Raw genomic sequence first — 55,780 nt, 5'->3', positions numbered from 1 at the left:
GGTGAGCGCGGCGGTGGGCCCGCAATGGCCGGTGTCGGCGACGGCCTGCAGGAAATCGCCCGCCTTCGGGCAATGGTGCAGCCCGCCGGAGCGAAGGAAGACGATCTCGTCCTCCGCGAATTCCAGCCGCACCAGCGACGGCGGCCGGCCCGAGACCGGCGCCGGCGCGATGCCGGCGAAGCCTTCCAGCGCCCGCGCGGGCAGCAGGACGAAGGGGTCGCCGAACAGCTCTTCCGCAAGATCGCTCTCGATCATGAGATAGGCGCCGGGCAGCACGTCGAAGGCCGTCTCGTTGCTGACCGCACCGGCGGGCACGTGCAGCGGCCGCAGTGCGCCGATCGCCGGCACCGCGTCGCCGTAGCCGTAGCCGCCGCGGATCACGTCGGTCAGCGGCACCATGCCGTGGTCGAAAGTCAGGACCCTGTCGCCCGGCGCCAGCGCCTCGACCGCACGCCAGCCCAGCGCAGTGGCGATGACGGTCCCGCCGATGAAGGCGCCGTCGAGGCAGGGCTCGGCCATGGCCGATGTGTCCTGGCGGGGCGCGCGCGTCTCGTTGAGCATGTCGGGCCTCTTCTCGGCACAGCCGCATCTGCGGCGCAGTCTTCGTGATCGGTGGGACCATCAGGCGATCCCGCCATGCCTTTCACAGGGCCGGAATGGGGCGTTGCTATGGCGATCGGCCCGTGGCCGCGACAAATTCGTATTTTCGAGGAGAATTGTATCCGAAATGGCCCATTCGGGGTAAGCGATTAACCGCTTAGTAACCAATCCGTCGCCGCCTGGCGGCCGACGGACGATTCGCGTGTCGCTCCCCCTATTCGAGGGGCTCGGCATCGGCCCCGGTCGCGGGGCTGCGCAGCGGCTGCGGCGCGTCCGTGCGCAGCGAGATGAGGACGCCTGCCCCCGCGATAAGCGACAGCCCCGCAAGCGTCCTCCCGGTCGGCACCTCGCCCCACAGGATCGCCGCCCATGCCGTCGCGAAGACGAGCAGCGTGTTCTCGAAGACGGCCACGGTCGTCGCGTCGGCCAGCTGGTAGGCGCGGATCGACAGCCCGACTCCGGCGATGGAGCCGACGGACTGCAGCACCACGACAAGGAGGAAGGCGTCGTCCGGCGTGCCCCAGCCGCGCAGCGGCCATCCCGCCGGGCCCTCGGGGGCCGCGATCCCCAGCATGCCGACGACCACCAGCCCCAGCGCCCCCCATGTCGCCATCCCGCCGAAGAAGCCGAGGAGCAGCGTCAGCGTGCCTTCCGTCGCGCAGAACCGCCGCGTCACCACGTTGCCCGCGCCGTAGAGCGCCCCCGCCACCACCGGCAGGAGCGTGAGCCACGTCACCTCGCCCGACCCGGGCCGCAGCGCCACCACGATGCCGACGAAGCCCACCAGCACGGCGAGGATGCGCCGCGGCCCGATCCGCAGGCCGAAGAACGCCACCTCGTAGAGGACGACGAAGATCGGCGCGGTGAAGAGACCCGCGACCACCTGCGCGATGGGCAGCAGGCCGAGGCAGGCGAAGTAGATGACCATCGAGATCGTGGCGACGGCCGAGCGCAGCAGCACCGCCGAGGTGCGCTGCGGTCGCAGGCTCTGCCGCAGCAGCAGCGCCGCGGCGAGGATCAGCGTCATCGCGAGGGCGGAGCGCATCAGGTGGAACTGCCAGAGGCTCCCCTCCGGCGCGGCGAGGCGCACGAAATTGTCGACGAAGCCGTAGACGGCCATGCCGCCCAGCACCATCGCGATCGCGGCCGGTGTCCTGCCCGTGTCCTCGGTCATGCCTCTCCCCTCGCCCGGCCGCCGGCGCGGCGCTGTCCTGTCCGCGACATGCCGCGCCGCGCCCGCGCCCTGCGCCGCCGTTGCGGGCGGACGGGAGGCGCGCCTAATCTGGTGGCGAGATCATGGGAGGAGATGCCAATGGGATGGCTCGCGGACGAGACCGGCCTCGACAGGTGCGCGGCGAACTACGTGCCGCTGACGCCGTTGTCGTTCCTCACCCGCGGGCGGGAGGTGTTCGCGGACCGCGAGGCGCTGGTCTACGGCCGCACCCGCCGGACCTATGCCGACTACGCCGCGCGCGTCTCGCGCCTCGCCTCGGCGCTGGCGGGCGCCGGGATCGCGCCCGGGGACGTGGTGTCCACGCTCCTGCCCAACGTGCCGCCCCATGCCGAGGCGCATTTCGGCGTCCCCGCAGCCGGCGCGGTGCTGAACGCGATCAACGTCCGGCTGGACGCCGACACGGTCGCCTACATCCTCGGCCACGGCGGGGCGCGGCTGATCCTGTGCGACAGCGCCTTCGTCCCGCTGGCGGAGGAAGCGGTCGCGATGATGGAAGACGAGGCGCCCCGCATCGTCGAGTGCCCCGACGACGAGGCGGGGGTGGCCGCCACCGGACGGCACACGACCTATGAAGACTTCCTCGCGGGCGGCGACCCGGAGGCGCCGTGGCGGATGCCGCAGGACGAGTGGGAATCGCTCGCGCTCAACTACACCTCCGGCACCACCGGGCGGCCGAAGGGCGTCGTCTACCACCACCGCGGCGCCTACCTGAACGCGATGGGGCAGGTGCTGTCGTGGCGGATGGTGCTGCATCCCCGCTACCTCACCATCGTGCCCTTGTTCCACTGCAACGGCTGGTGCCACACATGGATGATGCCGGCGATCGGCGGCACGGTCGTCTGCTGCCGCGACATCGCGGCGAAGCCGATCTTCGAGGCCATCGCGGACGAGACCGTCACCCATTTCGGCGGCGCGCCGATCGTCCTGAACCTGCTGGTGAACGCGAAGGAGGCGGACCGCCGCACCTTCGATCACGTGGTCGAGGTCTTCACCGCCGGCGCCCCGCCCGCGCCCTCGATCCTGTCGCGGATCGAGCCCATGGGCTTCCACGTCACCCAGGTCTACGGCCTGACCGAGACCTACGGGCCGGCGACCGAGTGCTACTGGCGCGAGGAATGGGGCGACCTGCAGGGTGACGACCGCGCCGCGATGAAGGCCCGCCAGGGCGTCGCGATGCCGTTCATGGAGCCGGTGGTGATCTGGGACGAGAACGGCCGCCCCCTGCCCCGCGACGGCGGCCACCAGGGCGAGATCGTGATGCGCGGCAACGGCGTGATGAAGGGTTACTACCGCAACCCCGAGGCGACGGAGAAGGCGTTCCGCGGCGGCTGGTTCCATTCCGAGGACCTCGCCGTGCAGCACCCCGAGGGGCACGTCCAGATCGCCGACCGGGCAAAGGACATCATCATTTCGGGCGGCGAGAACGTCTCGTCGGTCGAGGTCGAGGCCGCGGTCATGGCGCACCCCGCAGTGTCGCTGTGCGCCGTTGTCGCGATGGCGGACGAGAAGTGGGGCGAGGTGCCCTGCGCCTTCGTCGAGCTGAAGGACGGGGCGAAGGCGTCGGAGGCCGAGCTGATCGCCCACGTCCGCTCCCGCCTCGCCGGATTCAAGACGCCGAAGAAGGTGGTCTTCCGCGAGCTGCCGAAGACCTCCACCGGCAAGATCCAGAAGTTCGAGCTCAGGACCCTTCTGAAGTCCGGCGCTTGCTGATAGGGCCGAATCGGCGCTGTCGCTCGCCCGGCGCGGGCGGTATGCTGCCGATCAAAACGGGAGGCGGAGCAGTCCCCTGGACCGGAACGTAACGGCGCTGAAGCGATATGCCCGGCTGGAAAGCGGCGGCCTGTGGCGGCCTGCGCCCGACGCGCAGCGCCGGGATGTGGGCGTTGCGTTCGGCGAGGCGACGCTCGTCGTCATGGACGGCGCCGGGCGGCCGCTGACCCACTGGTCCCTGCCGGCGGTGGAGCGGATGAACCCGGGTGAGCGGCCGGCGATCTTCGCCCCCGACGGCGCGGGCACCGAGACGCTCGAGATCGACGACCGCGAGATGATCGAGGCGATCGAGACGGTGCGCCGCACGCTGGAGAAGCGCCGCGCGCGGCCCGGCCGCCTGCGGCAGACCGCGATCTGGGGCACGGTGGCGGCGGCGGCGCTGATCGTCGTCTTCTGGCTGCCGGGCGCGCTGCTGCGACAGGCGCTGTCCTCGGTGCCGCCGGTCAAGCGGTCCGAGATCGGCGCGACCCTCCTCGGTCACCTCCAGCGCGCCACCGGGCCCGCCTGCCGAAACCCGCTCGGCGTCGAGGCGCTGGGGCGGCTGCAGACCCGGGTCCTCGGCGAGGATGCGCCGGGGCAGGTCGTCGTCGTGCCCGGGCGGCTGCCCGGGGCGCTGTACCTGCCGGGCGGCATCATCGTCCTGTCGCGCGAGATGGTGGAGGGGGCGCCGGAGGGCGCGGTCGTCGCCGGCCACATCCTCGCCGCCGCGGTCAGCCGGACCGAGGCCGATCCGCTGGCGCCGATCCTGCGCGCCGCGGGCACCCGGGCGACCGTGACGCTCTTCACCACCGGCGACCTGCCCGAGACGGCCCTTGTCGACCAGGCCCAGCGCCTGCTGACCAACCCGCCGCCCCGGGCCGGGGCCGACGACCTCGCCGCCGCCTTCGAGGTGACGCAGGTCCCGCTGGCGCCCTGGGCCGAAGCGGTCGGCGACGACGCCCTCGCCGCGAGCGACCCGCTCGCGGGACGGTCCCCGCCCGAGGTGATGAGCGACGGGGACTGGGTCAGCATCCAGGGCATCTGCCGGGGCTGACGCCCGCGATGCGGGTCCCCCCTTTCCGAGCCGGACGTTCCGGCCGAGGGGAGCGGAACCGCGCGATCCGCTCGCCGCGCGACATGCCCTGACCGACAACGAACGCGCCCGTCCTCGAGGGGAAGGACGGGCGCGCGGCAGCCGGTTCGGGTTGCCGGCCGTCAGCGGAGGTACAGGCCGCCGCTGGTCGGGGTGCCGCCCGCGCGCGCGACCTGCGCGGGATCGGCGAAGGGGCTGTAATAGTGCGCCGGGAGGCCCCGGTGCGGGTTGATCCGGCCATCGTCCCAGACGCGCTCGTATCCGGGTACGGGCCGCGTCGGGAACGGGGCGACCACCGGATTGGACGCGGGGACCGGCTCGGCGAACCATTCCGCCCGCGCCACCTGCGGCCCGGCGGCGACGGCGGGCGCGCCGCCGGACGGGGACTGGGCCTGCGGGCCGCAGCGCACGGCGCCGTTGCCGCCGCCGGTCATGTAGGCGCCCATCGCATCTCGGCAGGGATGCACGAACGTCGTCTGCACCGTTCCCGCGGCGGCCGGCGCGCCAATGCCGCCGATCCCGGCCGGACCGCCGGGTGCGGCCGGGGTCGCGGCGGCGATCATGATGGGCGCGGGCGCCGGAGCCGCGCCGCAGGCCAGCGGCGCGCCGCTGTCGCGATAGACGTAGCGCACGCCGGTGCGCGCGCTTTCGGCGCACAGGGCGTCGATGCTGGTGCGCACCGGTTCGACCCCGCCGGCGAAGATCACCGATCCCGGCCCTGTCGCCGCGGGCAGCGCCGAGGCGAGCGTGACCGGCGCCGGGGCCGGCCCGCCGCCGCAATCGACGACGCTGCCGGTCCGGCCGTTGACGTATCCCGGCTGCGGTCCGGTGCGACCCTCGCAGAACTGGCCGACGGTCAGTTGAACGTCGGGCGCGGACGGGGCCGGCGCAGTCACCGGCACCGGCGCGGCGCCGCCGCAGTCGATGGTTTCGCGGGTGTCCGCGTTCACGTAGCCCGGCTGCGGCCCGGTCCGGCCCTCGCAGAACTCCGCCAGGGTCATCCGCGCCGGCTCCGGCGCGGCGGCCGGGGTGGGCGCGGGCGCTGCGCGGGGCGGCACGACCTGGGGCGAGGTCGGCAGGCCGAGGCCCGCGACCGTGGGAATCGGATCGCCCGTCGCCGGTCCGCCCGGCTGCGACGTGATCGTCACCGGCGCGGGCGCCGCGACCTGCTGCGGCGGCGGTGCGGCGGGCTCGGGCGCGGCGGCGGGAGGCGCCTCTTCCGTCCCCAGGACCCCGGCAATGATCGGCGCCTGCGGCGCGGACGGCGCGGCCGCCCCGCCCGACACCGGCGTGGGGGCGAAGCCGCAAAGCTGTTCGCGGTCTGCCGACAGGCGCGGCACCCACGTCGTCAGCCCCGAGACACCTGCGCGGATGAAGACGCAGCCGGCGCTGTCGACATACTGGTTGCCCTGGTACGACGACGGCGGGATCTCGGCCGGCAAGGCGGTCTGGGCGTTCAGGGCGCTGCCGGACAGAAGAGCGGCGACCACCGCGACCCCCCGACCGCAGCGCCGTGGCGACGGCAGCTGGATCATCGTAATCCCCACAAGATGTGGTAGAGACGATGCCCGACTGACGCTAGGTTGTAAAGGGATTGGCGCCCGCCCGGAAACCCCTTGTCCCGCACGCGCCCGCCCCCGCCGCCGTCACTTGGTGCCGAACATCCGGTCGCCCGCGTCGCCCAGGCCCGGCACGATGTAGCCGTGGTCGTTCAGGTGCGAGTCGAGCGCAGCGGTCACGATCGGCACGTCCGGATGCGCCTCCTTCATCCGCGCCACGCCCTCGGGCGCGGCGAGCAGGCACATGAAGCGGATGTCCCGCGCACCGGCCTGCTTGATCAGGTCGATGGCCGCGGCCGAGGAGTTGCCCGTCGCCAGCATCGGGTCGACCACGATGGTCGTCCGGTCCTCCAGCGACTGGGGCACCTTGAAGTAGTACTGCACCGGCTGCAGCGTGTCGGGGTCGCGGTACAGGCCGACGAACCCGACCCGCGCCGCGGGGATCAGCTCCAGGATCCCGTCCAGCAGCCCGTTGCCCGCCCGCAGGATCGAGACGAGGGCCATCTTCTTGCCCTCGATCACCGGCGCGTCCATCGGCTCCAGCGGGGTCTCGATCCGCGTGGTCGTCATCGGCAGCTCGCGGGTGATCTCGTAGGCGAGAAGCAGGCTGATCTCGCGCAGCAGCTGGCGGAAGGACTTGGTCGAGGTGTCCCTGTCGCGCATCAGGCTCAGCTTGTGCTGGACCAGGGGGTGGGTGACGACGGTCAGGTGGTCGGTCATCGGCGGGCCCTCTTCGATCGCTCCCGCTGCGGTAGCCTCTGGGCGCGCGCGGGTAAAGCCCGCGTCAGCCGCGCCGCGCCTCGATCCGCGCCTTCACCCGCCCGCGCGTCTCCTCGTCGCAGAACGCCGCCGAGAGCGCCGTCTGAAGCAACGTCTCGAACTCGGACTCGCCGAAGTCGAAGACCTTCGCCAGCGTTTCGTATTCCTTCGTCATCGTGGTGTGGAAGAAAGGCGGATCGTCGGTCGAGACCGTGACCTTCACGCCCCTGGCCATCAGGTCGGCGATGGGATGGTCCCGCCACGACGGCACCGCGGCGAGAAAGACGTTGGAGCCGGGGCAGACCTCCAGCACGATCCCCCGTTCCGCGATGTCCTCGACCAGCGCGGGATCGCGGGAGGCGTTGATGCCGTGGCCGATCCGCTCGGGGCGAAGGTCGCGGATCGTGTCCGCCACCATGTCCGGCCCGCCCCACTCGCCCGCATGCGCCGTCAGGTGCATCCCCGCCTCGCGCGCCGCGTCGAAAGACCACGAGAAGTCGCCGGGCCGGTGCATCATCTCGGCCCCGGCGAGGCCGAAGCCGCGGATGAACGGGCCGAACGTCTCGATGGCGCAACGGGCGGTCGCCTTCGCCCGCTCCGGTCCGAAATGGCGGATCGGGGTGACGATGCCGCGCAGCGTGATGCCGAAGGTCCGCTCCGCCTCGGCGGCCGCGTCCTCGATGGCGGCGAGGTAGTCGCGCCAGGCGGCGAGGTCGGCGCCGCCGCAGAATTCCGGCGACAGGAACGCCTCGGTGTAGATCACGCCGTGGCTGGCGCTCTCCTCCAGCACGGCGAGGGTCAGGCGGCGGAACTCCTCGGGGCCGGTGAGAACGGTGCAGGCGGCCTCGTAGACCTGCAGGAAGTGGTCGAAGCCCTTGTAGGCATAGCCGCCGTCCTCGCGGAAGATGCCCGAGAGGTCGATGTTCTTCTCCCGCGCCAGACCGCGGATGAAGGCCGGCGGCGCCGCGCCCTCCAGATGCAGGTGCAGCTCGATCTTCGGCAGATCCCTCACAGAACGCTCCTTCCCGGCCCCGTCTCGTCCAGTCCCAGATGCGCCGCGACGGTGGCGGCGACGTCGGCGAAGGCGATCAGCCCGTGCGCCCCCTGCCCCACGCCCTGCATCAGCACCGGCACCCGCTCGCGCGTGTGGTCGGTGCCGGTCCATGTGGGGTCGTTGCCGTGGTCGGCGGTGACCACCAGCAGGTCGCCGGGCCGCAGTCGCGGGATCAGCAGGCCGAGCTCGGCATCCACCCATTCCAGCGCCCGGGCGTAGCCCGAGACGTCGCGGCGGTGGCCGTGGACGCTGTCGAACTCCACGAAGTTGGCGAAGACGAGCGCGCCGTCCTCGGCCCCGTCGACCAGCGCGCCCAGCGCCTCCATCAGGTCGGCGTCCGAACCCTTCACCACGTCGTCGATGCCCCGCATCGAGAAGATGTCGCCGATCTTGCCGACCGCGTGGACCGGCCGCCCGGCGGCGTGGGCCCAGTCGCAGAGCGTCGGGGCGGGCGGCGCGATGGCGTAGTCCTTGCGGTTCTTCGTCCGGGCGAACCCGTCTTCGGGGGTGCCCACGAACGGCCGCGCGATGACGCGGCCGACCTTCATTGCGTGCAACCGCGGGGCGAGGTCGGCGCACAGCTTCAGCAGGCGACCCAGCCCGAACGTCTCCTCGTGCGCGGCGATCTGGAAGACGCTGTCGACCGAGGTGTAGCAGATCGGCCAGCCCGTCTCGATGTGGCGCGCGCCCTCCTCCTCGATGATCAGCGTGCCGGAGGCGTGGCGGTTGCCGAGGATGCCGTCCGTTCCCGCGAGGCGGCAGACCTCGGCCACGAGGTCGTCGTCGAAGCAGGGATCGGCCTTGGGGAAGTAGTGCCAGTCCCACGGCACCGGCACGCCCGCGAGTTCCCAGTGGCCCGACGGCGTGTCCTTGCCCTTCGACACCTCGGTCGCGGCGGCCCAGGCGCCGGTGACGGGACCGTCCAGGCCCGGAGGCGGCGTCATGCCGGACGCGGCCTCCAGCGCGGCGCCGAGGCCGAGGGAGGCGAGGACGGGCACCTGCAGCGGGCCGGAGCGGCCGTCCTCTGCCCGCCCGGCGGCGCAGACCTCGGCGATGTGGCCGATCGTGTTGGCGCCGGTGTCGGGGGTGTCGCCGTTGAAGAAGGCGTCCGCGTCGGGCGCGCCGCCGATGCCGGCGCTGTCGAGGACGACTAGGAAGGCGCGGCTCATCAAGGTCTCTCCCGGCCGGCAGGGGGCTCGATCCGGCTCGTCGTGGAAGGGGCGCTGCCGTCAGCCCCGATCTCCCGCCCGGAACAGCGGCGCAAGCCGCCCGGGCAGCGGCTGGCCGCCCCCCGGCCAGCCGCTTCGCCGGCGGTGGAGCGGGACACGGGCATCGGGCGGTGTTGAGGAATAAAGTGCCAGGTCGACGGGGCAGGAGCGGCTGTCCGCGGCCATCCGCGGCCTTCTCGTTGTTGCACGGTCAGCAAGAACGGTTCTCCGCCGCGCTCCCTCACCCCTCCGACCAGCCCGGAATCAGCCGCGCAAGTGGCCCGGGCAGCGGCTGGCCGCCCCCCGGCCAGCCGCTTCGCCAGCGGTTTGCGCGACATGGCCGTCATGCGGGGAGGATGGATAAAGTGCCAGGTCGAGGGGACAGGAGCGGCTGTCCGCGGCCATCCGCTACCCTCTGGTGGCGCCTCCCGGATTGCGGACGGGGTGGTCCTCACGGCTCCACCCGCCCGATCACGAGGTCCGGCCCGGCGAACCCCTCACCCAGCGTCAGCGCCCGCTGCACCGCCTGCGCCGCCGCCTCGGCGCTCGCCTCGTCGGCGGCGTGGGCCGTCGCCACCGGCTCGCCCCGCGCGACGCGCGTCCCCAGAGGCCGCACGTCCGAAAGACCGACCGCCGGGTCGATGCGGTCCGTCTCCACCTGCCGTCCGCCGCCCATCGCGACCACGGCCAGGCCGAGCGCCTCGCCGTCCCAGGCCGTCAGCACGCCGTCCGCGGGCGCCACCACGTCGCCCACCACCGGCGCGCGCTTCAGATGCGCCCGCCAGTCCGCGTCCATGTCCGGCGGCCCGCCCAGCAGCGCGACCATCCGCGCGAACCGCTCCATCGCCGCGCCCGAGGCGATGGCGTCCGACACCCGCGCCGCCGCCGCGTCCTCGTCCTCGCCGGTCAGCGCCAGCGCGCGGGCGGCCAGCGCCACGGTCAGGTCGTGCAGCCGCGGCGCCGCGTCCCGGTTGCCCGACAACACCTCCATCGAGATCCCCACCTCCAGCGCGTTGCCCAGCGCCGGCGCGAGCGGCTCGTCCATGTCGGTGATGAGCGCGGCTGTCCGGCAGCCCGCCCCGTTCGCCGTCGTCACCAGCGAGCGCGCCAGCGCCAGCGCCTCGTCCCCGCTCTTCATGAACGCGCCCGAGCCGCATTTCACGTCGAGGACCAGCGCCTCCAGCCCCGCGGCGAGCTTCTTGGACAGGATCGAGGCGGTGATGAGATCCACCGACTCCACCGTCCCCGTCACGTCGCGCACGGCGTAGAGCCGCCGGTCCGCCGGCGCGATCCGGCCCGTCGCGCCGACGACGGCGCAGCCGACCTCCCCCACGACCTGCCGCAGCTTCTCCTCGGAAATCTGCGCGCTGACGCCGGGGATCGCCTCCATCTTGTCCAGCGTCCCGCCGGTGTGACCGAGGCCGCGGCCCGAGATCATCGGGACAAAGGCCCCGCAGGCCGCCAGCGCCGGCGCCAGCACCAGCGACACACAGTCGCCGAGGCCGCCGGTGGAGTGCTTGTCGATCACCGGCCCCGGCAGGTCCCACCGCAGGACATCGCCCGAATCCCGCATCGCCTCGGTCAGGATCACCCGGCCCTCTTCCCCGAGGCCCCGGAGGCAGACGCCCATCGCGAACGCGCCGGCCTGCGCGTCCGAAACAGACCCATCGGCCAGCCCCTTCGCGAAGGCGCGCAGCTCGTCCGGATCGACCGGGTCGCCCCGGCGCAGCCGGGCGTTGACGGCGCGGGCGCCCATCAGGCCCGCTCCATGTAGCCCTTGTCGAAGGCGCCCGGCAGCAGCTCGCCCAGCGTCGTCGCCAGCCGTCCGCCGTCCAGCGTGGCGAGTGTTACCGGCACGTCGCCCGCCCCGAACTCCGCCAACTTCTGCCGGCAGCCGCCGCAGGGGCTCACCGGCAGGGGGGAATCCGCGATCACCGCCACCTCCGCGATCGCCGTGTCGCCGCCCGCGACCATCGCTGCGATGGCGCCGGCCTCGGCGCAGGTGCCCTCGGGGTAGGCCACGTTCTCGACGTTGACGCCCTGGTAGACCCGGCCCGAGGCGGCGCGGATGGCGGCGCCGACCTTGAAGTTGGAATAGGGCACATAGGCGCGCTCGCGGATCGTGCGGGCGCTCTGGATCAGGCTGTCGGTGTCGGACATCGGCGGGTCTCCTTGCCCGCCCACCCTGCGGCGGCCCCTGCCCCGATTGCAAGGCGGAACCCCGCCGTCCGTGGCGTCGTTGCCTTTGGGAACCCGCACCCCGAGACCCCGCGAGGAGCCGCCCCATGATCCCCCCGAGCAAGGCCGTCCTGCCCGAACCCGAAGCCGAGCGCTCCGGCGAGGGCGCCGAGGCGATGACGTCGCGCCAGGAAGAAGAGCTGAAGGCGCTGTGCGACCGCACCGGCGAGGTCTTCGACCCCAGCCTCAGCCGCAGCCAGGCCGACCACCGGATCGGCAAGCTGCGCGAGATCGCGGGCGACAACTGACTGCAAAACGCCGCTCCCGCGCCAAAGGCGCGCCGAAAGCGTGGCGCAATCCTCCCTTACGTCAAGGTCACGCCGGGACCGACCCGGCGGCCAAGCAACACGGACGACGAACGATGGCCCAGACGATGACGAGCCCGATGACGAGGTCCCAGAAGGAAGAGCTGGCGCAGCTCTGCCGCAAGACGGGCGAGCAGGTGGAGAAGGTGCTCACCCGCGCACAGGCGAAGTGCCGGATCGAGACGCTGAAGCTGCTGGACACCCTGCCGCGCCGCTGAGGCACGCCAGGGCCCCGAAGGGGCGCTACTGCGCCGCGACGCCCGTGCCGATCGGGCAGGTCACGCCGGTGCCGCCGATCCCGCAATAGCCGTTCGGGTTCTTGGCCAGGTACTGCTGGTGATAGTCCTCGGCCCAGTAGAACGGGCCGGCCTCGACGATCTCGGTGGTGATCCGCCCGCGCCCGGCCCTGTCCAGCGCCTGCTGATAGACCGCTTTCGACGCCTCCGCGGCATCGCGCTGCATCTCGGTCGTCCAGTAGATGCCGCTGCGGTACTGCGTGCCCCGGTCGTTGCCCTGCCGCATGCCCTGCGTCGGGTCGTGGCCCTCCCAGAACACCTTTAGAAGTTCGTCGTAGGACACGATGGCCGGGTCGTAGACCACGCGGACCACCTCGTTGTGGCCGGTCCGGCCGGTGCAGACCTCCTGGTAGGTCGGGTTCGGCGTGTAGCCGGCGGCGTATCCGACGAGCGTCAGGTGCACGCCCGGCAGTTTCCAGAACATCCGCTCGACGCCCCAGAAGCAGCCCATGCCGAAGACCGCGACCTCCATGCCGTCCGGCACGTCCATCGTGATCGGCTCGCCGCTGACGAAATGCCGATCCGCCGTCGGGAGGGCCCGGTCGCGGCCCGGCAGGGCGTCGGCCTCGGACACCATCTCGTCCTTCGTTTTCAGGAATTCGAACATCGCGGGCACCTCGTCCTGGCTGAACACGGGATCTAGGGGCGCGCGCCGCCGCCACAAGCCCCCGATGCTGCCCCTGACCCGCCGACTTCACCCCTTCGGGAGAGCGACGCCGGACCCGCTCAGCGGCGACGGCCCCCCTTCCGCCCGCGCATACCGGTGCCGCCTCCCAGGGGACTGGCGCGCCCCGCGCCGCGCCCCTATCTCGGGCGCATGGACAAGTTCTCGCTTCTCGATCTCGCCCCCGTCACCGAGGCGCAGACCCCCGCCGACGCGCTGGCCGAGGTCGCCCGGACCGCGCAGCATGCCGAGGCGCTCGGTTTCCACCGCTACTGGCTGGCCGAGCATCACAACATGCCCGGCATCGCCTCTGCCGCGACCGCCGTGGTCATCGGCCACGCCGCGCAGGCGACGAAGACGATCCGCGTCGGCGCCGGCGGCATCATGCTGCCGAACCATGCGCCGCTGGTCGTGGCCGAGGCGTTCGGGACGCTGAACGCCCTGCATCCGGGCCGCATCGACCTCGGCCTCGGGCGGGCGCCCGGGACCGACGGGCTGACCGCCCGCGCGCTGCGGCGCTATTTCGAGAGCGCCGACCGCTTCCCCGACGACGTGGTGGAGCTGATCGGCTACCTCGACGACGCCGAAGGGACCGCCCCCGTCCGCGCCGTCCCCGCGCCGGGCCTGCCGGTCTGGATCCTCGGCTCGTCGCTGTTCGGCGCGCAGGTGGCGGCGCATTTCGGCCTGCCCTACGCCTTCGCCTCGCACTTCGCCCCCGCGATGCTGGAGGAGGCGGCCGACGTCTACCGCCGCACCTTCCGCCCCTCGGCGCGGCTTGACCGGCCGTACTTCATGATGGCCGCCGGCGTCTTCGCCGCCGACACCGACGAGGAGGCGGAGTATCACCGCTCCTCGCAGCTGCTGTCCTTCGCGCGGCTGCGCACCGGCGCGCCCGGGCGCCTGCCGCCGCCCGTCCGCGACGTCGCGGCCCACGTCCCGGCGCAGATGCTGGAGGGCGCGCGCGAGGCGATGTCCGTCTCCGCCACCGGCAGCGCGGCGACCGTCCGCCGCCAGCTCGCCGGCCTGATCGAGCGCTACCGCCCGGACGAGCTGATGATCACCGGCATGATGTACGACCCCGAGGCCCGTCGCCGCAGCCTGACGCTGGCGGCCGAGGCGCTGGCCGAGCTGCGGCAGCCCGCCGCGGCCTGAGGCCGGAACCGTCCTGCGGTCCCCCCGTTGCCGACGGGATGACCGACAGCCCGATCCTCTCCCGATGAGCGCGGGAACCCGCGACCTCACGCAAGGTCCCGTCTGGCGGGCGCTCGCCACGGTATCGGGGCCCATGCTCCTCGGCATCGCCGCCGTGCTGTCCGTGGGGCTGGCGGATGCGTTCTTCCTCTCCCGCCTCGGGGGCGCACCTCTGGCGGCGGTCGGCTACATCTACCCCGTCACCACAGCCATCACGTCGCTGTCCATCGGCCTCTCCGCCGCCGCGAACGCCACCGTCAGCCAGGCCCTCGGCCGCGGCGACGACGGGGCGCGGGTGCATCGCCTGTCGCTGCACGCCGTCGTCACCGGCGGCGTGCTGGCGCTGGCCGTGGCGGGGCTGTTCTACCTCGCCTCCGGCCCGCTCTTCGGCCTGATCGGCGCCCGTGACGAGGCGGCGGGCGAGATCGCGAAGTACGTGCCGTGGTGGGCGCTGTCCTTCCCGTTCCTCGTCCTGATGATGCAGGTGAACGCGGTGTTCCGCGCCCACGGCCGCGCCGGCGTCGCCTCGGTCACGATGCTGGGCGCGGCGGCGCTGAACATCGCTCTCGATCCCTTGCTGATCTTCGGCTGGGGGCCCGTGCCCGGCCTCGGCACCGGCGGCGCGGCGCTCGCCACCTGCATCGCCCGTGTCGCGGCGGCGGTGGGCGTCCTGCTCTACGCCTGGCGCGAAGGCGTTCTCGCCCCCTGCGGCCAGCCGCTGCGGGACCTGCGCGAGAGCCTGGTCTCCCTCGCCCGCATCGGCGGCCCCGCCGCCTTCTCGAACGCGATCAACCCTGCCGGCATGGCCGCGGTCACCGCGGCCGTCGCGACGCTGGGCGAGAGCGCGGTCGCCGGGTTCGGCGCCGCCACGCGGGTGCAGTCGCTCGCCATCGTGCCGCTGCTCGCGCTGTCCTCGGGCATCGGCCCCGTCGTCGGCCAGAACTGGGGCGCCGAGAAGCGGGAGCGCGCCGGGAAAGGCGTCGGCTGGGCGTTCACCGCCGCCACCGTCTACGGCCTCGCCGCCGGCGCGATCCTCTTCGCCCTCGCCGGCCCGATCGCCGGCCTGCTGACGCCCTCGGACGAGGAGCGGCGGATCGCCGCCCTCTACCTGCGGGTCGTCGGCTGGACGCTGTTCGGCTACGGCTTCGTCGTGATCGGCAACGCGGCGATGAACGCCCGCGACCGGGCGCTCTATTCGATGGGCCTCAGCCTGGCGCGCATCCTCGCCGTCTACCTGCCGCTGGCGTGGGGCGGGGTCATGCTGTTCGGCTATCCCGGCATCCTCGGCGCGGCGGCGATCGCCAACGTCCTCGGCGCCGCCGGCGCGGTGGTCCTGATCCGCCGCACCGGCCTGTGGACCGGCCTGCCGGACCTGCCCTTCCTCAGATCGCGACCACGTCCAGCGGCGGAAAGCCGTTGAAGCAGACCGACGAGTAGGTCGAGGTGTAGGCGCCGGTGTTCCGGATCAGCACCCGGTCGCCGGCGGCCAGCGCCAGCGGCAGCTGCGTGGGCCGCTTCTCGTACAGCACGTCGGCGCTGTCGCAGGACGGCCCGGCGAGGATGCAGGGACCGGTCGGGCCGCCGTCGTGGGGCGTCGCGAACTCGTAGCGGATCGCCTCGCCCTCCGTCTCGGCCAGGCCCGAGAAGCGGCCGATCGAGAGGTACACCCAGCGGTGCACGTCCCGCTCGGACTTGCGGGAGGTCAGCATCACCTCGCACGCGATCACGCCCGCCTCGGCGACGAGGCCGCGGCCCGGCTCGGCCATGATCTTGGCCGCGCCCGGAAAGCGCGCCTCCACCATCTCCATCACCCGCGCGGCGTATTCCGCCGGCGCCTGGATCGCCTCGCCGTAGAAGGCGGGAAAGCCGCCGCCGATGTTGATGAGGCCGAGGTCGTGGCCGGCGTCGCGCGCGGCCTGCCAGATCGCGCCCATCTCGTCGAGCGTCGGCTCCCAGAACTCCGCCCGGCGGGTCTGGCTACCGACGTGGAACGAGAAGCCGAGCGGCGTGAGGCCGAGGTCCTTCGCCACGTCCAGCAGGCGCAGCGCGGTGTCGCGGTCGCAGCCGAACTTGCGGGTCAGCGGCCAGTCGGCGTTGGAGGTCTCGACGATCAGGCGTATGTAGACCGACGCGCCGGGGGCATGGGCGGCAATCTTCTCCAGCTCCTCGTCCGCGTCGGCGGCGAAGACGGTGATGCCGGCCGAATGCGCCCAGGCGATATCCGCCGCCCGCTTGATCGTGTTGCCGAAGGAGATGTGCTCGGCCTTCGCGCCGAGCGACAGGCACAGCTCGATCTCGCCCCGCGAGGCGGCGTCGAAGTGGCTGCCCAGCGCGATCAGCCGCTCCAGGATGGCGCGGTGCGGGTTCGCCTTGACCGCGTAGTGGATGTCGGCGCGGCCGAGGCCGGATTTCAGCGCGTGGTACTGCGCCTCGACCCGGTCGACGTCGAGCACCAGAGTCGGGCGGTCGAACTCGGCCGTCGCGGCGAAAGCTTCGAGGCGGTTGGCGGCACGGATTTGCGGCGCGGAAGCGCCGGCGTTCGCTGCAGTCATCGTCATCTCCAATAGACCCGGGGCCAAACGGTCCCGACCAGTACCAAGGGAGACGTTACCGTCGCTGCATGAACGCGTGCCGGTCCAAGTGGGCCCTTGCAGGGGACCCTCCCGGGCGTGGCCAGAGGCGCGTGCGTTGGCGTCTGTAGGCGGGGCATTTGGGGCAAACGCCCGAGTCGATCAAGGGAAAATGGAGCGGACGGACAGGTTTTTTCGTTGCACGCTGCGGTGGTCGCCCGGGGACAGACAGCCGGGATTTGACCAGCCCGGCGTTCATGATATGTTCCCGATTATCCCCAACGGAGATTGCACCGTGGCCCACGTCGTCCTCATCCACTCCGTCCTCGGCCTGCGGGAGATCGAGCGCGACCTCGCCCGCGAGTGGGAGGCGGCCGGGCACCACGTCACACTTCCCGACCTGTACGAGGGCCGCAGCGCCGAAGGGTACGATGGCGGCTTCGAGATCCTCAAGGAGATCGGCCGCGAGACGGTGGCCGGCCGCGGGGCAGCCGCGATCGGCTCCGCCCCGATGGATGCGGTTCTGTCCGGCGTCTCGATGGGCGCGGGCATCGTCGGGACGCCTGGGGCGAGCGGCCGGACATGGCCGGCGCGATCCTCATCGCCGGCGCCTGCGAGTGGGCCCCGTCCCTTCGCCGCGCCATGCCGGTCGAGGCCCATATCGCCAGGCCCGACCCGTTCGACGACGACGCCTACTTCGCGGAGTGGGCCGGCGCCAATCCCGGCGTCGACCTGCGGATGCACCGCTACGAGGGCGGCGGGCACTATTTCCTCGACCCGGCCCTGCCGGACTACCACGCCGAGAGCGCGCGTCTCTGCCGCGAGCGGATGCTCTCTTTCCTCAACACGCTCTGAGGAACGGAAGGGCAGACCGCAGTCAGTCCTTCTCCCTCGGTTTCGCCGCCTCGCCCAGCGGGGCGGGCGGCTCGGTCACCTCGCCGTCCAGTCCGCCATCCGCCGCCGCATCGGCGGGCACCGCCCCGCGCGTCGTCTCGTCCGGCGGCTCGCTCGCCGCGCGGGCGGCGGCGCGCAGACGTTCCGCCCTTTCGGTGGACACGCCGCGCACCGTCAGAAGCGTCTCGACCGGCGCCGCGGCCAGCCCCTCGATCGTGGTGATCCCCAGGGCGCTCAGGTGAGTCGCAAGTTCCGGGTCGAGGCCCGGAAGGTCGGTCAGCTTCATGCGGCGCGCCCCTGTTGTGCCCGCCCAGCATGACACGCCCAGCCGGCCGTCGCCAAGAGCCCCGCCCCCTCTCTCACTGAGCCATGAGTGTTCCGGGGTCTGGCGGAGCTCGCCTCCGGCAAGACGTCAGCGCTCCACCCGGACAGTCGTCGAGGGTTCAGGCCAGCTTGGGCAGCAGCTGATCCAGCGACTTCTTCGCGTCGCCGTAGAACATGCGTGTGTTCTCCTTGTAGAACAGCGGGTTCTCGATGCCCGAGTAGCCCGTCCCCTGCCCCCGCTTGGAGACGATGACGGTCTTCGCCTTCCAGACCTCCAGCACCGGCATGCCGGCGATGGGCGAGTTCGGATCGTCCTGCGCCGCCGGGTTCACGATGTCGTTCGACCCGATGACGATGGCGACGTCCGTCTGCGGGAAGTCGTCGTTGATCTCGTCCATCTCGAGGACGATGTCGTAAGGCACCTTCGCCTCGGCCAGCAGCACGTTCATGTGCCCCGGCAGCCGCCCCGCGACCGGGTGGATGCCGAAGCGGACATTCTTGCCCTCGGCCCGCAGCTTGCGCGTCAGCTCGGCCACCGACGCTTGGGCCTGCGCCACCGCCATCCCGTAGCCGGGGACGATGATGACGCTGTCCGCGTCCTCCAGCAGCGCGGCCACGCCGTCGGCGTCGATCGGCACCATCTCGCCCTCGACCGCCATCGCGGGGCCGGTCGTGCCGCCGAAGCCGCCGAGAATGACGCTGACGAACGAGCGGTTCATCGCCTTGCACATGATGTAGCTGAGAATCGCGCCGGAGGAGCCGACGAGCGCGCCGGTGACGATCAGCAGGTCGTTGCCCAGCGTGAAGCCGATGGCCGCGGCGGCCCATCCGGAATAGCTGTTCAGCATCGACACGACGACCGGCATGTCGGCGCCGCCGATACCCATGATCAGGTGCCAGCCGACGAAGCCGGCGAGGACGGTGACGAGGATCATCGTCCAGATCGGCGCGCCGTTCACGAACATGATCAGCAGGATCAGCGACAGGAGCGCCGCGCCCGCGTTCCAGACGTGCCCGCCGGGCAGCTTCTGCGGCTTGCCGTCGATCTGCCCGGCCAGCTTGCCGAAGGCGACGATGGAGCCGGTGAAGGTCACCGCGCCGATGAAGATACCGAGCGCGACCTCGACCTTCAGGATCGCGATCTCGACCGCGTCCTTCATCGCCAGCTTCTGGCCGAAGCCGGTGAGGCCGTCGTACCACGCCCGCCCGTCCGGCGTGGCGAGCCAGGCGAGGCCCGCCTCGCTCCACTCCCCGCCCGTCTTGTAGCCGTTCCCGGCGAGGAAGCCCGCGACCGACTGCAGCATGATCTCGGCGTTGAGGCCGATGAACACCGCGGCGAGGCCGACGAAGGAGTGCAGCGCCGCGACCAGCTGCGGCATCTCGGTCATCTGCACCCGGCGGGCGACGCTCGTGCCGGCCCAGGCGCCGACCGCGACGGCCAGCAGGATCAGAAGGACGTTGTACACGCCGGGGCCGAAGATCGTCGCGACGACGGCGAGCGCCATGCCGGCGATGCCGTACCAGATCGCGCGCTTGGCGCTTTCCTGGTTCCGGAGGCCGCCCAGGGACAGGATGAACAGGATGGCGGCCGCGATGTAGGCGGCGGAGACGAGACCGGTGGACATGCGCGCCCCCTCAGGACTTCTGGAACATGGCGAGCATCCGGCGCGTCACCAGGAAGCCGCCGACGATGTTGATCGTCGCGATCAGCACGCCGATCACGCTGAGGAACACCACGAGCAGGTTGCTCGACCCGATCTGCAGCAGCGCCCCAAGGATCACGATCCCCGAGATCGCGTTCGTCACCGCCATCAGCGGCGTGTGCAGCGAGTGCGCGACGCCCCAGATCACCTGGAAGCCGACGAAACAGGCCAGCGCGAAGACGATGAAGTGCTGCATGAAGCTTTCCGGCGCGACCGCGCCCACGATCAGCATCAGCGCCGCGCCGACGGCGAGGAGCGTCACCTGGCTGCGGGTCTGCGCCTTGAACGCGGCCAGCTCGTTCGCCCGCCGCTCCTCCGGCGTCGGCTCCTTCACCGCGGTCTTGCGCGGCGCCGCCGCGATCGCCTGCGTCTTCGGCTTCGGCGGCGGCCAGGTGACGTCGCCCTTGTGGGCGACGGTGGCCCCGCGGATCACGTCGTCCTCCATGTCGTGCTTCAGCACGCCGTCCTTGCCGGGGGTCAGGTCCGTCAGCATGTGGCGGATGTTGGTGGCGTAGAGCGTGGAGGCCTGCGCCGCCATGCGGCTGGGGAAGTCGGTGTAGCCGACGATGGTGACGCCGTTCTCGGTCACGAACTTCTCGTCGGGCTGCGTGAGCTCGCAGTTACCGCCCCGCTCGGCCGCGAGGTCGACGATGACGGAGCCGGGCTTCATCGCCTCGACCATGTCGCGGGTCCACAGGACCGGCGCGTCGCGGCCGGGGATCAGCGCGGTGGCGATGACGATGTCGATGTCGGGCGCGAGTTCGCGGAACTTCGCCAGCTGCTTCTCGCGGAATTCGGGGGAGGACGGGGCGGCATAGCCGCCGGTGGACGACGAATCCTGCGTGTCCTCGAAGTCGAGGTAGACGAACTCCGCCCCCATCGACTCGATCTGCTCGGCCACTTCCGGCCGGACGTCGAAGGCCAGCGTGACGGCGCCCAGAGACGTGGCCGTGCCGATGGCGGCGAGGCCTGCGACGCCGGCGCCGATCACCAGCACCTTCGCCGGCGGCACCTTGCCCGCGGCCGTCACCTGCCCGGTGAAGAAGCGGCCGAAGTTGCTGCCCGCCTCGATCACCGCGCGGTAGCCGGCGATGTTCGCCATCGAGGACAGCGCGTCCATCTTCTGCGCCCGGCTGATGCGGGGCACCATGTCCATCGCGACCACGGTCGCGCCGGTGGCCTTGGCCCGTTCCAGCAGCTCGCCGTTCTGAGCGGGGTAGAAGAAGGAGATCAGCGTCTTGTCGGCCGTCAGCCGGTCCAGTTCCTCGTCCGTCGGCGGGCGGACCTTGGCGATCACGTCCGCCTGCGACCACAGGCCGGCGGCGGCGTCGACCACCGTCGCGCCCGCCGCGCGATAGGCGTCGTCGGTGAAGCCGGCGGCGAGGCCCGCGCCGCTCTCGACCACGCTGTCGTGGCCCAGCTTCGCCAGGTCCTTCACCGAGGCGGGGGTCATCGCCACCCGGGCCTCGCCCGGCTGTATTTCCTTCGGCGCTCCGATCTTCATCGCTGCTCCCCGGCGCAATGGTCTGTCATGCCTGCAATAGCCGGCGCAAGATCCTGTCGCAACCGCCTCACCCCAGCCACTCCCGGTAATCACTGACGAGGAGGTGCGTCGGCTGCTCGTCCTCCTCGATCTGCGAGAACCGGCCGATCGGCTCGCGGAAGACGTTGTCGGTCTCGTCGTCGTTGACGGTCGAGACCTCGCCGATCAGCACGTCGCCGCCCTCGCCCCAGAAGGCGTGCCAGTCGCCGGGGCGGAGCGTCACGCTCTCGCCGGGCGCGAGACGCAGCTTCTCGCCGGCTTGGAAGGGGCGCGCGATGCCGTCGCACATCACGGTGCCGCCGCGATCGCCCGCGAACCGCCCCTCGTCGTCCGAGCCGTGAAGCTCCACCACCAGCGTCGCGCCGCCGCGGTTGATGATGTCCTCGGCCTTGATGACGTGGGTGTGCATCGGCGAGAGCTGGTCCTGCTTGGAGATCAGCAGCTTCTCGGCGTAGCACATGCCCCGCCCGGCGGTGAGATCGGAGAGGAGGCCGTTGCGCAGGGTGAACAGGAACAGGCCCATCTCGTCGTAGCGGCCGGCGCCGTAGTCGGTGATGTCCCAGCCGCAGCGGGCGTCGATCACGTGGCGCGCGTCCTCGCGGTGGGCCATGAACTCGGCCGGTGTCCAGCGGGCGAAGGGCGGCAGGGTGAAGCCGTGGGCGCGGATCATCGCGTCGGCCTCGGCCATGATGGCGTTGATGCGGCTGCGTTTCATGCGGCGGTCCTCCCGTGGGGTCGGCGCGACCTTCGCGGGTTCGCGCCGCGTTGCCAAGGGCGCCACGGAAATCGCGTGATTTCCGTGCACGATCTCCGCGCGGAAATCGTGTCAGCGCAAACGGCGCAGAGGTTCGCGATTGCAGAACACGACGAACTGCCCGGCATTCTCGACGACCGAGTATCCGCGGCGGGTGACTTCGCCAAGGAACGCCTCGCGCCCGACGTATCGCTCGATGTCGCGGACCTTGCGGCGGATCACCTCGCCGTTACGGGCGGCGCGCGAACCGAAGATTTCGGCGAAGAACTGGGGCGGGGTGGGCGGTCCGGCGGTCATGCCGCACCCTCGTCCCAGATTGGTTAACGCCGCCCTTACGCGACCTCGCGCACGCTCACGGGCCGCTTGCCCTCCGCCCAGGCCGAGGCCGCCCGCCCGAACGCCTCGAACAGCGGCCGCGACACCGGATCGGCGCTCGCCCGCCACTCGGGATGCCACTGCACCGACAGCGTGAAGCCCGGTGCGCCCTCGATCCACACCGCCTCGGGCGTGCCGTCGGGGGCGAGTCCGTCGACCACCACCCGGGCGCCGGGCGTCTTGATCCCCTGCCCGTGCAGCGTGTTCGTCATCACCTCACGCGCGCCCATGAGCCGGTGGAACGGCCCCCCTTCCGTGAAGGTCACCTTGTGGCGCAGGGCGAACTTCTCCTCCAGCGTGCCGTCGGGCGGCATCCGGTGGTTCATCCGCCCCGGCAGCTCGCGGATCTCGGGCCACAGCGTGCCGCCCATCGCCACGTTCACCTCCTGAAAGCCGCGGCAGACGCCGAAGAACGGCTGCCCGCGCGCGACGCAGGCCCGCACCAGCGGCAGGACGATCGCGTCGCGGCCGCGGTCGAAGGCGCCGTGAGCCGGCGTCTCCTCCTCACCGTACTCGCTGGGATGCACGTTCGGCCGGCCGCCGGTGAGCAGGAAGCCGTCGCAGACCTCCAGCAGCTCGTCCACGCTCACCAGCGCCGGATCGGCCGGCACGATCAGCGGCAGGCCCTTCGACACCTCGGCCACCGCCTCGGAGTTCATGGTGCCGCCGGCGTGGGTGGCGTACTGGTCGTTGATCAGCTGGCTGTTGCCGATGATGCCGATGACGGGCCTGGCCATGTGCGGGCGCCTCTTGATTTTGCCCGAAGATAGGCGCTTCGTTCCGCAGTGGAAAGCCGCACGTGCCGCACGGGAGGGGCTGCCATGACGCACATGCCGCTTTCCAAGGCAGCGGGGGTCGCCCCTGCCCGTCCGTCCGCCGTCAGACTTACCGATCCCGCCTTCCTCGCCGATCCCGGCCCGACGCTGGCGCGCCTCCGCGCCGCCGGGCCGCTGTACGACGCCAAGGTCCCCCTGATCGGGCGCGTGCGCCTGACGACCAGCGACGCCGGCGCCCGCGCCCTCCTCAAGGACCCGCGCTTCGTGCGCGACCCGCGCGCCGTCACCGGCCGGACGATGGCGCAGACGCTGTGGTTCCTGCCGCGCTTCCTCTCGCCGATGCTGGACAGCCTGATCCTCAAGGACGGAGCCGACCACCGGCGCCTGCGCACGCTGGTCGAGCTCGCCTTCGCCCGCGCCACCATAGACGACATGGTGCCCCAGATCGAGGCGGTGGCCGACGGCCTGCTGGACCGCCTCGACCCCGCCGCCCCCGTCGACATCGTCCGCGCCTACGCCCGGCCGCTGCCCCTTCACGCCATCTCGATCCTGCTCGGCGTGCCGCCGGCGGACCGGGACCGTATCGCCGGCTGGATGGCGCCGCTGACCTCGATCAACGCGGTCACCTTCTTCCGCGCGATGCCGGGCATGTGGCGCACGATCCGACATTTCCGCAGAGATATCCGCCGCGGGGCGGAGGCGGACACGGTGATGATCCGCCACCTCGTGGCGGCGGAAGAGGACGGCGCCCGGCTCACCGAGGACGAGATCCTGTCGCTCGTCGTCCTGCTGTTCATGGCCGGTCACGAGACGACCGTGCACATGATCGCCGATGCGACCTGGAGCCTCGCGAAGGAGCCGTCCCTCCGGGCGGGCCTTTTCGGCGACGAGGCGCACCTCAAGGTCGCGGTGGAGGAGTTCTTCCGCTTCCACTCGCCGGTCATGATGACCAAGATGCTGACCGCGACGGAGGATCTCGACTTCCTCGGCGCCTCCGTCCGCAAGGGCGAGCGCCTGTCGGCGTTCCTGCTCGCCGCAAACCACGACCCGGACCGCTGGGAGGTGCCGGACACGCTGAACCCGGACCGCCTGCCGAACCCGCACCTCGGCTTCGGCTTCGGCCCGCATGTCTGCCTCGGCATGCAGCTCGCCCGCGCCGAGGTGCGCGTCGCGCTGAGGCGGCTGTTCACCCGCTTCCCGAACCTCGCCCTTGCCGACCCGGCCCGCCCGCCGACCTACGGCCGGCGGTTCGGCATCCGCTCGATCCCGCGCCTCGACCTGCGCCTGTCGCCCTGACCTACCAGCGGCGGGTCGCGGCGATGTAGCGCTCCGCCTCGGCGCCGAAGACGTCCCGCAGCGCCGCCTCCTCGCCGCGGACGAAGCGGCGGTCGATGACGACGGGAAAGACCAGAGCCGCCAGCACCGCCGAGAGCGCGCCGAGGCCGATGCCGGCGCCAAGGAGCGCCAGCGCCATGCCGGTATAGATCGGGTTGCGGTTCACCCGGAACGGCCCCTCGACGATCAGCGCCGACGGCCGCTCGCGCGGCTCGATGCTGGTCCGCTTGCGCCGGAACCAGAGCGACGCCCACAGGACCAGCGCCAGCCCGGCGCCCAGAAGGGCCATGCCGGCAAGGCGCCCGCCTTCCCACGTGACGAGCGGCAGCCACCGCGCCAGCAGGCCCTGCGCCACCAGCACGCCGAACGCCCAGATCGGCGGGATATCGGAAAAATCGCGGCGGACCGACATCAGGCGCCCTTCGCCTCGGCCCGGTAGCGATGCAGCACCGGCTCGGTATAGCCAGAGGGCTGCGCCCGCCCCTCGAACACCAGCGCGCAGGCGGCGCGGAACGCGGGGCCATCGAATTCGGGTGCCATCGGCCGGTAGAGCGGATCATCCGCGTTCTGCCGGTCCACCACGGCGGCCATCTTCTTCATCGCCGCCATCACCTGGTCCTCGCTCACCACCCCGTGGTGCAGCCAATTGGCGAGGCCCTGCGACGAGATCCGGCAGGTCGCCCGGTCCTCCATCAGCCCGACATCGTGGATGTCCGGCACCTTGGAGCAGCCGACCCCCTGATCGATCCAGCGCACCACGTAGCCAAGGATGCCCTGCGCGTTGTTCTCCACCTCCTGCGCCACCTCCTCGTCCGTGAAGTTCCGGCCCGAAGCCACGGGAATCGTGAGCAGATCGCGCAGCGTCCCCCGCGGCCCGCCGGCCGCGATCTCCGCCTGCCGGGCGGCCACGTCCACCTGATGGTAATGCATCGCGTGCAGCGTCGCGGCGGTCGGCGACGGCACCCAGGCGCAGTTGGCCCCGGCCTCCGGATGGCCGATCTTCTGCTCCAGCATGTCCGCCATCCGGTCCGGCATCGCCCACATGCCCTTGCCGATCTGTGCCCGCCCGCGAAAGCCGCAGGCCAGCCCGATATCAACGTTGCGGTCCTCGTAGGCCCGGATCCAGGCGGAGTTCTTCATCTCGCCCTTGGGGACCATCGGCCCCGCCTCCATCGAGGTGTGGATCTCGTCGCCCGTCCGGTCCAGGAAGCCGGTGTTGATGAAGCAGACCCGCGCCTTCGCCGCCCGGATGCACTCCTTGAGGTTTACGGACGTCCGCCGCTCCTCGTCCATGATGCCGAGCTTGACGGTATTGCGCGGCAGGCCCAGCACCTCCTCCACCCGGTCGAAGGTCTCGACGGCGAAGGCGACCTCCTCCGGCCCGTGCATCTTGGGCTTCACCACGTAGACGGAGCCGGTGAACGAATTGCGCGGCCCGCCTGTCTTCCTCAGGTCGTGCATCGCGACGAGCGTCGTCACCATCGCGTCCATCAGCCCCTCGGGGATCTCCGAGCCGTCCTCCAGCAGGATCGCCGGGTTCGTCATCAGGTGGCCGACGTTGCGGATCAGCATGAGCGCGCGGCACTTCACCGGCAGGTCCGATCCGTCCGGCGCGGTGTAGGTGAAGTCGCCGTATAGCTTGCGCGTCACCTCCTCGCCGCCCTTGCGGAAGGTCTCGGTCAGGTCGCCCTTCATCAGGCCCAGCCAGTTGGAATAGGCGAGGACCTTGTCCTCGGCGTCGACGCAGGCGACGGAATCCTCGCAATCCATGATCGCCGTCAGCGCGGATTCGAGGTTCACCGCGGCGATGCCGGCCGGGTCCGTCGATCCGATCTCGTGGTCGCGGTTCACCAGAATCTCGATCCGCAAGCCGTTGTTCTGCAACAGGACGAAGCCCCAGTCGCCATCCTGTGCATGGCCCCCGTACTGCTCCGGCCGAGCCAGCGCCACCGCGCCGCGCGCCGTCCGCAGGCCCAGCTCCCGTCCCGCCTCGATCCCCGTCACCTCGTCCCAGCGCGCGCCGTCGAGCGGCACCGCCTCGTCGAGAAACGCCTTCGCCCGCGCGATGACCGCCCCCCCGCGGTCGACGTCGTAACCCCCGCCCGACGGCGGTGGGCCGAGCACGTCGGTGCCGTAGAGCGCGTCGTAGAGGCTGCCCCACCGGGCATTGGCCGCGTTCAGAGCGAAGCGGGCGTTGGTGATCGGCACAACCAGCTGTGGCCCCGCCACCTCGGCGATCTCGGGATCGACGCCCGTCGTCTCGATCGTGAAATCGGGACCCTCGTCCAGCAGGTAGCCGATGTCGCGCAGGTACGCTTCGTACTCCGCCGGATGGTGGGGTCCGGTACGATGCGCCGCGTGCCACGCGTCGATCCGTGCCTGCAGGTCCGCCCGCCGCTCCAGCAGCGTCCGGTTGCGTGGCGCGAGGTCGTGGACGAGGCGTGAGAAGCCGCTCCAGAACGCATCACGATCGACGCCGGTGCCCGGCAGGGCGCGGGTCTCGATGAATTCGGCGAGGGCGGCGGCGACCTGAAGGCCGTGGCGCGGGGCGCGGTCGGTCATGGCGTACTCCAGCCGTGTGTCCGGCCGGACTAGACCACGTTTTCCCGCGGCGACAACCCCGCCCGGCTCCTACTCCGAGGCGGGTTCTATCTCGGATTCGATGCCGAGCTCGTTCTGCAGCTCGGCGCCTTCGGGATCGGTGCCGTCCTCGGCCCACCAGAACAGGCGGACCACCAGAAGCGCGACCCCGAACAGCACGGCGATGGTGATTCCCCAGATCGCCGGCCGGTGGCGGCGCGCCTGCTTGTCGACGTCGGTCTTGGGTGCGGACATTCCATGCCTCCTAGACGCCCATTGCGGGCAGCGTTCGCCGGACCTACGCTTGTCTGCCGCCCCCGGTTCCTGCCCCGAGAGGTCACATGAAGGACGCCGCCCCCCAGACGATCCACCTCGCCGACTACGCCCCGCCGCCGTGGCTGGTGGAGCGGGTGGAGCTGACCTTCCGCCTCGCGCCGACCGCGACGCGGGTCCTGTCGCGCATCCGCTTCGTGCCGAACCCGGCCACGTCCGACCGGCGCTTCTTCCTCCATGGAGAGGGGCTGAAGACGCTCTCGGCACGGATCGACGGGGCGGAGGTGACGCCGCGCGAAGTGCCGGGCGGTATCGAGGCGGACGTGCCGGACGGCGCCTTCACCTGGGAGGCGGAGGTCGAGGTCGACCCGGCCGGCAATACCGCGCTCGAGGGCCTCTACATGTCGAACGGCATGTACTGCACACAATGCGAGGCCGAGGGCTTCCGCAAGATCACCTGGTACCCCGACCGCCCCGACGTGATGGCGCCGTTCCGGGTGCGGATCGAGTCGGACCTGCCAGTGCTCCTGTCGAACGGCAACCCGGCCGGGTCCGGCGACGGCTGGGCCGAGTGGGACGATCCCTGGCCGAAGCCCGCCTACCTGTTCGCGCTGGTCGCCGGCGACCTCGTGGCGCACCGGGACACCTTCGTCACGATGTCGGGCCGGGAGGTCGCCCTCGGGATCTGGGTCCGCGCCGGCGACGAGGACCGCTGCGCCTTCGCGATGGAGGCGCTGAAGGCGTCGATGCGCTGGGACGAGGAGGTCTACGGTCGCGAGTACGACCTGGACGTCTTCAACATCGTGGCCGTGGACGACTTCAACATGGGCGCGATGGAGAACAAGGGGTTGAACATCTTCAACTCCGCCCTCGTCCTCGCCTCCCCCGACACCGCGACCGACGCGACCTTCGAGCGGATCGAGGCGGTGATCGCGCATGAGTACTTCCACAACTGGACGGGCAACCGGGTCACCTGCCGCGACTGGTTCCAGCTGTGCCTGAAGGAGGGGCTGACGGTCTACCGCGACCAGCAGTTCACGTCCGACATGCGCTCGGCCGCGGTGAAGCGGATCGAGGATGCCAGCCTGATGCGCACCCGCCAGTTCCGCGAGGATGGCGGGCCTCTGGCGCACCCGGTCCGGCCCGAGAGCTTCGTCGAGATCAACAATTTCTACACGATCACCGTCTACGAGAAGGGGGCGGAGCTGATCGGGATGCTCAAGCGGCTGGTCGGCGACGACGGCTACCGCAAGGCGGTCGACCTCTATTTCCAGCGGCACGACGGCGAGGCCGCGACGATCGAGGACTGGCTCGCCGCGTTCGAGGAGGCGACGGGGCGCGACCTGTCGCAGTTCAAGCTGTGGTATTCGCAGGCCGGCACGCCGCGCCTGACGGTCAGCGAGCAATGGGAGGACGGCACCTATACATTGACCTTCCGGCAGGAGACTCCGCCGACGCCGGGGCAGACGGACAAGCAGCCGTTGGTCATTCCCCTCGCGGTGGGCCTGCTGAACCCCAACGGCGACGAGGTCGTCCCGACGACCGTGCTGGAGATGACGAAGGAGGAGCAGAGCTTTACCTTCGACGGCCTCGCCTCCCGGCCGGTCCCGTCGATCCTGCGCAACTTCTCGGCCCCCGTCCGGCTCGACCGTGCGACCACGGACGCCGAGAGGGCCTTCCTCCTCGCCCACGACACCGACCCCTACAACAAGTGGGACGCCGGCCGGGCGCTTGCGATGTCGGCGCTGACCGCCGCCGCCACCGACGGCACCGCCCCCGGCGCGGACTACCTGGACGGCCTCGGCCGGACCCTGCGGGACGAGACGCTGGACCCGGCCTTCCGCGCCCTCGTCCTGTCGTTGCCGTCCGAGGACGAGATCGCGCAGGCGCTGCATGCGGCCGGCACGACGCCCGACCCCGACGCCATCCATGCCGGCAGGCGAGCGGTGCAGGAGGCGATCGCCGGCGCGCACGAGGCGACCCTCGCCGACCTGCACGAGCGGATGCAGCCGACCGGCCCCTACCGGCCCGACGCCGACGACGCCGGCCGCCGGTCGCTCGCCAACGCCGCGCTGGCGCTGCTGACCCGGATCGACGGCGGCGCCCGCGCCCGGACCCAGTTCGCCGCCGCCGACAACATGACCCAGTCCGTCGCCGCGCTCGCCGCCCTCCTCGCCATCGGCGCGGGCGAGGACCAATCGCAGACCTACCACGACCGTTGGCAGGGCGAGCGGCTGGTGATGGACCGCTGGTTCGGCCTCCGCGCCGGTCTCGCCCCGGCGGAGCAGGCCCTCGACACCACACAGGAGCTGGCCCGCCATCCGGCCTTCCACTGGAAGACGCCGAACCGCTTCCGCGCCCTCGTCGGCGGCTTCGCGAACAATCACGCCGGCTTCCACCGCGCGGACGGCCGGGGTTACGAGTTCGTGACCGACTGGCTGCTGAAACTCGACCCGCTGAACCCCCAGACGGCCGCCGGCATGAGCAAGGTCTTCGAGACGTGGGGCCGCTACGACGCGGAGCGGCAAGGGAAAATCCGCGCCTGCCTGCGGCGGATCGCCGGGACCGACCGGCTCAGCCGCGACCTCGGCGAAATGGTGCAGAGGATGCTGGGGGACTAGGAACGAGGGCCGGCGCAAGGCGTTCTCCCCGGCAAGCACCCGAAGGAGGATGCCATGACCAAGATCACCGACGCCAAGGTCCTGATCGTCGCCACCGACGGCTACGAGCGCAGCGAACTGCGTCAGCCGCTGGACAAGCTGCGCGAGCGCGGCGCGACGGTCCACATCGCCTCGCCCGAGGGCGGCGACATCAAGAGCTGGGACAAGACCGACTGGGGCGACAGCGTCTCATCCGACCTGAAGCTCGCCGACGTCCAGATTGCCGACTACGACGCGGTCGTCCTGCCCGGCGGCCAGATCAACCCCGACAAGCTCCGCCTGGAGCCGAAGGCGGTGCAGTTGGTGAAGGACGCCGTGACCCAGGGCAAGATCGTCGCCGCCGTCTGCCACGGCCCGTGGCTGCTGATCGAGGCGGACGTCGTGCGCGGCCGGGACGTCACTTCCTACCCGTCGATCCGCACCGACCTGAAGAACGCCGGCGCGAACGTCCACGACAAGGAAGTCGTGACGGACAACGGCATTATCACAAGCCGCAATCCGGACGACCTGCCGGCCTTCATCGACAAGATCGTCGAGGAGATCGAAGAGGGCGACCACGCCCGCAGCGCGGCCTGATCGGCCATACCCGGGGCCGGTGGGCGAGTGCTCGCCGGCCCCGTGCCCCTGTTCCGGCCTTGCTTGATTTCCGCTCTTTTCACCCTCAATTGTCATTGAACCATTACCGCGGCGTGACCTACATCGTCCGCGATCTCCTGGACGGGCCTGATGAAGGACAGCATGGAATTGCCGGGCGAGACCGCCCCGCCCCCGCCGGCGAGCATGCGCAATCGCCTCGATCCGCTCATCGCAGAGCGCGCCCCCTGGATGTATCGCCGGGGGCCGATGATCCGCTGGACCCGCGGTCTGCTGCACCTCGGCCTCAGCTACGATCGCACGGTGGAGCTTGCAGAGAAGTACCGCGACTGGACAACCGCCCAGCTGATGGACGACCTTGCCGCGCTGCTGGCCCGTGACGTTCAGGTCACCGGCCTGTCGAACATTCCGCGCCACGGACCCGCCCTCATCGTCGCCAACCATCCGACCGGCATCATGGACGGCATCGTCCTGTGGAAGGTGCTGACGGCGATCCGTCCCGACATGTACGTCTATGCCAACCGCGACATCCTGCGCGTCGTCCCCCAGATGGAGGACACGATCGCGCCGGTCGAATGGCGCAAGGAGAAGCGCAGCCACGGCAAGACGCGCGAGACGATGGCCTTCACCCGCCAGGCCGTGGCCGAGGGCCGGCTCGGCGTCATCTTTCCGTCCGGGCGCCTCGCCAAGCGGCGTGGCCTTCGCCTGCACGAACGCGAATGGATGGCCTCGGCCGCGATGCTGGCCCGCAAGTTCGAGCTGCCGGTGATTCCGATCAAGATCCGCGCCCGCAACTCGATCCTGTTCTACCTGTTCGACCGGATCCACCCGACCCTGCGGGACATCACCTTGTTCCACGAGACGCTGAACAAGGCGCGCCAGCCCTATCGCCTGACCGTCGGCGAGGAGATCTCGCCCGCGGCCATTCCGGCCTCGTCGGAAGAGGGGATCGAGATGCTGCGACGGATCACCCTCGCCCTCGGCGAGGATGCGGGCGACCCGACGGTCAGCCTGGTCCGCGCGACGCGTCGTCCGGCCCTGCGGTCCTGACGAGGTCGTAGGGCCGTGCCGGCGGGCGCGGCGCCGAGCGGATCATGCCCACCTGGCAGTAGTCCTGCGACCGCGTGTAGTCGCGGATCGCCTCGCGCGCGAAGTTACGGGTCATCGGCCCCCACTGGTTTGCGATCCCCTGCCAGCCACCCCGGCGCAGACCCACGGCCTGATGATCCGGCACCACGACGGACATGATCCGCACGGCGCAGCTGAGGTTCGGGACCGCGCTGCGCAGTTCGCTTCCGCTGTCGGCGCGGCAGTCGACGGCGTCGGCGGTGCCCGGATAGATCTGCAGCAAGCCGTAGTAGAGGCCCGCGCCCACCACGTCGGGGATGTGCCGGCTCTCGTAGTGCGAGACGCCCGACATCAGCCCGACCCAGAAGGCCGCGCGCTCGTCCGCGTCGTTGCCGGCATAGGCGGGGCACCATTCGGAAATGTCGTCGGGCACCGTCTCGATCACCTCGTGCCCGTGCCCTTCCAGCGCCGAGATCATGGTGCGCGTCCAGAGCGGCCCCTCGGGGCGGTCGTTCCACTGCGCGGCCGGTAGGTACGGGTCGCGGGCGCGGGGCCGGACGGGCGCTGGGTAGAGGTGCAGCACGACCGGGGCGCCGGGACGCGACAGCGGTCGGGGGATCGGGCCGAGAACCGCCGGATCTGCGGCCAGTTCGACGGGAGCGGCCTCCCCGGCAAGGGCGCCGGGGGTGGCCATTTCGGCGAGGTCTTCCTCGGCGATCGCGGCCAACCCCCAGACCACCGCCAGAATCCCCCCCAGGATTCTCGTGCTCGCGAGCATGCGGCGGACAATGCCCTCTCGGCCGCGCCGGGGCAAGCTGCAAGTTTCCATATAGGTCAACGCCTTACGGCGCAGAGGTCATCAATCGGCTGAAGTCCGCTCAGGCTGGCAGTAATCCTGCTGGCTGACCCAGGCGCGGATCTCGCCCCGCGGGCCGTCATGGTGGAACGGTCCCCAGTCCAGCATCCCCCGCGAAACGGTCCCGCGGTTCGCGACCTGCCGCGCCGCGATGCGTACCGCGCATTCCAGATTGGCCGCGCCGTCGCGCAGCGCCTCGCCCGACTGCGCCTCGCAACCGTAGCCGCGGGCGGTGCGCGGATCGATCTGCACCAGGCCGAACCAGCGGCCGCCGCCGCCGACGGCGCGGGGGTTCCAGGTGCTCTCGAACCTCGCGAGGGCCGAGAACAGCCCGCTCCAGAAGGCCGCGCGGTCCTCGCGCGGGGCCGAGGCGAAGCCGGGGCACCAGGTGCCGATGTCGGCGGGAAGGGTGGACAGAAGGACCGCGCCCTCGTCCTGCAGCGCATCGAGTGTCGCTTCGGTCCATTCGTCGGCCTCGGGCCGGTGATCCCACGCCATCGCGGGCAGCGCCTCGGGAATGGTCGGCAGGTCCTCGGGGACGGGCTGAGGGGCGCAGGCGGAGAGGAGCGCCGCGGCAGCGAGCGGCGCGAGAGCGATCTTAACGTTCATGTCGGTCTTCAAGTTGTGGCAGCTGAGGCGGTTCTAGACCCCGAACCCGCGCCCGGGGTCGAGTCCGCGGGCGGTGCACCCCTCTATTTGCGCAGGAACCTGCCGAACCACGGCGGGGCTTTCCGCCGAACGCGCCGACGACCGCCCGCCCTTGAAGGGCCGCGCGGCAGGGCCTAGGACGGGCCCGTTCTGCCCCGAGACGAGGATGCCGGCCGTGCTGGACCTGACCTTCGACGCCCCGAAACCCAAGGTGATCTCCGGCGCCACCGGCGACTGGGAGCTGGTGATCGGCCTCGAGGTCCACGCCCAGGTGGCCTCCCGCGCGAAGCTGTTCTCCGGCGCCTCGACGCAATTCGGCGCCGAACCGAACTCCAACGTCGCGTTCGTCGATGCAGGGATGCCGGGCATGCTGCCGGTCATCAACGAGGGCTGCGTGGCGCTGGCGGTGAAGACCGGCCTCGGCCTGAAGGCGCAGATCAACCTGTGGTCCGCCTTCGACCGCAAGAACTACTTCTACCCCGACCTGCCGCAGGGCTACCAGATCAGCCAGCTGTACCACCCCATCGTCGGCGAGGGCGAGGTGATCGTCGAAATGGGCGCCGGGATCGCCCGCCGCGTCCGGATCGAGCGCATCCACCTCGAACAGGACGCCGGCAAGTCGATCCACGACATGGATCCGGCGATGTCCTTCGTGGACCTCAACCGCACCGGCGTCGCGCTGATGGAGATCGTCTCGCGCCCCGACATCCGCGGCCCGGAGGAGGCCGCCGCCTACGTCGGCAAGCTGCGGCAGATCATGCGCTACCTCGGCACCTGCGACGGCAACATGCAGAACGGCAACCTGCGCGCCGACGTGAACGTCAGCGTCTGCCGCCCCGGCGACTACGAGAAGTACCAGGAAACGCAGGACTTCAGCCACCTCGGCACCCGCTGCGAGATCAAGAACATGAACTCGATGCGCTTCATCCAGCAAGCCATCGAATACGAGGCGCGCCGCCAGATCGCCCTGATCGAGGACGGCAAGTCCGTCGTGCAGGAAACCCGCCTCTTCGACCCCGACCGCGGCGAGACCCGCTCCATGCGGTCCAAGGAAGAGGCGCACGACTACCGCTACTTCCCCGACCCCGACCTCCTCCCTCTGGAGATCGAGCAGGCTTGGGTCGACGACATCGCGAGCGCCCTGCCCGAGCTGCCGGACGAGAAGAAGGCTCGCTTCATGGCGGACTTCGGCCTGACGGACTACGACGCCAGCGTGCTGACCGCCGAACTGGAGGCCGCCCGCTACTTCGAGGAGGTGGCGGCGGGCCGCGACGGCAAGCAGGCCGCGAACTGGGTCCTGAACGAGCTGTTCGGCCGGCTGAACAAGGACGGCCATCCCATAACGGACAGCCCGATCGGCGCGGCGCAGCTGGGCCAGATCCTCGACCTGATGGCGGCGGACACGATCAACGGCAAGATCGCCAAGGAGGTGTTCGAGACCGCCTACACCACCGGCCGCGAGCCGAAGGAGATCGTCGAGACCGAGGGCCTGACCCAGGTCACCGACACCGGCGCCATCGAGGCCGCGGTCGACCAGGTCATCGCCGAGAACCCCGCGCAGGTCGAGAAGGCCAAGGCCAACCCCAAGCTCGCCGGCTGGTTCGTCGGGCAGGTGATGAAGGCCACCGGCGGCAAGGCGAACCCGAAGGCGGTGAATGAGCTGGTGGCGGCCAAGCTCGGCCTCTGACCCTCTCACCGAGCCACAAATATCCCTCAGGGGGAGTCCGGCGCCAGCCGGACGGGGGCGGAACGCCCCCCGAACGCAAGGGAACGCGCCGCCTTGGACGGCGGCCCGGCGGGCGCTATCGTCTGGCCGGGGCGAGAACAGGCGGGAGAGCCGGATGCGGAACTACGAATACAAGGTCGTGCCCGCCCCGAAACGGGGCGTGAAGGCCAAGGGCCTGAAAGGCTCCGAGGAGCAGTTCGCCCACGCCGTCTCGACGGCCATGAACGATCTCGCCGCCGAGGGGTGGGAGTACCTGCGTGCCGACACCCTACCCTGCGAGGAACGCCAGGGCCTGACCGGTCGGACGACGGTGTTCCAGAACCTGCTGGTCTTCCGTCGCCCTGCCGCCGACGCGGCGTCGGCCGAGCCGGACCCCGTTGCGCCGGAGGCGGAGGCGCCGAAGGCGCTCGCCCCGCCGGCGGCCGACGGGCCGAACGACCGGGACGACCGTGGCGAGCTCTTCGAGGACGGCGAGGACGGCCTGCCGAAGCCGGACCGGATCGGCGCGACGCTGTCGCCGGGCGACAAGCGGCACGCCGCCGAGTAGCCGCCTCAGGGCGCGCCGAGGTCCAGCGCCAGCGCGTGAATGCGGCCCATGATCGCCGGGCCCAGCGCGGCGTGGACCGCCCGGTGCCGCTCGATCCGGCTCATCGGGGAGAAGGCGTCCGCCACCATCCGCACCCGCCAGTGCGACTCCCCCGACCCGTCGTCCCCGGCGTGACCGGCGTGGCGGTGGCTTTCGTTCTCCACCTTCAGCTCCGTCGGCGAGAACGCGCTCTCCAGCGCCCCGCGAATCTCCGCTTCAAGTCCCATAATTTCGCGAGGCCCTCTTCTCTCTCCGGCCCCGTTCACTAAACTCTGGCGTCCGAGTCGAAAAGATGAGGCAGGTGAATGGTCAAACCCGACCCGTTCGGCTTCGACATCTCGGTGTCGGCGTCCAAGAAGAAGAACCCGCGCGGCCGGCGCGGGATGACCGGTGCGTTCGAGACGTCCACGCGGGTCTGCGATCATCCCGGCTGCGAGGAGCAGGGGCAGTACCGCGCGCCCAAGAGTCCCGACGTGCTCGACGACTATTTCTGGTTCTGCAAGGACCACGTCCGCGAGTACAACCTGAAGTGGAACTTCTTCGACGGCGCGACCGAGCAGGAGTATCTGGACCAGGTGAGCCGCGACCGCGTCTGGGACCGCGAGACCAAGCCGTTCAAGCGCTCGGCCGAGGAACGCGCCTGGGCCCGTCTCGGCGTCGACGACCCGCACCAGGTGCTGGGCGACAACGCCACGCGCAATCCGGGCAAGGCCCAGAGCGGCCAGCGCCGCCTGCCCCCGACCGAGCGCAAGGCGGTCGAGATCCTGGACGTGCAGGACACGATGACGAAGTCCGAGATCCGCAAGGTCTACAAGGCGCTGATCAAGGTGCTGCACCCCGACATGAACGGCGGGGACCGCAGCCACGAGGACCAGCTGGCCGAGGTCGTCTGGGCCTGGGACCAGATCAAGGTCAGCCGCAACTTCCGCGAGGCGGGCTGACAGGGCCCGCCCGCCGGCGCCTCAGCGGTGGCGCCGGGGCGCGGGAGCGAAGATGCTGTCCCGCTCGGCGTGCCACGACCGCACCTTGAGGTGCGCCAGCACGAACGTTCCCACCCAGACCGCCGCCAGGCCCGGCAGGGCCGCCAGCGTCACGAACAGCGTGAAGGGGCCGAACATCGTGCCGTAGAGCGGCAGCGCCAGCGTGCCGCCGATCAGCCCGGCCAGGACCGTCGCCCAGACGGCCGCGAGCCCCGTTCCGACCACGCCAGACAGGCCGGGCCGGCCCAGCCGGTGCCGCACGAGGTGCAGCGCGACCGCCCCGCCGATGGCGCCGGACAGGACCATCCACGCCGTGTAGTACGGCCCCGGCGGCACGCTGGTCCGTCCCGGTCCGATATGGGTCAGGACGACCCACGCGACGAACGCGGAGGTGGCAGCCATCGCGAGATAGCCGATCAGCAGGCCGCGCTCGCCGGCCGTGGTGGGTCTGGACAGGTAGGTCATGCAGGATCGGCACCGTCGGACAGCGGGACTGTAGCGGGGGACGGCGGCGAAGGGGCCCCCGCGGATCGCGAACAGACCGTTTCGCGATCCCGTCACGCCGGGCCCCGCACGCGATCCGCGGCGCCGGCGCAGGCGCGCCTGCCTTGCCCTTGCACCCTGCGGGCATATGCTCCAAGAGGGCGCGGCAATCGGATGAGGACGAGCCATGGCCGACGGCAGCATCGAGACAGGGACCCGCCCGACCGAGGAGGTTTCGGTCCGCGACGTGTTCGGGATCGAGACCGACATGCACGTCCGCGCCTTCGCCGACCGCTCGGACCGGGTGCCCGAGATCGACGCGACCTACAAGTTCGACCCCGACACCACGCTCGCCATCCTGGCCGGGTTCTCCCACAACCGCCGCGTGATGATCCAGGGCTATCACGGCACCGGCAAGTCGACCCACATCGAGCAGGTCGCGGCCCGGCTGAACTGGCCCTGCGTGCGCGTCAACCTCGACAGCCACATCAGCCGGATCGACCTGATCGGGAAGGACGCGATCAAGCTGCGCGACGGCAAGCAGGTGACCGAGTTCCACGAGGGCATCCTGCCCTGGGCGCTGCGCAACCCGGTTGCCATCGTGTTCGACGAATACGACGCCGGCCGCGCCGACGTGATGTTCGTGATCCAGCGGGTGCTGGAGCATGACGGCAAGCTGACCCTGCTCGACCAGAACGAGATCATCACGCCGAACCCGTACTTCCGGCTGTTCGCGACGTCGAACACCGTCGGCCTCGGCGACACGACGGGGCTCTATCACGGCGTCCAGCAGATCAACCAGGCGCAGATGGACCGCTGGTCCCTCGTCGCGACGCTGAACTACCTGTCCCACGACGCCGAGACGGCGATCGTGCTGGCCAAGAACCCGCACTACAACACCGAGAAGGGCCGCCGTCAGATCGGCCAGATGGTGACGGTCGCCGACCTGACCCGGACCGCCTTCATGAACGGCGACCTCTCCACGGTGATGAGCCCCCGGACGGTCATCAACTGGGCCCAGAACGCCGAGATCTTCCGCTCGGTCGGCTACGCGTTCCGCCTGTCGTTCCTGAACAAGTGCGACGAGCTGGAGCGGCAGACGGTGGCGGAGTTCTACCAGCGCTGCTTCGCAGAGGAACTGCCGGAGAGCGCCGCCTCGATGGCAATGAAGTAGGCGCCCGGCCAGCCCCTCGTACCAACGCGATTTAGTCAGACCTGCATTCCGCGCCTTGCCGCCATGCCGGCCGCGTAATGCCGCACGGGTTCCGCAGCGGGCGTCCGGCGGATCGCGGCGACCGGCAGGGGCGGTGCAGGGAAGGCGCCCGGCGCGCCGCTCGTACCGTCGCGACGTCGTCAGGCCTGCATCTCGGGCCTCGTCACCATGCCGGGCGCGGCGTGCCGCACGGGTCCCGCCGCGAGCATCCGGCGCATCGCGGCGGCGGGCAGCGTGCGGTGCAGGCGGACGCCGGCGAAGACCTCGCCCGACCAGACGACCGTCGTGTCGAGCCGAAGGTCCTGCCAGATGATCCTGACCTTCGTTCCCGGCACGGGCGGCGGGACGATCCGCAGTCGGGCCCCGCGGCGGGACAGGTCGATGATCCGCACCCGGTCGCCGAAAGGCGGCTCCGTCCGGACCGACAGGCTGCAGGGGAAGCGCTTTTCACGCCGGCGGATCCGCAGGCGCGCCGCAAGGATCGCCCCCGCCCCGCTGACGAAGAGGAGCGCCAGACCGATCAGGAGCGCGACGGTGATCTCGCGCAGTGCGTCGCCCTGCAGGGCCATGCGCCCGCCGACCTCGATCTGGGCGACGGCCGGTCCGGCGATCAGCGTCGCCGGACCGGCCCATCGCAACCCTCGCCGCATGACCTGCCCCCGCTTGTTGATACGGGAGGCAGGCTAGCGGGCAATCGTCAACGAATACTGAACGTCAGGCCGCCTGGGCCAGGGTCTCGCTCCGCGCCTCGCGCAGCGCGCGGGCCCACCAGACGAGGTCGTCGAACATCGCCGTCGCGCTCGGCCGGAGGATGCCGTCGATCTCGGACATCGGCAGGTTCTGCCCCAGCGGGCTCACCTTGCCGAACTCGCCGCCACCGATGTGGACCGCGTGCCGGATCGGCGCCATCTGCAGCTCCACCCCGATGCCGCGCAGGTGCTCGGCCGCGCGGGCCGCGCCGACGCCGCCGTAGCCGACGATGCCGAACGGCTTGCGCACCCACTGCCTGTACGCCTGATCCAGCGCGTTCTTCAGGGCGCCGGTGATCGAGTGGTTGTACTCGGCGGTCAGGAAGACGTAGCCGTCGAACGGCTCCACCGCCTCCTGCCAGCGGACCGCGCGCGGATCCTCGGACGGCATCCACAGGTTCGACGCCTTCTCGTTGAAGAACGGCAGGTCGAAGTCGCGCAGGTCCAGCGTCTTCAGCGTGAGGTCGGACCGCTCGGCCGCGACCTCGTGCACCCAGGCCGCCGGCTTGTCGGCGAAGCGGGTCTCACGGGTGGAAGAGATGACGAGGGCGAGGTTCACCTTGTCGGGCATTGGGGGGGCTCCTTGTGTCTGGTCTCACGGCATAGATCGCATCCGGTTCGAGAGAGAAAAGCCGCGCTCCCGCGCATGGTTTCCGCATTGGCGCACAGAACGGCGTGAGGCGCGCGCGCCCGGCCCCCTGCCCGCCCTTGCCAAAACGGCGCCCATGACCGATGTCGGGACCATGAGCAAACCGCCCGACAATCCGGCCGATCCGTTCAAGAAGGCGCTCGCCGAGGCGACCAAGGTCCTCGCCGACGATCCCGACCTGACGGTCAGCTTCTCCGTCGACCCGCCCGGCCAGTCGCCCGACACGATCCGCCTGCCGCAGGTCAGCCGCCGGATGACCCGCGACGAGGTGCTGCTCGCCCGCGGCACCGCCGACAGCTTCGCGCTGCGGCACCGCTACCACGATGCCGGGGTTCACAGCCGCTACCTGCCGCAGGGCCAGATGGCCCGCGACCTCTACGAGGCGATGGAGACGGCCCGGATCGAGGCGCTGGGGGCCGAGCGGATGCCGGGCACCGCGGGCAACATCGACGCGCGTATCGGGACCGAGGCGCGGCGCAAGGGCTACGACCAAATTCGCGAGGCGTCGGACGCGCCCCTGTCGGTCGCCGCCGGCTACCTGTTCCGCCACCTCGCCACGGGCCGCGAGATGCCGCCCGGCGCCGACAACGTGATGCAGCTGTGGCGCGGGTTCATCGAGGATCAGGCCGGCGACCGGCTGGACAACCTCGCGGACCGCCTGTCCGACCAGAAGGACTTCGCCCGCTTCGCCCGCGACGTGATCCGCGACCTCGGCTACGGCGACCAGCTGGGCGACGATCCCGACAGCTTCGACGACGACGACGAGGACCAGGCCGAGGGAACCGAGGACGAGGAGGATCAGGACTCCACCGGCGAGGACGACAGCGACACCGAAGAGGCCGAAGGCTCGCCCGAGCAGTCCCAGGACGAGACCCAGGACGACACGCAGGCCCAGGTCTCGATGGACGAGATGGCCGACGCCGAGGACGCCGAGGAGCAGGAGATGCCCGAGGGCGAGGCCCCGCTGGAGCCCCCGCCCCCCGCCCCGGTCAGCGAGGCGGACCCCGACTACAAGGTCTTCCTCACCGACTACGACGAGGAGGTCGGCGCCGAGGACCTCGCCGAGCCGGCCGAGCTGGAGCGGCTGCGCGCCTACCTAGACCAGCAGCTGGAGCCGCTGAAGGGCGCCGTCGGGCGCCTCGCCAACAAGCTGCAGCGCCGCCTGCAGGCGCAGCAGAACCGCTCCTGGGAGTTCGACCTCGAGGAAGGCACGCTCGACGCCGGCCGTCTCGCCCGCGTGGTGGCGAACCCGACGACGCCGCTGAGCTTCAAGGTCGAGAAGGACACCGAGTTCCGCGACACCGTCGTCACCCTCCTCCTCGACAATTCGGGCTCGATGCGCGGCCGCCCCATCAGCATCGCCGCGATCTGCGCCGACGTGCTGGCCCGGACGCTGGAGCGGTGCGACGTCAAGGTCGAGATCCTCGGCTTCACCACCCGCGCCTGGAAGGGCGGGATGAGCCGCGAGAAGTGGCTGGCCGAGGGCCGCCCCGCCGCGCCCGGCCGCCTGAACGACCTGCGCCACATCGTCTACAAGTCCGCCGACGCGCCCTGGCGGCGCACGCGCGAGAACCTCGGCCTGATGATGAAGGAGGGGCTGCTGAAGGAGAACATCGACGGCGAGGCGCTGGAATGGGCGCACAAGCGGATGCTCTCCCGCCCCGAGGTGCGCAAGGTCCTGATGGTGATCTCGGACGGCGCCCCGGTGGACGATTCCACCCTGTCGGTGAACCCCGCCAACTACCTGGAAAAGCACCTGCGCGACGTGATCGCCATGGTGGAGAGGCGACGCGCGGTGGAGCTGATCGCCATCGGCATCGGCCACGACGTGACCCGCTACTACCAGCGCGCGGTGACGATCACCGACGTCGAGCAGCTGGCCGGCGCGATGACCGAACAGCTCGCCTCGCTGTTCGACACCGACCCGCGCAAGCGGGCGCGGGTGCTGGGTATGAAGCGGGTGGCGTGACGGCGGTCCCGGCCGAGAGCGCCGGGGGTTTCACACCCCCGGACCCCCGTGGGATATTTATGGCTCGATGAGAGGGTGAAGGGGCGGCAGCCCCGGGGATCAGGCTGAAATCGCGGCTGGCGGGCGCGGGCCTTGCGCCGGGGCCGCCGGCGGCGACCGACCGCTCTGGCCTTTCCGCCGCCGCTGCCGCATCGTCCGCCCGGCCAGGAAAGGGAGCCGCGCCATGTTCCAGACCTTCGCCGTCACCAGCACTCCCGAGCAGGGGCCCGCGCGGCTGGCCGCGCTGCGGGACGAGATGAAGGAGGAGGGCGTCGCCGCCTTTCTCGTTCCCCGCGCCGACGCCCACCAGGGCGAGTATGTCGCCCCCGCGGACGAGCGGCTGGCCTGGCTGACCGGCTTCACCGGCTCCGCCGGCTTCTGCGCCGTGCTGGCAGAGGAAGCGGGGTTGTTCGTCGACGGCCGCTACCGGGTGCAGGTCCGGTCCCAGGCGGACCCGGTCTTCTCCCCGGTGAACTGGCCCGAGACCCAGCTCGCCGACTGGCTGAAGGAGCGGCTGCCGCGGGGCGCGACCGTGGCGTTCGACCCCTGGCTCCATACGGTGGAGGAGATCGACCGCCTGCGCGCCGCCCTGCGGCCCGCCGGGATCGTCGTGACGGAGTCGCCCAACCTCGTGGACCGCGTCTGGGACGACCGCCCCGCGCCGCCGTCCGGCGCCTTCACCGCCTACCCGGACGACCTTGCAGGCCGCAGCGCGGCGGACAAGCGCCGCTCGGTCGCGGCCGAGCTGAAGGAGGCGCAACAGCGCGCCGCGATCCTGACGCTGCCCGATTCCATCGCGTGGCTGCTGAACATCCGCGGCACCGACACGGTGCGCAATCCGGTGCCCCACGCCTTCGCCATCGTGATGGACGACGGCACGTGCCAGCTTTTCGCGGGTCACGGCAAGGCCGACGCCGTGGCCGATCACCTCGGCCCCGACGTGGCGGTGCTGCCCGAGGACGGTCTTCTCGCCGCGGTGGCCAGCCTCGACGGCCCCACCCGGATCGACCCCAAGAGCTGCCCCGTCGCGGTGGCGGAGGCCCTCACGGCGGCCGAGGTCGAGATCGCCCACGGCGACGACCCCTGCCGCCTGCCCAAGGCCCGCAAGACCGGCGCCGAGCTGGACGGCGCCCGCGCCGCGCAGCAGCGCGACGCGGTGGCGATGGTGAACTTCCTCGCCTGGCTGGACGAGGAGGCGCCGAAGGGCGAGCTGACCGAGATCGCGGTGGTGGAGGCGCTGGAGGGCTTTCGCCGCGCGACCAACGCGCTTCTCGACATCTCGTTCGAGACGATCTGCGGCTCGGGCCCCCATGGCGCCATCGTGCATTACCGGGTGACCGAGGCGTCGGACCGCGCCGTCTCGCCGGGCGAGCTGCTGCTGGTCGATTCGGGCGGGCAGTACATAGACGGCACCACCGACATCACCCGCACCGTCACCATCGGCGACGCGCCCGCCGGCGCGGCGGAGGCGTACACGCTGGTCCTGAAGGGCATGGTCGCGATCTCGCGCGCGCGCTTCCCGAAGGGCGTCGCCGGCGCGCACCTCGACGTCCTCGCCCGCTATGCCCTGTGGCTGGACGGCAAGGACTACGACCACGGCACCGGGCACGGCGTCGGTGCCTACCTGTCGGTCCACGAAGGGCCGCAGGGCCTGTCGCGGCGCTCCAACGTACCGCTGGAGCCGGGGATGATCCTGTCGAACGAGCCGGGCTACTACCGCGAGGGCGCCTGGGGCATCCGGATCGAGAACCTGATCGTGGTCGAGGACGCCCCGCCCCTGCCCGAGCAGGACGACCGGCCGTGGCTCGCCTTCGAGACGCTGACCTACGTGCCCTTCGACAGGCGGCTGATCCTCCCGGACCTCCTGACCGGTCCGGAGAGGGACTGGATCAACGCCTACCACGCCGATACACTCTCGCGCATCGGGCCGCGCCTCGACGCCGGGCCGCGCGCATGGCTGGAGGCGGCCTGCGCGCCGATCTGACCCGCGGCCCCTTCCCGAAAGGGTTCTGCAATTCCCGCAAGGCGAGCGCCGCGCGCCGGCGCCTCGCCCCCGTCCGGAGGAGACTGTCATGGCCGACCACATCAAGATCCGGCCCGCCCCGCGCCCCTGGGTCGTCCGCGCCGGCGGCGCGGTCCTCGGCGAGAGCGCCCGCGCGCTGGAACTGACCGAGGGCGATTACCCGCCGGTCATCTACTTCCCGCGCGAGGACCTGGCGATGGCGTTCCTCGACCCCTCGCCCACCCGCTCCACCTGCCCCTACAAGGGCGAGGCGAGCTACTTCAACATCGTGGCCGAGGCCGAAACGATCCGCGACGCGGCGTGGTCCTACGAGACGCCGAAGGCGGGGATGGAGCAGATCGCCGGCCACATCGCCTTCTACCCCGGGAAGGTGACGGTCGAGGAGGTCTGACGCCGCGGGGGCGTCACTCGTCGCCCTGCAGCAGGACCGACGCCGGATCGGGCGGCAGCTCGACGCCGAGCCAGGTCATGTCGCGGGCGAAGATGGACGACAGCAGGCGCTGGTAGCCGAGGTTCATCTCCACCCCGCCCTCCGGCGTCGGGGTGTCGATCCTGAGGCCGACCACCGGCGCGCCGGTTCCGGCGAAGGCGATGCCCTGCACCTGCGCCTCCGGCAGCATCTCCGCCCACGGGCGGCGGGTGACGAACGAGGTCGCCTCGCCCCAGGCCGTCTCCATCACCTGCGCCCGCTCCTTGGCGGCCTGCGCGGTCTCGACGACGTAGAGGACCAGCGCCGTCTCGGTCCGGCCGTCGCTGAGGTCGGCGACGAACACCGGGCCGGCGAGGCCGGAGCCCGGCATCAGCTCGGTCCCGTCCGCGAAGACGAGGGCACGGACGAGGGTGCCCTGGCCCGCCTCGGGCGCATCGAGCGCGGCCAGCAGCGCCGCGACGTCGGGCCGCGCCGCGACCGACCCGTCGGACGCCGCCGTCGCGAGCGCGGTCGCGCCGTCCCGGGTGGTGGACCACACCATCAAGTCGCCGACCAGCGCCACCCGGCTCGCCCGGCCAAGCATCCCGCCCAGCGGATCGGCCGGATCGCGGTTCTCGATGTCGATGGAACCGTCCTCGCCGCCGCGCACGAACAGCGCGCCGTCGACCTCGTAGCCGGCGGACGTCAGCGCGACCGGGACGCGTACGGCGGCCATCGGCGTCACGTCGAACACCGCGCCGCCGAAGGGCGGGGCCGAAATCGCGAGGATCGCCTCCGCCTCGTTCGGATTGAAGCCGACGGACCGCCGCCAGCCGCCGTCCAGCCCCAGCATGATCGTCTGGGCGAAGGTCGGCGGGATCGAGCGGAAGACCGGCCCTTCCGGCTCCGACATCATGCTCGTCTGCGCCCGCGAGACGCCCACGACGCCGCCCCGCAGGCTGCCGAATTCCAGCATCACCGGACCGTCCAGGCCACCGATCAGGGTCTGCGGCACCTGATCCAGCAGGCGCCGCAGCGAATCGCTCCGCTCGGCGGAGGCGGCGGTGGCGAGGCAGATCGCGGCGAGGGCGAGGAGGAGGCGCATGGGACACTCCGTGTGGGCCGGGGTGGCCGAAGCTTTTCCGCAGAGCGCTTGTGACGCAAGTCGGGATCGCCCGACCCCGCCGTCCCCGCGAGGCTGCCGGCCGGGCCGCGGACGGACAGCCGCGCCCGGGACCACGTCTCTCCCTCTCATCGAGCCACGAATATCCCGGGGGTCCGGGGGCAGCGCCCCCGGCGGTCGCAGGGACGCACTTGGTGCGGCGCAAGCGATGCCCGGACCGACCGCGCCCCCTGATGCGCTCTTCGCGGGGCTTACCCCAGACTCAGCAGACCGCCCGCGCGCCCTTATCCGCCCGCCCCGGGCTCGACCCGGGGCCTCGCACGTCCCGGCGCTCGGCTTCGGCGAGGCCCCGGGTCAGGCCCGGGGCGGGTGTCGCGGGAATCCTGGATCCCGTCACGCATGCTCCTCCTCGGCCATCTCCACCAGCGCCTCGTTCAGCGCCTTCAGCGCGTCGGTCTGGAACAGCGCGCCCAGCAGCTCGGGCGGGGTGTCGCCACCGGGGAACCGGACGACCGGGATGAACGGCGCCCCCGTCGCCTCGAACAGCGGCATGGCGGCCTCGAGCGTGGCGCCGAGCCGCAGGTAGGTGCCGTCCGCCACGAGCTTGCTGCAGGCATCCGTCGGCGCGGCGCGGGGATGTTCGGTCCTGCGCATCTCCTCCTCCACCTTCAGCGTGCCAAGGAGCCAGGCCTGCGGCCCGGCGGCGAGGTGAATGCCCCGCCGCTCCAGCGAGGTGAGGAAGAACGAGCGGTGGACCAGCCGGGTCGAGACCGCGACCGACGTCGAGACCGCCGCCATCACCGCCACCGCCGCCTGCCAGTCCCCCGTCAGTTCGAACACGATCAGCGTGGTCGAGATCGGGGCCCCGAGGACCGAGGCCGAGACCGCGCCGAGGCCGGACAGCGCGTAGAGCGATCCTTCCCCCGACACGTCCGGAAAGATCGCCGTCGCGACCGAGCCGAAGGCGAGGCCGGTCAGCGCCCCCACCATCAGCGAGGGCGAGAAGACGCCGCCGCCCATCCGCCCGCCTATCGTGATCGCGACAGCGGCCACCTTCACCGCGACGAAGACGACGGCCAAGAGGAACCCGTACTCCGCCGCCAGCGCCCGGTTCGTGGTCTCGTAGCCGACCCCGATCACGTGCGGGAACTGCGTCGCGATGAGGCCGAGCAGCAGGCCTGCCACCGTCGGCCGCAGCCAGCCGGGCAGCCGAAGGCGCGCCTGCAGCGACGAGCCGAGGTCGTCCACCCAGAAGATTGCGCGCATGAAGACGACCGCGACGGCGCCGCAGATGAGGCCGAGGATCAGGAAGGCCGGCAGCTCGACGTAGAATCCGAGGGCCGACTGCACCGGCAGGTCGAACTCCTGCACGTCGCCAAAGGTCAGCCGGCTGATCACTGCGCCCGCCACGCTGGCGATCGCGATCGGCGCGAAGGCGTGGACCGCGTAGTGCCGCAGCACCACCTCCAGCGCGAACAGCGCCCCGGCGAGTGGCGCGTTGAAGCTCGCCGAGACGGCGGCGGCGACCGCGCAGCCCAGCAGTTCGCGCCCCGTCACCCCGCTCGCCCGGATGAAGACGGCGACGTAGGAGGAGAGAATAGCCGCGAGGTGCACGACCGGCCCCTCGCGGCCCGAGGAGCCGCCCGTGGACAGCGTGATCAGCGACGCGAAGGCCGAGACGAGGCCGGCCCGGCGCTCCACCCGCCCGTCGTAGAGAGAGGCGCCCTCGATGACCTCCTGCACCGACCGCACACGCCCGTCGGGCGTCAGGTGATGCACCAGAAGACCGACCGTCAGCCCGCCCGCGACGGGGATGAGCACGATCCAGTACCAGGCGAGCGAGGCGGCGAAGGTGTGCAGCGTCAGGATGTCCGGCGTGCCGTAGATCGTCGCCTGCAGCCAGCTGATTCCCAGCCGGAACAGCACCGCCGCCCCGCCCGCCCCGATCCCGAGGAGAAGCGCCAGCACCCAGAACTGCGCCTGGCTCGGCCCGCGGGTGAGCATCAGCGCCCAGCCGGTCCGCGCCGCCCTGTTGATCCTCTGCCGCATGCCTCCCCTCATCCGCACTCTTTCCGCCCCTGATAGGAGATGCGGCTCCCGCCCGGAAGGCGCGGCCGGCGCGACCGGCAGCTCGCGTCAGGGTGGATCTCGCGGGCCAACGGGATTAACGTTGCGGAAGGTTTTGACCGGATGGTCAAACCAGCGGCTGCCAAGGGGGGCGCCGATGACCGTAGCAGACCGGCCCGCCCGCCCGGGCGGCGACGATACCGATCCGGCCGAGGATCTGATCGACCGCCTCTACGAGGTGGCGATCGATCCCACGCGTTACGAGGCCCTGCTCGACCACTGGGAGGCGATGATCGCGCCGCAGCGCGTCGCCGCCAATGGCCGGCCGGAGCCCGACCAGGGGCTCGCCCTCGGTCTCCGCCGTCTCGAGAGCCACATCCAGCGCGCCGACGCGGTGCTCGACCGGGCCATCGCCGACGGCACCCGCGACGGCCCGTCCGGCATGGTGCGCGGGGTCGAGACCGCGGCGGCCTTCGCCGTGGACCGGGCGCTGTCGATCGTCGCGGTGAACACCGCGGCCAGTCACGTCTTCGGCGTCGCCGTCGGGGCGCGGATCGCCGATCTGGCGCTGTCCGAGGGCGAGGCCGACCTCGTGGCCCGGCAGATCGGCCGCATGTTCGCGGCCAACAGTCCGGCGCCCGTCGTCATGCGCACCCGCGGCGCGGCCGAGGGCCGCGTCGTGCTGCTGCACCTGCGGATCGTGCGCGAGCGGATGGACGAGCCGTTCGTCCTCGCCGTGTCGTCCGAGCTCGGCTGGCCCGACGACTTCTCGGACCTCCTGCGCGGCGCCTTCGACCTGACCCCGGCCGAGGTCGAGGTGGTGCGCGCCCTGGCCGAGGGCGCCCGCGCCGAGCAGATCGCCGAGGCGCGGGGCCGCTCGGTCGCCACGATCCGGGCGCAGATCAAGTCGATCATGGCCAAGACCGAGACCCGCAGCCAGACCGAGCTGGTGCGCCTCACCCTCTCGACGATGGAGATGGCGCGCTTCTCGGACGACGAAGCCGCCCGCCTGACCCATGCCAGCCGGGGAACCGGCACGCTGGAGCCGAGGCCGTTCCGGACCCTGATCCTGCCCGACGGCCGCCGCTCCGACCATCTCGTCCTCGGCGATCCGGACGGCACGCCCATCCTGTTCTTCCCGCTGGACTACGGTCTCGTCCGCTGGCCCGCCTCCGCCGAGGCAGAGGCGGCGGCCCGGGGGATCAAGATCGTCGTTCCGGTCCGGGCCGGCTACGGCGCGTCCGACCCGATCCCCCGCGGCACGCCTTACGTCACCCAGCTGTGCGAGGACTTCGCCCGGCTGATGGACCACCACGGGATCGACAGCTGCCCGATCCTGACCCTCGGCGGCGACAGCTTCCTCGCCATCGCGTTCCACGCCGCCTTCCCCGAGCGGGTGTCGGCGCTGGTCTGCGCCGCCGGCGTCCTGCCCCTGACCCGCCCCGAACAGTACGAGCGGATGGAGAAGTGGCACCGCTTCATCCTCGCCGGCGCCCGCTACACGCCGCACCTCCTGCCGTTCATGGTCAAGGCCGGCTTCGCGCTGGCCCGGCGCCTCGGCAAGCGCGGCTTCGTCCACGCCGTCTACGGCAAGTGCCCGGCGGACGTCGCGACCTTCGAGATCCCCGAGGTGTTCGAGGCGATGGTCTGCGGCTCGGACGTCTCGCTCAGCGACACCCACTCCGCCCACGACGCGTTCTCCCGCGAGGTGATCAGCCACGAGACGACGGACTGGACCGACGAGATCGACCAGCTGCGCGAGAGCGGCCTGCCGGTGACGTTCCTGAACGGGCTGCAGGATCCGCAGGTCCCGGCCGAGACGCTGGCCGAGCATCGCGCCGACTATCCGTGGATCGACTTCCGCGTCATGCCCGACGCGGGTCAGCTGCTGTTCTTCCTCAAGTGGCGCGACGTCCTGGCGGTGCTGGCGCCGCTCCTGACGGACCGCGCGGCCCGGACGAGGGCAGATTAGACCATATGGGGTATGACAGGCGCCGGAACTCGCCGTACCACGGAGTCATTGAGACGTTGGTTGGTGATCGCCGAAAGGCACAGAGCACATAGATCGAGGTCCGGCGGGAGGTGAGTGGCTCGCAGGGCCGACCATTTTCAGAATAAGCGGCCGATATCGTCCGGCCATGCGCGGGAGGGTCGAGGTGGGGTCAGATGGTCACGCCGAAGGCTCTCCCGCGGTCCTTCTGCTCGCCGACGACGGACTACCCGTCCTGACGATCCTCGGCACGGACCTGCGCGTGCAGGTCGTCATGGGAATGTCGCGCCGCGAGGCGCCTGCGCCGCAGCCGGCCGGGCCGCCCGCGCCGCCCGGCGCCGACACCTAGCCCGCGGCTTCGTCCTGCAGCAGTTCGCGCGCCGCGCCGCGGGCCGCCTCCGTCACCGTGTCGCCCGACAGCATCCGCGCGATCTCGTCGATGCGGGCGCTCTCGTCGAGCGGGACCACCCGGCTCACCGTCGCCGCGCCGTCGCTCGCCTTCTCGACCCGCCAGTGATGCGCCGCCCGGGCCGCGACCTGCGGCGAGTGCGTGACGACGAGGACCTGGCCATCCGCCGCCAGCCGCGTGAGCCGGCGCCCCACCGCGTCGGCGGTCGCGCCGCCGACCCCGCGGTCGATCTCGTCGAAGATCAGCGTCAGCCCCTGGGCGTCCCGGGTCAGGCAGACCTTCAGCGCCAGCAGGAACCGGCTCAGCTCCCCGCCCGAGGCGATGCGGTTGAGCGGCCCCGCCGGCGCGCCGGGGTTCGTCGCAACGACGAAGGCGACGTCGTCCCGCCCCTCCGGCCCCGGTTCGCCCCCGGCCACCTCGACCGAGAACACCGCCCGTTCCAGTTTCAGCGGCGCGAGCTCGCCCGCCATCTCCGCCGACAGGCGCGTGCCCGCCGCCCGGCGCGCCTCCGTCAGCGCCGCGGCCGCCGTCTCGTAGGCCGCGTCCGCCTCGCGCGCCGCATCGCGCAACGCCGCGATGTCGCCCTCGGCCCCGTCGAGCGCCGCCAGCCGCCCGGCGAAGTCCGCCGCCAGCGCCGGAAGCTCGTCCGGCGCCACGCCATGCTTGCGCGCCAGCGCCCGGATCGCGAACAGCCGCTCCTCCACCGCCTCCAGCCGCCGCGGGTCGCCCGCCAGCGCGTCCAGGCAGTCCGCGACCCCCTGCTCGGCCTCGCCGAGCGCGTCCATCGCCCGCGCCAGCGCCTCCAGCGGCGCGTCGAGCCGGCCGTCAGCGGCCTCGGCCGCGTCGTCCAGCCAGCGGATCGCGTCGGTGATCAGGCCCTCGGCCCCCTCCCCGGTCAGCGCCGCATGGGCGCGCCCGACATCGCCGCGGATTCGCTCTGCCGCCTGCATCAGCCGCCGCTCGGCATCCAGCCGCTCCGCCTCGCCCGCCTCGGGTGCGAGGTCGCCGAGCTCGCCCGCCGCGTGGCGCAGGAACTCCTCCTCCGCCTCGAGGGCCGCGCGCGCCTCTTCGGCCTCGGCCAGAGCCGCAACCGCCGCGCGCCGCGCCCGCCAGGCCCGGCGCACCGCGTCCACCCGCTCCCCCAACCCGCCGAACGCGTCGAGGAGCAGCCGGTGTCCCCGCGGATTCAGAAGGCCCCGGTCGTCCTGCTGCCCGTGCAGCTCCACCAGCCGCTCGGAGAGCTGCCGCAGCACGTCGCCCGAGACGCGCACGCCGTTCACCCACGCGGTCTTGCGCCCGTCGGCGGCGTTCACGCGCCGCAGGATCAGCTCGCCCTCCTCCAGCGCGATCCCGGCCTCGGCCAGCACCTCGGTCGCGGGATGTCCGTCCGCCAGCCGGAACTCCGCCGTGACCTCGCCCTGGGCGGCGCCCGCACGCACCAGCTCGGCCCGGCCGCGCCAGCCGAGGACGAAGCCGAGCGCCTCGAGAAGGATCGACTTCCCCGCCCCGGTCTCGCCGGTCAGCACGTTGAGGCCCGGCCGGACCTCGAGGTCCAGCCGGTCGATGATCAGAAGGTCCCGGATCGCCAGATGCCGCAGCATAGCCTTACATGAATCCCCGCCCCGTCCCCGTCAATGCCGCCCCGCCGGCGCCCACGCGCCCGCGAGTCGGCGGAGGGTCAAGGACGCGCGTCAGCGCGCCGGCGAAGCCGGTTCATCCTTGACGCTCCGCCGACTCGCAGCACGCTGACAGGAGGCGCGTTCAGGGCACACCTGCCCCTGAACCGCTTCCCAAGCAAAGGCGAAAACGCCGCCTCCTGCCCGACATCCCGGCAAACAGCGCCCTGCCGCCGGGGACGGCGGGCGGGGCGATGGCCGTCAGGCCGAGCGCCGCACGGCGTCTCGCCTCAGATCCACTCCCCGCGGACCATCTGCCGGTAGATCTGCGCCAGCCAGTTGTCGCCGACCGCCCGCATCTCCAGCCCCTGCCCGGTCAGCAGCGCGTAGCTGGACTGGTACCATTCGGTGGACTGGTAGTTGTAGCCGAGGATCGCGCCGGCCGTCTGCGCCTCGTTCGTCAACCCCAGCGAAAGGTACGCCTCGACCAAGCGGTGCAGCGCCTCGGCGGTGTGGGTCGTGGTCTGGAAGTCCTCGACCACCACGCGGAACCGGTTCGCCGCCGCGGCGAAGTTCCCGCGGGCGAGGTAGAAGCGCCCGATCTCCATCTCCTTTGCCGCGAGGTGGTCGAAGGCGAGGTCGAACTTCAGGATCGCCGAGCGGGCGTACTCGCTGTCGGGATAGGTCTCGATCACGTAGCGCAGCGCCTGCAGCGCCTGGAACGTCAGCCCCTGGTCGCGGCCGATCTCGTCGACCTGGTCGTAGTAGCTGAGCGCGAGAAGGTAGGCTGCGTAGGCCGCGTCCTCCTCGGCCGGGTAGAAGTCGAGGTAGCGCTGCGCGGCGGCGCGGCTGTTCTCGTAGTCGCGGTCGCGGTGGTAGCTGAAGGCCTGCATGATCAGCGCGCGCTTGGCCCAGGCCGAATAGGGGTACAGCCGCTCGATCTCGCCGAAATAGTAGGCCGCGTCGTCGGCCTGTCCGCGCTCCAGCTCGACCTCGCCGCGCTGGTAGATCTCTTCCGGCGGATAGGTGTCGAGCGCGCCGGGCGTCCGGGCGTCGAAGATGTTGCAGCCGGTCAGGAGGAGCGCACCGACAAGGCCGAGGACCATGCCAGCCCGGGTCCGCAGCGCGGGTCGACGATCGCCTGCCATTGAGCCTTCCCTCTGCCCCGTCCCTCGCGCCGCGCCTTGAAATGGCGCTTGCGCGGCCGGTCTAGCACAAGGCGCCGGGGTGCAAAATGCCCAAAGGCGCGGCCGCCGGAGAGCGTGACCGGAACGCGCCGGCGTCATCCGAAGGTGCAGGTCAGGCCACGTCCGGCAGATCGGCCGGGGTCACGCCGACGCCCGGCAGCTCCGCCGCCTGCACCTCGTCCACCGTGACCCGGCGCCAGTTCGCGGCGTCCGCGAAGAGCGCGCGCAGCAGCGCGTTCGTCATCGCGTGGCCGGCGCGCAGGCCGGTGTAGCGTCCCAGGATCGGCGCGCCCGCGGTCGCGAGATCGCCGAGCGCGTCCAGCATCTTGTGCCGGACCGCCTCGTCCGCGTGGCGCAGGCCGCCGGGCGTCAGCACGTCGGCCCCGTCCACGACCACCGCATTCTCCAGCGTCCCGCCGAGGCCGAGGCCGGCGGCCTGCATCGCCTCGACATCCGAGCGGCGGCAGAAGGTGCGGCTGTCGCACAACGTCCGCACGAAGGCGCCGTTGCCCATCGCCAGCGTCCGCTGCTGGCGGCCGATGGCGGCGTCGGGAAAGTCGATCGTGAAGTCGATCACGAGACCCGCCGCGGGGTCGAGCCGCGCCGCCGCCTCGCCGCTGCGCACCTCGACCGGGCGCAGCACCTCGATCGCCTCGAGCGGGGCCCCGAGACGGCGCAGCCCGGAGGAGAGGATCGCGCCGACGAAGCCGCGCGCGCTGCCGTCGAGGATCGGCACCTCGGGCCCGTCGATCTCGACGAGGACGTTGTGCACGCCGGTGCCGGCGAGGGCCGCCATCAGGTGCTCGATCGTGCCGACGCTGACGCCGTCCGCGCCGGCGAGGCGCGTGTTCAACGGCTCGCCGGGGACGTTCGACCAGAGCGCCGCCACGTCGGCCGGCCGCCCGGCCCGCGCAAGATCGGCGCGGCAAAAGACGATTCCGTGCCCGGCCCGGGCCGGCTGCAGGCGCAACCGCGCCGGCCGGCCCGAATGCAGGCCGGTGCCGGTGATCGTGATGTCGCGCGCGAGGGTGGTCTGTCGCGTCATGGTCAACGCCTCTTTAATTCACGGAGCGAATTAGGAGGCGGGCCCGGGATCCTCAACTCACTCTTTGCAACGGGATGTAACAGGCCATCCGGGACGCGACCGTCGCAGTCCAAGCTGCGGGTGCTGAACGCGAAAGGGCCGCCCGGAGGCGGCCCCTGTATCGGTGCGTCGGACCTGTGCCGTCAGTTGGCCTGGCGGCGCAGGAAGGCCGGGATCTCGATCCGCTCCTGATCGGGATCCTCCTCGGCGACCGGCTGGGCCTGCTGCCGGACCGGCGGCTGCTGGCGCGGCTGCTCGGCCTGCTCGGCCTGGGCGCCGGTCATCCGGCCGATCAGGGAGTTGAAGCCGAAGCGCGGGCGCGGCTCGCCCTGGCCGGCGCCGGCGCCGGCGGCCGGGCGCGGGGCCTCGGAGCGGGCCGGGGCGGCCTCGGGCTGGCGCTGGGTCGCCGCGCGCAGCCGGGCGAGCGCCTCGGGCGAAGGCTGGCCGGGCGCCGTGGCGGCCGGCGCGCGGGGCGCGACGAAGCTCTCGGGGCTGTGGCTCATCGGCGCCTCGGCCCGCGGCTGGTAGGCGGGGGCCGGAAGTCCGTCCTCCTCGCCCTCGTCCGCGGCGGCATCGAAGCCGGCGTACTCGTCATGGCCGTCGGCCACCGAGAACTGGCTGGCGTCGAACAGGTTCGGCTCCTCCTCCGGCTCGACCTCTTCCATCCGGGCGACCGGCTGGGGCGCGGGACGCTCCGCCGCGCGGGGCGCCGGCTGCGGCGCGGGACGCGCGGCCGGGGCCGGACGATCGGCGCGGACGGGCTCGCGCTGGGCGGGCGCCTCGTCCTCGACGCTCACGGTCTCGCGCAGCGGCCGCGCCATCGAGCGGCGGGGCAGCGGCACCTCGTCGGTTTTCTTCACCGCGTCGATGCCGGTGGCGACGACGCTGACGCGCATCATGCCTTCCATGCCGGCGTCGAGGGTGCTGCCCACGATGATGTTCGCGTCCGGGTCCACCTTCTCGCGGATCTTGTTCGCCGCCTCGTCCAGTTCGAACAGGGTAAGGTCGTGGCCGCCGGTGATGTTGATGAGCACGCCCTTGGCGCCCTCGAGGCTGATCTCGTCCAGCAGCGGGTTGGCGATCGCCTTCTCGGCGGCCTCGACGGCGCGGTTGTCGCCCTCGGCCTCGCCGGTGCCCATCATCGCCTTGCCCATCTCGTCCATCACGGCGCGGACGTCCGCGAAGTCGAGGTTGATGAGGCCCGGACGGACCATCAGGTCGGTCACGCCCTTCACGCCCTGGTACAGGACGTCGTCGGCCAGCGCGAACGCCTCGGTGAAGGTCGTGCGCTCGTTGGCGAGCCGGAAGAGGTTCTGGTTCGGGATGATGATGAGCGTGTCGACGACCTTCTGCAGCGCATCGACGCCGTCCTCGGCCTGCTTCATCCGCTTGGCGCCCTCGAACTGGAAGGGCTTGGTCACCACGCCGACGGTCAGCACGCCCAGCTCGCGCGCGGCCTGCGCGATGATCGGGGCGGCGCCGGTGCCGGTGCCGCCGCCCATGCCGGCGGTGATGAAGCACATGTGCGCGCCGGCGAGGTGGTCGACGATCTGCTCGATCGACTCCTCGGCCGCGGCGGCGCCGACGGAGGCGCGGGCGCCCGCGCCGAGGCCTTCGGTCACCTTCACGCCCATCTGGATGCGGCTGGTGGCCATCGACTGCTGCAGCGCCTGGGCGTCGGTGTTCGCGACGACGAACTCCACCCCGTCGAGCTGCTTCTCGATCATGTTGTTGACGGCGTTGCCGCCTGCCCCGCCCACGCCGAACACGGTGATCCGGGGCTTGAGATCGTCCTGCCCGGGCAGGGAGAGGTTCAAAGTCATCTGCTGTCCGCCTCGTCTCTGGTTGGCCCGTCCCACCGGGCGTTCACTCGCCTGAATGGGATGAGTCTACTGCCGCCAGTCCCCGGCGTCATCCAGTAAACACGAGTTTTCCACAAAATATGGGCAGATCCCCGCCGAGACTCGCGCGATCTCGGGGGCCACCCCGCCGATAGTGGGGCGACGGGATCGTGCCACCAGCCGTAGAAACCGGCTGGCGGTCGGTCCATGACGCGGTCGCGCCGGTCCGGCACGTCCCGATTCGGTCTTCGGTGGCAGCACTGCCCGTGCCTCGCCCCGTCGCGGGCGTTCGTCGCCCGTCTGTGGATAAGGTTTAGCAGGGGCAGCGCGGAGGTGGAAGGGGCGGCGGCAGGATGCGCCGGATGTCGCCGGGAGGGGGCGCCGCGGCCGGGGCGACGTGTCCCATGGCGGGGGCTGGCCGGAGGGTCGGGCGAACGCTTGGGCCGCGTCTGCGGCTGATGCCGGGAGGCGACAACGGCAACCGGTTTTCACGGGAACACCCGCCCCGGCCCCGAGACGTGGCCTCGTACCGCTGGCGCGCGTAGCCGGGCGAGGCCCTGAGACAAGTCCGGAGCGGGCGTGAACTTGACGTAGCGGAGGGCGGTGTCTGGCCGCGGTCAGACGCTCCGACGCCACGGTAAGTGCGATTTATCTCGCCTCCCCCGGACAACCCCGAACGTCTCGCAGGCGGCGAGGTAGCGTCTGGCCGGGGGGCGGCCAGACGCTGCCCGGGC

51 protein-coding genes (1 of these 51 only partly in view) are annotated in these 55,780 nt (G+C 71.5%); 20 read left to right on the top strand and 31 right to left on the bottom strand.

All coding sequences use genetic code 11. The features are described 5' to 3' along the window. Both A37W_RS22205 and A37W_RS0115525 read right to left on the bottom strand, forming a co-directional pair. Positions 1 to 561 carry the 5' portion of a Hint domain-containing protein gene (locus A37W_RS22205; RefSeq protein ID WP_018303958.1) on the bottom strand. Its footprint begins 99 nt before the window's first position, so 561 of the gene's 660 nt are visible here — the first part of the coding sequence; the start codon lies at positions 559 to 561; the stop codon falls past the left edge of the window. Between the two features lie 253 nt (positions 562 to 814). Continuing rightward, positions 815 to 1,774 (bottom strand): DMT family transporter, encoded by a 960-nt coding sequence (locus tag A37W_RS0115525; RefSeq protein ID WP_018303957.1) that lies wholly within the window; start codon positions 1,772 to 1,774, stop codon positions 815 to 817. Positions 1,775 to 1,912: 138 nt separating this feature from the next. Between A37W_RS0115525 and A37W_RS0115520 the strand changes: the two genes are divergently transcribed. Both A37W_RS0115520 and A37W_RS0115515 read left to right on the top strand, forming a co-directional pair. Further along, complete coding sequence (locus tag A37W_RS0115520; RefSeq protein ID WP_018303956.1) at positions 1,913 to 3,544, top strand: AMP-binding protein; 1,632 nt, start codon at positions 1,913 to 1,915, stop codon at positions 3,542 to 3,544. 166 nt (positions 3,545 to 3,710) lie between these two features. After that, positions 3,711 to 4,637: a hypothetical protein gene (locus tag A37W_RS0115515; RefSeq protein WP_018303955.1), complete on the top strand. Its 927-nt coding sequence runs from the start codon at positions 3,711 to 3,713 to the stop codon at positions 4,635 to 4,637. Positions 4,638 to 4,798: 161 nt separating this feature from the next. Here the strand turns inward: A37W_RS0115515 and A37W_RS0115510 are convergent, their stop codons facing one another. From A37W_RS0115510 to A37W_RS0115485, 6 genes are all read right to left on the bottom strand, one after another. Then, positions 4,799 to 6,211, bottom strand: a complete 1,413-nt coding sequence (locus tag A37W_RS0115510; protein ID WP_026198544.1) for a hypothetical protein — start codon at positions 6,209 to 6,211, stop codon at positions 4,799 to 4,801. A 111-nt stretch (positions 6,212 to 6,322) separates the two neighbouring features. Beyond that, positions 6,323 to 6,955, bottom strand: a complete 633-nt coding sequence (gene upp / locus A37W_RS0115505) for a uracil phosphoribosyltransferase (protein ID WP_018303954.1) — start codon at positions 6,953 to 6,955, stop codon at positions 6,323 to 6,325. Positions 6,956 to 7,019: 64 nt separating this feature from the next. Beyond that, positions 7,020 to 8,006: an adenosine deaminase gene (locus A37W_RS0115500; protein WP_018303953.1), complete on the bottom strand. Its 987-nt coding sequence runs from the start codon at positions 8,004 to 8,006 to the stop codon at positions 7,020 to 7,022. Next, complete coding sequence (locus A37W_RS0115495) at positions 8,003 to 9,217, bottom strand: phosphopentomutase (protein WP_018303952.1); 1,215 nt, start codon at positions 9,215 to 9,217, stop codon at positions 8,003 to 8,005. The genes A37W_RS0115500 and A37W_RS0115495 overlap by 4 nt, the downstream gene beginning before the upstream one ends. Positions 9,218 to 9,707: 490 nt before the next feature. After that, the gene (locus A37W_RS0115490) at positions 9,708 to 11,012 is read right to left on the bottom strand and encodes a thymidine phosphorylase (RefSeq protein ID WP_018303951.1); all 1,305 of its coding nucleotides are present in this window, start codon (positions 11,010 to 11,012) and stop codon (positions 9,708 to 9,710) included. Next, positions 11,012 to 11,416, bottom strand: coding sequence for a cytidine deaminase (locus A37W_RS0115485; protein WP_018303950.1), 405 nt, complete (start codon positions 11,414 to 11,416; stop codon positions 11,012 to 11,014). Before A37W_RS0115485 ends, A37W_RS0115490 begins: the two co-directional genes overlap by 1 nt. Positions 11,417 to 11,541: 125 nt before the next feature. Between A37W_RS0115485 and A37W_RS22200 the strand changes: the two genes are divergently transcribed. After that, entirely contained in the window at positions 11,542 to 11,742 is a 201-nt protein-coding gene (locus A37W_RS22200) for a DUF3072 domain-containing protein (protein ID WP_018303949.1), read from the top strand. Positions 11,743 to 11,855: 113 nt separating this feature from the next. Further along, on the top strand, positions 11,856 to 12,017 hold the full coding sequence (locus tag A37W_RS23860; protein WP_018303948.1) for a DUF3072 domain-containing protein: 162 nt from the start codon (positions 11,856 to 11,858) through the stop codon (positions 12,015 to 12,017). Positions 12,018 to 12,042: 25 nt separating this feature from the next. On the opposite strand, the gene msrA is transcribed toward A37W_RS23860, so the two are convergent. Next, a complete protein-coding gene (gene msrA / locus A37W_RS0115470; RefSeq protein WP_026198543.1) occupies positions 12,043 to 12,702 on the bottom strand; it encodes a peptide-methionine (S)-S-oxide reductase MsrA in 660 nt (219 codons plus the stop codon). 210 nt (positions 12,703 to 12,912) lie between these two features. On the opposite strand from msrA, the gene A37W_RS0115465 reads away from it, so the two are divergent. Both A37W_RS0115465 and A37W_RS0115460 read left to right on the top strand, forming a co-directional pair. After that, positions 12,913 to 13,911, top strand: a complete 999-nt coding sequence (locus tag A37W_RS0115465; protein ID WP_018303946.1) for an LLM class flavin-dependent oxidoreductase — start codon at positions 12,913 to 12,915, stop codon at positions 13,909 to 13,911. A gap of 64 nt (positions 13,912 to 13,975) precedes the next feature. Next, entirely contained in the window at positions 13,976 to 15,370 is a 1,395-nt protein-coding gene (locus A37W_RS0115460; protein WP_156169406.1) for an MATE family efflux transporter, read from the top strand. Here A37W_RS0115460 and A37W_RS0115455 read toward each other — a convergent pair. Next, positions 15,333 to 16,502: a type III PLP-dependent enzyme gene (locus A37W_RS0115455; protein WP_026198542.1), complete on the bottom strand. Its 1,170-nt coding sequence runs from the start codon at positions 16,500 to 16,502 to the stop codon at positions 15,333 to 15,335. The genes A37W_RS0115460 and A37W_RS0115455 overlap by 38 nt on opposite strands. Before the next feature lie 600 nt (positions 16,503 to 17,102). Here A37W_RS0115455 and A37W_RS24150 point away from each other — a divergent pair. Beyond that, complete coding sequence (locus A37W_RS24150) at positions 17,103 to 17,375, top strand: dienelactone hydrolase family protein (protein ID WP_018303943.1); 273 nt, start codon at positions 17,103 to 17,105, stop codon at positions 17,373 to 17,375. Positions 17,376 to 17,397: 22 nt separating this feature from the next. Here A37W_RS24150 and A37W_RS0115445 read toward each other — a convergent pair whose 3' ends face one another. From A37W_RS0115445 to A37W_RS0115420, 6 genes are all read right to left on the bottom strand, one after another. Further along, entirely contained in the window at positions 17,398 to 17,700 is a 303-nt protein-coding gene (locus A37W_RS0115445; protein WP_018303942.1) for a helix-hairpin-helix domain-containing protein, read from the bottom strand. Positions 17,701 to 17,857: 157 nt separating this feature from the next. Further along, the gene (locus A37W_RS0115440) at positions 17,858 to 19,363 is read right to left on the bottom strand and encodes an NAD(P)(+) transhydrogenase (Re/Si-specific) subunit beta (protein WP_018303941.1); all 1,506 of its coding nucleotides are present in this window, start codon (positions 19,361 to 19,363) and stop codon (positions 17,858 to 17,860) included. 10 nt (positions 19,364 to 19,373) lie between these two features. After that, positions 19,374 to 20,945, bottom strand: coding sequence for a Re/Si-specific NAD(P)(+) transhydrogenase subunit alpha (locus A37W_RS0115435; protein WP_018303940.1), 1,572 nt, complete (start codon positions 20,943 to 20,945; stop codon positions 19,374 to 19,376). A 67-nt stretch (positions 20,946 to 21,012) separates the two neighbouring features. Continuing rightward, complete coding sequence (locus A37W_RS0115430; protein ID WP_018303939.1) at positions 21,013 to 21,699, bottom strand: D-lyxose/D-mannose family sugar isomerase; 687 nt, start codon at positions 21,697 to 21,699, stop codon at positions 21,013 to 21,015. A 111-nt stretch (positions 21,700 to 21,810) separates the two neighbouring features. After that, on the bottom strand, positions 21,811 to 22,035 hold the full coding sequence (locus A37W_RS0115425; RefSeq protein ID WP_018303938.1) for a hypothetical protein: 225 nt from the start codon (positions 22,033 to 22,035) through the stop codon (positions 21,811 to 21,813). 35 nt (positions 22,036 to 22,070) lie between these two features. Continuing rightward, a complete protein-coding gene (locus tag A37W_RS0115420) occupies positions 22,071 to 22,850 on the bottom strand; it encodes a gamma-glutamyl-gamma-aminobutyrate hydrolase family protein (protein WP_018303937.1) in 780 nt (259 codons plus the stop codon). Positions 22,851 to 22,934: 84 nt separating this feature from the next. On the opposite strand from A37W_RS0115420, the gene A37W_RS22195 reads away from it, so the two are divergent. Next, entirely contained in the window at positions 22,935 to 24,185 is a 1,251-nt protein-coding gene (locus A37W_RS22195) for a cytochrome P450 (RefSeq protein WP_018303936.1), read from the top strand. 1 nt (position 24,186) lies between these two features. On the opposite strand, the gene A37W_RS0115410 is transcribed toward A37W_RS22195, so the two are convergent. The 3 genes from A37W_RS0115410 to A37W_RS0115400 form a co-directional block, all read right to left on the bottom strand. Further along, positions 24,187 to 24,636 carry a methyltransferase family protein gene (locus tag A37W_RS0115410; protein ID WP_018303935.1) on the bottom strand — a complete coding sequence of 150 codons (450 nt, stop codon included), beginning with the start codon at positions 24,634 to 24,636 and terminating at the stop codon, positions 24,187 to 24,189. Then, complete coding sequence (locus tag A37W_RS0115405) at positions 24,636 to 26,786, bottom strand: malate synthase G (RefSeq protein ID WP_018303934.1); 2,151 nt, start codon at positions 26,784 to 26,786, stop codon at positions 24,636 to 24,638. Before A37W_RS0115405 ends, A37W_RS0115410 begins: the two co-directional genes overlap by 1 nt. Positions 26,787 to 26,855: 69 nt before the next feature. Next, positions 26,856 to 27,059 carry a hypothetical protein gene (locus tag A37W_RS0115400; RefSeq protein ID WP_018303933.1) on the bottom strand — a complete coding sequence of 68 codons (204 nt, stop codon included), beginning with the start codon at positions 27,057 to 27,059 and terminating at the stop codon, positions 26,856 to 26,858. Positions 27,060 to 27,145: 86 nt separating this feature from the next. Here A37W_RS0115400 and pepN point away from each other — a divergent pair, with 86 nt between their 5' ends. The 3 genes from pepN to A37W_RS0115385 all read left to right on the top strand — a co-directional run bounded on the left by pepN (position 27,146) and on the right by A37W_RS0115385 (position 31,381). Further along, entirely contained in the window at positions 27,146 to 29,698 is a 2,553-nt protein-coding gene (gene pepN, locus A37W_RS0115395; protein WP_018303932.1) for an aminopeptidase N, read from the top strand. A gap of 54 nt (positions 29,699 to 29,752) precedes the next feature. Next, positions 29,753 to 30,313 (top strand): DJ-1/PfpI/YhbO family deglycase/protease, encoded by a 561-nt coding sequence (locus A37W_RS0115390; protein WP_018303931.1) that lies wholly within the window; start codon positions 29,753 to 29,755, stop codon positions 30,311 to 30,313. Between the two features lie 204 nt (positions 30,314 to 30,517). Further along, entirely contained in the window at positions 30,518 to 31,381 is an 864-nt protein-coding gene (locus A37W_RS0115385) for a 1-acyl-sn-glycerol-3-phosphate acyltransferase (RefSeq protein ID WP_026198541.1), read from the top strand. On the opposite strand, the gene A37W_RS22190 is transcribed toward A37W_RS0115385, so the two are convergent. Further along, a complete protein-coding gene (locus A37W_RS22190) occupies positions 31,338 to 32,177 on the bottom strand; it encodes a lytic transglycosylase domain-containing protein (RefSeq protein ID WP_156169407.1) in 840 nt (279 codons plus the stop codon). The genes A37W_RS0115385 and A37W_RS22190 overlap by 44 nt on opposite strands. An 81-nt stretch (positions 32,178 to 32,258) precedes the next feature. Continuing rightward, positions 32,259 to 32,864, bottom strand: a complete 606-nt coding sequence (locus A37W_RS0115375) for a lytic transglycosylase domain-containing protein (protein WP_018303928.1) — start codon at positions 32,862 to 32,864, stop codon at positions 32,259 to 32,261. A gap of 214 nt (positions 32,865 to 33,078) precedes the next feature. Here A37W_RS0115375 and gatB point away from each other — a divergent pair, with 214 nt between their 5' ends. Both gatB and A37W_RS0115365 read left to right on the top strand, forming a co-directional pair. Continuing rightward, the gene (gatB, locus tag A37W_RS0115370; RefSeq protein ID WP_026198540.1) at positions 33,079 to 34,590 is read left to right on the top strand and encodes an Asp-tRNA(Asn)/Glu-tRNA(Gln) amidotransferase subunit GatB; all 1,512 of its coding nucleotides are present in this window, start codon (positions 33,079 to 33,081) and stop codon (positions 34,588 to 34,590) included. 154 nt (positions 34,591 to 34,744) lie between these two features. Next, a complete protein-coding gene (locus tag A37W_RS0115365) occupies positions 34,745 to 35,176 on the top strand; it encodes a DUF4177 domain-containing protein (protein ID WP_018303926.1) in 432 nt (143 codons plus the stop codon). 5 nt (positions 35,177 to 35,181) lie between these two features. Here the strand turns inward: A37W_RS0115365 and A37W_RS0115360 are convergent, their stop codons facing one another. Next, positions 35,182 to 35,442, bottom strand: a complete 261-nt coding sequence (locus tag A37W_RS0115360; protein ID WP_018303925.1) for a BolA family protein — start codon at positions 35,440 to 35,442, stop codon at positions 35,182 to 35,184. A gap of 78 nt (positions 35,443 to 35,520) precedes the next feature. Between A37W_RS0115360 and A37W_RS0115355 the strand changes: the two genes are divergently transcribed. Further along, a complete protein-coding gene (locus A37W_RS0115355; protein WP_018303924.1) occupies positions 35,521 to 36,156 on the top strand; it encodes a J domain-containing protein in 636 nt (211 codons plus the stop codon). A gap of 21 nt (positions 36,157 to 36,177) precedes the next feature. Here A37W_RS0115355 and A37W_RS22185 read toward each other — a convergent pair whose 3' ends face one another. After that, entirely contained in the window at positions 36,178 to 36,660 is a 483-nt protein-coding gene (locus tag A37W_RS22185; RefSeq protein WP_018303923.1) for a hypothetical protein, read from the bottom strand. A gap of 205 nt (positions 36,661 to 36,865) precedes the next feature. Between A37W_RS22185 and cobS the strand changes: the two genes are divergently transcribed. Then, a complete protein-coding gene (gene cobS / locus A37W_RS0115345; RefSeq protein ID WP_018303922.1) occupies positions 36,866 to 37,852 on the top strand; it encodes a cobaltochelatase subunit CobS in 987 nt (328 codons plus the stop codon). 179 nt (positions 37,853 to 38,031) lie between these two features. On the opposite strand, the gene A37W_RS0115340 is transcribed toward cobS, so the two are convergent. Together A37W_RS0115340 and A37W_RS0115335 are read right to left on the bottom strand one after the other, a co-directional pair. After that, a complete protein-coding gene (locus tag A37W_RS0115340) occupies positions 38,032 to 38,529 on the bottom strand; it encodes a PilZ domain-containing protein (protein WP_018303921.1) in 498 nt (165 codons plus the stop codon). Positions 38,530 to 38,605: 76 nt separating this feature from the next. Further along, positions 38,606 to 39,211, bottom strand: coding sequence for an NADPH-dependent FMN reductase (locus A37W_RS0115335; protein WP_018303920.1), 606 nt, complete (start codon positions 39,209 to 39,211; stop codon positions 38,606 to 38,608). 172 nt (positions 39,212 to 39,383) lie between these two features. Here A37W_RS0115335 and cobT point away from each other — a divergent pair, with 172 nt between their 5' ends. The 3 genes from cobT (at position 39,384) to A37W_RS0115320 (ending at position 43,711) form a co-directional block, all read left to right on the top strand. Then, a complete protein-coding gene (gene cobT, locus A37W_RS0115330) occupies positions 39,384 to 41,258 on the top strand; it encodes a cobaltochelatase subunit CobT (RefSeq protein WP_026198539.1) in 1,875 nt (624 codons plus the stop codon). Positions 41,259 to 41,481: 223 nt separating this feature from the next. Beyond that, positions 41,482 to 43,281 carry an aminopeptidase P family protein gene (locus A37W_RS0115325; RefSeq protein ID WP_018303918.1) on the top strand — a complete coding sequence of 600 codons (1,800 nt, stop codon included), beginning with the start codon at positions 41,482 to 41,484 and terminating at the stop codon, positions 43,279 to 43,281. A gap of 88 nt (positions 43,282 to 43,369) precedes the next feature. Further along, positions 43,370 to 43,711, top strand: coding sequence for a DUF427 domain-containing protein (locus A37W_RS0115320; protein WP_018303917.1), 342 nt, complete (start codon positions 43,370 to 43,372; stop codon positions 43,709 to 43,711). Positions 43,712 to 43,724: 13 nt separating this feature from the next. On the opposite strand, the gene A37W_RS0115315 is transcribed toward A37W_RS0115320, so the two are convergent. Then, complete coding sequence (locus A37W_RS0115315) at positions 43,725 to 44,834, bottom strand: hypothetical protein (protein WP_018303916.1); 1,110 nt, start codon at positions 44,832 to 44,834, stop codon at positions 43,725 to 43,727. A 411-nt stretch (positions 44,835 to 45,245) separates the two neighbouring features. Further along, positions 45,246 to 46,901 (bottom strand): chloride channel protein, encoded by a 1,656-nt coding sequence (locus A37W_RS0115310; protein WP_018303915.1) that lies wholly within the window; start codon positions 46,899 to 46,901, stop codon positions 45,246 to 45,248. Between the two features lie 175 nt (positions 46,902 to 47,076). Between A37W_RS0115310 and A37W_RS22180 the strand changes: the two genes are divergently transcribed. Both A37W_RS22180 and A37W_RS0115300 read left to right on the top strand, forming a co-directional pair. Further along, entirely contained in the window at positions 47,077 to 48,891 is a 1,815-nt protein-coding gene (locus tag A37W_RS22180) for a bifunctional helix-turn-helix transcriptional regulator/alpha/beta hydrolase (protein WP_018303914.1), read from the top strand. 166 nt (positions 48,892 to 49,057) lie between these two features. Continuing rightward, complete coding sequence (locus tag A37W_RS0115300) at positions 49,058 to 49,258, top strand: hypothetical protein (protein WP_047772330.1); 201 nt, start codon at positions 49,058 to 49,060, stop codon at positions 49,256 to 49,258. Here A37W_RS0115300 and recN read toward each other — a convergent pair. The 4 genes from recN to ftsZ all read right to left on the bottom strand — a co-directional run bounded on the left by recN (position 49,255) and on the right by ftsZ (position 55,028). Further along, positions 49,255 to 50,919, bottom strand: coding sequence for a DNA repair protein RecN (gene recN / locus A37W_RS0115295; RefSeq protein WP_018303912.1), 1,665 nt, complete (start codon positions 50,917 to 50,919; stop codon positions 49,255 to 49,257). The genes A37W_RS0115300 and recN overlap by 4 nt on opposite strands. A 305-nt stretch (positions 50,920 to 51,224) precedes the next feature. Next, on the bottom strand, positions 51,225 to 52,040 hold the full coding sequence (locus tag A37W_RS0115290; RefSeq protein WP_018303911.1) for an outer membrane protein assembly factor BamD: 816 nt from the start codon (positions 52,038 to 52,040) through the stop codon (positions 51,225 to 51,227). Between the two features lie 193 nt (positions 52,041 to 52,233). Beyond that, the gene (gene lpxC, locus A37W_RS0115285; protein ID WP_018303910.1) at positions 52,234 to 53,166 is read right to left on the bottom strand and encodes a UDP-3-O-acyl-N-acetylglucosamine deacetylase; all 933 of its coding nucleotides are present in this window, start codon (positions 53,164 to 53,166) and stop codon (positions 52,234 to 52,236) included. A gap of 182 nt (positions 53,167 to 53,348) precedes the next feature. Further along, positions 53,349 to 55,028: a cell division protein FtsZ gene (gene ftsZ, locus A37W_RS0115280; protein WP_018303909.1), complete on the bottom strand. Its 1,680-nt coding sequence runs from the start codon at positions 55,026 to 55,028 to the stop codon at positions 53,349 to 53,351. Positions 55,029 to 55,780: the final 752 nt, after the last annotated feature.

The organism is Wenxinia marina DSM 24838, from assembly GCF_000379485.1.
Taxonomy (GTDB): domain Bacteria; phylum Pseudomonadota; class Alphaproteobacteria; order Rhodobacterales; family Rhodobacteraceae; genus Wenxinia; species Wenxinia marina.
Note: the sequence above shows the minus strand (reverse complement) of the source record. Positions and strands in the feature narration are given on the sequence as shown.

Bases quoted from the DNA above. Each gene is read 5' to 3' on its own strand.
- A37W_RS0115525 (WP_018303957.1), bottom strand. From the start codon at position 1,774: ATGACCGAGGACACGGGCAGGACACCGGCCGCGATCGCGATGGTGCTG.
- A37W_RS0115520 (WP_018303956.1), top strand. From the start codon at position 1,913: ATGGGATGGCTCGCGGACGAGACCGGCCTCGACAGGTGCGCGGCGAAC.
- A37W_RS0115510 (WP_026198544.1), bottom strand. From the start codon at position 6,211: ATGATCCAGCTGCCGTCGCCACGGCGCTGCGGTCGGGGGGTCGCGGTG.
- upp (WP_018303954.1), bottom strand. From the start codon at position 6,955: ATGACCGACCACCTGACCGTCGTCACCCACCCCCTGGTCCAGCACAAG.
- A37W_RS0115495 (WP_018303952.1), bottom strand. From the start codon at position 9,217: ATGAGCCGCGCCTTCCTAGTCGTCCTCGACAGCGCCGGCATCGGCGGC.
- A37W_RS0115490 (WP_018303951.1), bottom strand. From the start codon at position 11,012: ATGGGCGCCCGCGCCGTCAACGCCCGGCTGCGCCGGGGCGACCCGGTC.
- A37W_RS0115485 (WP_018303950.1), bottom strand. From the start codon at position 11,416: ATGTCCGACACCGACAGCCTGATCCAGAGCGCCCGCACGATCCGCGAG.
- A37W_RS22200 (WP_018303949.1), top strand. From the start codon at position 11,542: ATGATCCCCCCGAGCAAGGCCGTCCTGCCCGAACCCGAAGCCGAGCGC.
- A37W_RS23860 (WP_018303948.1), top strand. From the start codon at position 11,856: ATGGCCCAGACGATGACGAGCCCGATGACGAGGTCCCAGAAGGAAGAG.
- msrA (WP_026198543.1), bottom strand. From the start codon at position 12,702: ATGTTCGAATTCCTGAAAACGAAGGACGAGATGGTGTCCGAGGCCGAC.
- A37W_RS0115465 (WP_018303946.1), top strand. From the start codon at position 12,913: ATGGACAAGTTCTCGCTTCTCGATCTCGCCCCCGTCACCGAGGCGCAG.
- A37W_RS0115460 (WP_156169406.1), top strand. From the start codon at position 13,976: ATGAGCGCGGGAACCCGCGACCTCACGCAAGGTCCCGTCTGGCGGGCG.
- A37W_RS0115455 (WP_026198542.1), bottom strand. From the start codon at position 16,502: ATGACTGCAGCGAACGCCGGCGCTTCCGCGCCGCAAATCCGTGCCGCC.
- A37W_RS24150 (WP_018303943.1), top strand. From the start codon at position 17,103: ATGGCCGGCGCGATCCTCATCGCCGGCGCCTGCGAGTGGGCCCCGTCC.
- A37W_RS0115445 (WP_018303942.1), bottom strand. From the start codon at position 17,700: ATGAAGCTGACCGACCTTCCGGGCCTCGACCCGGAACTTGCGACTCAC.
- A37W_RS0115440 (WP_018303941.1), bottom strand. From the start codon at position 19,363: ATGTCCACCGGTCTCGTCTCCGCCGCCTACATCGCGGCCGCCATCCTG.
- A37W_RS0115435 (WP_018303940.1), bottom strand. From the start codon at position 20,945: ATGAAGATCGGAGCGCCGAAGGAAATACAGCCGGGCGAGGCCCGGGTG.
- A37W_RS0115430 (WP_018303939.1), bottom strand. From the start codon at position 21,699: ATGAAACGCAGCCGCATCAACGCCATCATGGCCGAGGCCGACGCGATG.
- A37W_RS0115425 (WP_018303938.1), bottom strand. From the start codon at position 22,035: ATGACCGCCGGACCGCCCACCCCGCCCCAGTTCTTCGCCGAAATCTTC.
- A37W_RS0115420 (WP_018303937.1), bottom strand. From the start codon at position 22,850: ATGGCCAGGCCCGTCATCGGCATCATCGGCAACAGCCAGCTGATCAAC.
- A37W_RS22195 (WP_018303936.1), top strand. From the start codon at position 22,935: ATGACGCACATGCCGCTTTCCAAGGCAGCGGGGGTCGCCCCTGCCCGT.
- A37W_RS0115410 (WP_018303935.1), bottom strand. From the start codon at position 24,636: ATGTCGGTCCGCCGCGATTTTTCCGATATCCCGCCGATCTGGGCGTTC.
- A37W_RS0115405 (WP_018303934.1), bottom strand. From the start codon at position 26,786: ATGACCGACCGCGCCCCGCGCCACGGCCTTCAGGTCGCCGCCGCCCTC.
- A37W_RS0115400 (WP_018303933.1), bottom strand. From the start codon at position 27,059: ATGTCCGCACCCAAGACCGACGTCGACAAGCAGGCGCGCCGCCACCGG.
- pepN (WP_018303932.1), top strand. From the start codon at position 27,146: ATGAAGGACGCCGCCCCCCAGACGATCCACCTCGCCGACTACGCCCCG.
- A37W_RS0115390 (WP_018303931.1), top strand. From the start codon at position 29,753: ATGACCAAGATCACCGACGCCAAGGTCCTGATCGTCGCCACCGACGGC.
- A37W_RS0115385 (WP_026198541.1), top strand. From the start codon at position 30,518: ATGCGCAATCGCCTCGATCCGCTCATCGCAGAGCGCGCCCCCTGGATG.
- A37W_RS22190 (WP_156169407.1), bottom strand. From the start codon at position 32,177: ATGCTCGCGAGCACGAGAATCCTGGGGGGGATTCTGGCGGTGGTCTGG.
- A37W_RS0115375 (WP_018303928.1), bottom strand. From the start codon at position 32,864: ATGAACGTTAAGATCGCTCTCGCGCCGCTCGCTGCCGCGGCGCTCCTC.
- A37W_RS0115365 (WP_018303926.1), top strand. From the start codon at position 34,745: ATGCGGAACTACGAATACAAGGTCGTGCCCGCCCCGAAACGGGGCGTG.
- A37W_RS0115360 (WP_018303925.1), bottom strand. From the start codon at position 35,442: ATGGGACTTGAAGCGGAGATTCGCGGGGCGCTGGAGAGCGCGTTCTCG.
- A37W_RS0115355 (WP_018303924.1), top strand. From the start codon at position 35,521: ATGGTCAAACCCGACCCGTTCGGCTTCGACATCTCGGTGTCGGCGTCC.
- A37W_RS22185 (WP_018303923.1), bottom strand. From the start codon at position 36,660: ATGACCTACCTGTCCAGACCCACCACGGCCGGCGAGCGCGGCCTGCTG.
- cobS (WP_018303922.1), top strand. From the start codon at position 36,866: ATGGCCGACGGCAGCATCGAGACAGGGACCCGCCCGACCGAGGAGGTT.
- A37W_RS0115335 (WP_018303920.1), bottom strand. From the start codon at position 39,211: ATGCCCGACAAGGTGAACCTCGCCCTCGTCATCTCTTCCACCCGTGAG.
- cobT (WP_026198539.1), top strand. From the start codon at position 39,384: ATGAGCAAACCGCCCGACAATCCGGCCGATCCGTTCAAGAAGGCGCTC.
- A37W_RS0115325 (WP_018303918.1), top strand. From the start codon at position 41,482: ATGTTCCAGACCTTCGCCGTCACCAGCACTCCCGAGCAGGGGCCCGCG.
- A37W_RS0115320 (WP_018303917.1), top strand. From the start codon at position 43,370: ATGGCCGACCACATCAAGATCCGGCCCGCCCCGCGCCCCTGGGTCGTC.
- A37W_RS0115315 (WP_018303916.1), bottom strand. From the start codon at position 44,834: ATGCGCCTCCTCCTCGCCCTCGCCGCGATCTGCCTCGCCACCGCCGCC.
- A37W_RS0115310 (WP_018303915.1), bottom strand. From the start codon at position 46,901: ATGCGGCAGAGGATCAACAGGGCGGCGCGGACCGGCTGGGCGCTGATG.
- A37W_RS22180 (WP_018303914.1), top strand. From the start codon at position 47,077: ATGACCGTAGCAGACCGGCCCGCCCGCCCGGGCGGCGACGATACCGAT.
- A37W_RS0115300 (WP_047772330.1), top strand. From the start codon at position 49,058: ATGCGCGGGAGGGTCGAGGTGGGGTCAGATGGTCACGCCGAAGGCTCT.
- recN (WP_018303912.1), bottom strand. From the start codon at position 50,919: ATGCTGCGGCATCTGGCGATCCGGGACCTTCTGATCATCGACCGGCTG.
- A37W_RS0115290 (WP_018303911.1), bottom strand. From the start codon at position 52,040: ATGGTCCTCGGCCTTGTCGGTGCGCTCCTCCTGACCGGCTGCAACATC.
- lpxC (WP_018303910.1), bottom strand. From the start codon at position 53,166: ATGACGCGACAGACCACCCTCGCGCGCGACATCACGATCACCGGCACC.
- ftsZ (WP_018303909.1), bottom strand. From the start codon at position 55,028: ATGACTTTGAACCTCTCCCTGCCCGGGCAGGACGATCTCAAGCCCCGG.